At 61.1% G+C, this 56129-nt stretch carries 55 protein-coding genes (1 of these 55 cut by a window edge); 32 read left to right on the top strand and 23 right to left on the bottom strand.

Going from position 1 to position 56129, the window contains the following annotated elements:
* Positions 1–1418, bottom strand: partial view of a response regulator gene (locus AB0N72_RS16390; protein ID WP_363932951.1) — the 5' end (the start) only. Its footprint begins 2035 nt before the window's first position; the window shows 1418 of its 3453 coding nt (coding positions 1–1418); its start codon is at positions 1416–1418; its stop codon lies beyond the left edge, outside the window.
* Between the two features lie 435 nt (positions 1419–1853).
* Here AB0N72_RS16390 and AB0N72_RS16385 point away from each other — a divergent pair, with 435 nt between their 5' ends.
* Positions 1854–2858, top strand: coding sequence for a LysM domain-containing protein (locus tag AB0N72_RS16385; protein ID WP_363932953.1), 1005 nt, complete (start codon positions 1854–1856; stop codon positions 2856–2858).
* A 10-nt stretch (positions 2859–2868) separates the two neighbouring features.
* Here the strand turns inward: AB0N72_RS16385 and AB0N72_RS16380 are convergent, their stop codons facing one another.
* Positions 2869–3465, bottom strand: coding sequence for a low molecular weight phosphatase family protein (locus tag AB0N72_RS16380; protein ID WP_363932954.1), 597 nt, complete (start codon positions 3463–3465; stop codon positions 2869–2871).
* Between the two features lie 201 nt (positions 3466–3666).
* On the opposite strand from AB0N72_RS16380, the gene paaA reads away from it, so the two are divergent.
* Genes paaA through AB0N72_RS16350 form a run of 6 tightly spaced genes read left to right on the top strand, consistent with a single transcriptional unit; the run spans position 3667 to position 8571 of the window.
* Positions 3667–4662 (top strand): 1,2-phenylacetyl-CoA epoxidase subunit PaaA, encoded by a 996-nt coding sequence (gene paaA, locus AB0N72_RS16375; RefSeq protein ID WP_363932957.1) that lies wholly within the window; start codon positions 3667–3669, stop codon positions 4660–4662.
* Entirely contained in the window at positions 4662–5087 is a 426-nt protein-coding gene (gene paaB / locus AB0N72_RS16370; RefSeq protein WP_363932958.1) for a 1,2-phenylacetyl-CoA epoxidase subunit PaaB, read from the top strand. Before paaA ends, paaB begins: the two co-directional genes overlap by 1 nt.
* Positions 5084–6001, top strand: coding sequence for a 1,2-phenylacetyl-CoA epoxidase subunit PaaC (gene paaC, locus AB0N72_RS16365; RefSeq protein ID WP_363932960.1), 918 nt, complete (start codon positions 5084–5086; stop codon positions 5999–6001). The genes paaB and paaC overlap by 4 nt, the downstream gene beginning before the upstream one ends.
* Before the next feature lie 17 nt (positions 6002–6018).
* A complete protein-coding gene (paaD, locus tag AB0N72_RS16360) occupies positions 6019–6567 on the top strand; it encodes a 1,2-phenylacetyl-CoA epoxidase subunit PaaD (protein WP_363933306.1) in 549 nt (182 codons plus the stop codon).
* A 10-nt stretch (positions 6568–6577) separates the two neighbouring features.
* Positions 6578–7783: a 1,2-phenylacetyl-CoA epoxidase subunit PaaE gene (paaE, locus tag AB0N72_RS16355; protein ID WP_363932962.1), complete on the top strand. Its 1206-nt coding sequence runs from the start codon at positions 6578–6580 to the stop codon at positions 7781–7783.
* A gap of 8 nt (positions 7784–7791) precedes the next feature.
* On the top strand, positions 7792–8571 hold the full coding sequence (locus AB0N72_RS16350) for an enoyl-CoA hydratase-related protein (RefSeq protein WP_363932965.1): 780 nt from the start codon (positions 7792–7794) through the stop codon (positions 8569–8571).
* On the opposite strand, the gene AB0N72_RS16345 is transcribed toward AB0N72_RS16350, so the two are convergent.
* Both AB0N72_RS16345 and AB0N72_RS16340 read right to left on the bottom strand, forming a co-directional pair.
* Positions 8568–10124, bottom strand: a complete 1557-nt coding sequence (locus tag AB0N72_RS16345) for a PQQ-binding-like beta-propeller repeat protein (protein WP_363932967.1) — start codon at positions 10122–10124, stop codon at positions 8568–8570. The two genes, AB0N72_RS16350 and AB0N72_RS16345, sit on opposite strands and share 4 nt — an antisense overlap.
* Before the next feature lie 360 nt (positions 10125–10484).
* Positions 10485–11381 (bottom strand): aldo/keto reductase, encoded by an 897-nt coding sequence (locus AB0N72_RS16340; RefSeq protein ID WP_363932969.1) that lies wholly within the window; start codon positions 11379–11381, stop codon positions 10485–10487.
* Positions 11382–11473: 92 nt separating this feature from the next.
* Here AB0N72_RS16340 and AB0N72_RS16335 point away from each other — a divergent pair, with 92 nt between their 5' ends.
* Entirely contained in the window at positions 11474–12355 is an 882-nt protein-coding gene (locus tag AB0N72_RS16335) for a helix-turn-helix transcriptional regulator (RefSeq protein ID WP_363932971.1), read from the top strand.
* A gap of 27 nt (positions 12356–12382) precedes the next feature.
* Here AB0N72_RS16335 and AB0N72_RS16330 read toward each other — a convergent pair whose 3' ends face one another.
* The 3 genes from AB0N72_RS16330 to AB0N72_RS16320 are packed head-to-tail and all read right to left on the bottom strand — an operon-like array spanning position 12383 to position 14029.
* A complete protein-coding gene (locus tag AB0N72_RS16330) occupies positions 12383–12868 on the bottom strand; it encodes an N-acetyltransferase family protein (RefSeq protein WP_363933307.1) in 486 nt (161 codons plus the stop codon).
* Positions 12869–12897: 29 nt separating this feature from the next.
* Positions 12898–13248: a metalloregulator ArsR/SmtB family transcription factor gene (locus AB0N72_RS16325; protein WP_363932973.1), complete on the bottom strand. Its 351-nt coding sequence runs from the start codon at positions 13246–13248 to the stop codon at positions 12898–12900.
* A 46-nt stretch (positions 13249–13294) separates the two neighbouring features.
* Positions 13295–14029 carry an MIP/aquaporin family protein gene (locus AB0N72_RS16320; RefSeq protein ID WP_363932974.1) on the bottom strand — a complete coding sequence of 245 codons (735 nt, stop codon included), beginning with the start codon at positions 14027–14029 and terminating at the stop codon, positions 13295–13297.
* Between the two features lie 45 nt (positions 14030–14074).
* On the opposite strand from AB0N72_RS16320, the gene AB0N72_RS16315 reads away from it, so the two are divergent.
* The 3 genes from AB0N72_RS16315 to AB0N72_RS16305 all read left to right on the top strand — a co-directional run bounded on the left by AB0N72_RS16315 (position 14075) and on the right by AB0N72_RS16305 (position 16735).
* Complete coding sequence (locus tag AB0N72_RS16315) at positions 14075–14749, top strand: helix-turn-helix domain-containing protein (RefSeq protein WP_363932976.1); 675 nt, start codon at positions 14075–14077, stop codon at positions 14747–14749.
* 133 nt (positions 14750–14882) lie between these two features.
* Entirely contained in the window at positions 14883–15305 is a 423-nt protein-coding gene (locus AB0N72_RS16310) for an arsenate reductase ArsC (protein ID WP_363932979.1), read from the top strand.
* A 56-nt stretch (positions 15306–15361) separates the two neighbouring features.
* On the top strand, positions 15362–16735 hold the full coding sequence (locus AB0N72_RS16305) for an FAD-dependent oxidoreductase (RefSeq protein WP_363932982.1): 1374 nt from the start codon (positions 15362–15364) through the stop codon (positions 16733–16735).
* Between the two features lie 45 nt (positions 16736–16780).
* On the opposite strand, the gene AB0N72_RS16300 is transcribed toward AB0N72_RS16305, so the two are convergent.
* Entirely contained in the window at positions 16781–16963 is a 183-nt protein-coding gene (locus AB0N72_RS16300; RefSeq protein WP_363932984.1) for a hypothetical protein, read from the bottom strand.
* 325 nt (positions 16964–17288) lie between these two features.
* On the opposite strand from AB0N72_RS16300, the gene AB0N72_RS16295 reads away from it, so the two are divergent.
* The 3 genes from AB0N72_RS16295 to AB0N72_RS16285 are packed head-to-tail and all read left to right on the top strand — an operon-like array spanning position 17289 to position 20008.
* On the top strand, positions 17289–18314 hold the full coding sequence (locus AB0N72_RS16295) for a hypothetical protein (RefSeq protein WP_363932986.1): 1026 nt from the start codon (positions 17289–17291) through the stop codon (positions 18312–18314).
* 31 nt (positions 18315–18345) lie between these two features.
* A complete protein-coding gene (locus tag AB0N72_RS16290) occupies positions 18346–18552 on the top strand; it encodes a hypothetical protein (RefSeq protein WP_363932988.1) in 207 nt (68 codons plus the stop codon).
* Entirely contained in the window at positions 18545–20008 is a 1464-nt protein-coding gene (locus AB0N72_RS16285; RefSeq protein ID WP_363932991.1) for a protein adenylyltransferase SelO, read from the top strand. Before AB0N72_RS16290 ends, AB0N72_RS16285 begins: the two co-directional genes overlap by 8 nt.
* A 57-nt stretch (positions 20009–20065) precedes the next feature.
* Here the strand turns inward: AB0N72_RS16285 and AB0N72_RS16280 are convergent, their stop codons facing one another.
* The 4 genes from AB0N72_RS16280 to AB0N72_RS16265 form a co-directional block, all read right to left on the bottom strand.
* Positions 20066–20365, bottom strand: coding sequence for a hypothetical protein (locus tag AB0N72_RS16280; protein WP_363932994.1), 300 nt, complete (start codon positions 20363–20365; stop codon positions 20066–20068).
* A 4-nt stretch (positions 20366–20369) separates the two neighbouring features.
* Entirely contained in the window at positions 20370–20840 is a 471-nt protein-coding gene (locus AB0N72_RS16275; protein WP_363932997.1) for a MarR family transcriptional regulator, read from the bottom strand.
* Positions 20841–20917: 77 nt separating this feature from the next.
* Positions 20918–21379: a hypothetical protein gene (locus tag AB0N72_RS16270; RefSeq protein WP_363933000.1), complete on the bottom strand. Its 462-nt coding sequence runs from the start codon at positions 21377–21379 to the stop codon at positions 20918–20920.
* Between the two features lie 166 nt (positions 21380–21545).
* The gene (locus AB0N72_RS16265) at positions 21546–22127 is read right to left on the bottom strand and encodes a DUF1349 domain-containing protein (protein ID WP_363933003.1); all 582 of its coding nucleotides are present in this window, start codon (positions 22125–22127) and stop codon (positions 21546–21548) included.
* A 202-nt stretch (positions 22128–22329) separates the two neighbouring features.
* Between AB0N72_RS16265 and AB0N72_RS16260 the strand changes: the two genes are divergently transcribed.
* The gene (locus AB0N72_RS16260; protein ID WP_363933006.1) at positions 22330–22728 is read left to right on the top strand and encodes an STAS/SEC14 domain-containing protein; all 399 of its coding nucleotides are present in this window, start codon (positions 22330–22332) and stop codon (positions 22726–22728) included.
* A 19-nt stretch (positions 22729–22747) separates the two neighbouring features.
* Here AB0N72_RS16260 and AB0N72_RS16255 read toward each other — a convergent pair whose 3' ends face one another.
* A complete protein-coding gene (locus AB0N72_RS16255; protein ID WP_363933009.1) occupies positions 22748–23524 on the bottom strand; it encodes an AraC family transcriptional regulator in 777 nt (258 codons plus the stop codon).
* Positions 23525–23573: 49 nt separating this feature from the next.
* Between AB0N72_RS16255 and AB0N72_RS16250 the strand changes: the two genes are divergently transcribed.
* Entirely contained in the window at positions 23574–24032 is a 459-nt protein-coding gene (locus AB0N72_RS16250; RefSeq protein WP_363933013.1) for a DUF2000 domain-containing protein, read from the top strand.
* A gap of 30 nt (positions 24033–24062) precedes the next feature.
* Here the strand turns inward: AB0N72_RS16250 and AB0N72_RS16245 are convergent, their stop codons facing one another.
* Positions 24063–24800, bottom strand: coding sequence for a GAF and ANTAR domain-containing protein (locus AB0N72_RS16245; protein WP_363933015.1), 738 nt, complete (start codon positions 24798–24800; stop codon positions 24063–24065).
* A gap of 119 nt (positions 24801–24919) precedes the next feature.
* Here AB0N72_RS16245 and AB0N72_RS16240 point away from each other — a divergent pair, with 119 nt between their 5' ends.
* From AB0N72_RS16240 to AB0N72_RS16230, 3 genes are all read left to right on the top strand, one after another.
* Complete coding sequence (locus tag AB0N72_RS16240; protein ID WP_363933016.1) at positions 24920–25375, top strand: SRPBCC domain-containing protein; 456 nt, start codon at positions 24920–24922, stop codon at positions 25373–25375.
* 151 nt (positions 25376–25526) lie between these two features.
* Entirely contained in the window at positions 25527–26924 is a 1398-nt protein-coding gene (locus AB0N72_RS16235; protein WP_363933019.1) for a potassium transporter TrkG, read from the top strand.
* A gap of 203 nt (positions 26925–27127) precedes the next feature.
* Positions 27128–28084 (top strand): alpha/beta hydrolase, encoded by a 957-nt coding sequence (locus tag AB0N72_RS16230; RefSeq protein ID WP_363933020.1) that lies wholly within the window; start codon positions 27128–27130, stop codon positions 28082–28084.
* A 368-nt stretch (positions 28085–28452) separates the two neighbouring features.
* On the opposite strand, the gene AB0N72_RS16225 is transcribed toward AB0N72_RS16230, so the two are convergent.
* The 5 genes from AB0N72_RS16225 to AB0N72_RS16205 all read right to left on the bottom strand — a co-directional run bounded on the left by AB0N72_RS16225 (position 28453) and on the right by AB0N72_RS16205 (position 34651).
* Positions 28453–28710, bottom strand: coding sequence for a VanZ family protein (locus AB0N72_RS16225; protein ID WP_364081349.1), 258 nt, complete (start codon positions 28708–28710; stop codon positions 28453–28455).
* Positions 28711–29167: 457 nt separating this feature from the next.
* On the bottom strand, positions 29168–29782 hold the full coding sequence (locus tag AB0N72_RS16220) for an LPXTG cell wall anchor domain-containing protein (protein ID WP_363933024.1): 615 nt from the start codon (positions 29780–29782) through the stop codon (positions 29168–29170).
* Positions 29783–29953: 171 nt separating this feature from the next.
* On the bottom strand, positions 29954–31699 hold the full coding sequence (locus AB0N72_RS16215) for a DUF4012 domain-containing protein (protein WP_364081336.1): 1746 nt from the start codon (positions 31697–31699) through the stop codon (positions 29954–29956).
* A 123-nt stretch (positions 31700–31822) separates the two neighbouring features.
* A complete protein-coding gene (locus tag AB0N72_RS16210) occupies positions 31823–33136 on the bottom strand; it encodes a UDP-glucose/GDP-mannose dehydrogenase family protein (protein WP_363933028.1) in 1314 nt (437 codons plus the stop codon).
* Positions 33137–33184: 48 nt separating this feature from the next.
* On the bottom strand, positions 33185–34651 hold the full coding sequence (locus AB0N72_RS16205) for a sugar transferase (protein WP_363933029.1): 1467 nt from the start codon (positions 34649–34651) through the stop codon (positions 33185–33187).
* Positions 34652–34937: 286 nt separating this feature from the next.
* Here AB0N72_RS16205 and AB0N72_RS16200 point away from each other — a divergent pair, with 286 nt between their 5' ends.
* The 6 genes from AB0N72_RS16200 to AB0N72_RS16175 all read left to right on the top strand — a co-directional run bounded on the left by AB0N72_RS16200 (position 34938) and on the right by AB0N72_RS16175 (position 42059).
* Complete coding sequence (locus tag AB0N72_RS16200) at positions 34938–35900, top strand: glycosyltransferase family 2 protein (RefSeq protein ID WP_364081333.1); 963 nt, start codon at positions 34938–34940, stop codon at positions 35898–35900.
* A 3-nt stretch (positions 35901–35903) separates the two neighbouring features.
* Positions 35904–37016 carry a glycosyltransferase gene (locus AB0N72_RS16195; protein WP_364081330.1) on the top strand — a complete coding sequence of 371 codons (1113 nt, stop codon included), beginning with the start codon at positions 35904–35906 and terminating at the stop codon, positions 37014–37016.
* Positions 37017–37069: 53 nt separating this feature from the next.
* Positions 37070–38392: an O-antigen ligase family protein gene (locus AB0N72_RS16190; protein WP_363933031.1), complete on the top strand. Its 1323-nt coding sequence runs from the start codon at positions 37070–37072 to the stop codon at positions 38390–38392.
* A gap of 180 nt (positions 38393–38572) precedes the next feature.
* Complete coding sequence (locus AB0N72_RS16185) at positions 38573–40096, top strand: polysaccharide biosynthesis tyrosine autokinase (RefSeq protein ID WP_363933313.1); 1524 nt, start codon at positions 38573–38575, stop codon at positions 40094–40096.
* Between the two features lie 90 nt (positions 40097–40186).
* Positions 40187–41503, top strand: a complete 1317-nt coding sequence (locus tag AB0N72_RS16180) for an oligosaccharide flippase family protein (protein ID WP_363933034.1) — start codon at positions 40187–40189, stop codon at positions 41501–41503.
* Positions 41504–41786: 283 nt separating this feature from the next.
* Positions 41787–42059, top strand: coding sequence for an acyltransferase (locus tag AB0N72_RS16175; protein WP_364081346.1), 273 nt, complete (start codon positions 41787–41789; stop codon positions 42057–42059).
* Between the two features lie 134 nt (positions 42060–42193).
* On the opposite strand, the gene wecB is transcribed toward AB0N72_RS16175, so the two are convergent.
* From wecB to AB0N72_RS16160, 3 genes are all read right to left on the bottom strand, one after another.
* A complete protein-coding gene (gene wecB / locus AB0N72_RS16170; protein ID WP_364081327.1) occupies positions 42194–43336 on the bottom strand; it encodes a UDP-N-acetylglucosamine 2-epimerase (non-hydrolyzing) in 1143 nt (380 codons plus the stop codon).
* Between the two features lie 98 nt (positions 43337–43434).
* Positions 43435–43983 (bottom strand): YdcF family protein, encoded by a 549-nt coding sequence (locus tag AB0N72_RS16165; RefSeq protein WP_363933038.1) that lies wholly within the window; start codon positions 43981–43983, stop codon positions 43435–43437.
* Positions 43980–44444 carry an Lrp/AsnC family transcriptional regulator gene (locus tag AB0N72_RS16160; protein ID WP_018776870.1) on the bottom strand — a complete coding sequence of 155 codons (465 nt, stop codon included), beginning with the start codon at positions 44442–44444 and terminating at the stop codon, positions 43980–43982. Before AB0N72_RS16160 ends, AB0N72_RS16165 begins: the two co-directional genes overlap by 4 nt.
* A 172-nt stretch (positions 44445–44616) precedes the next feature.
* On the opposite strand from AB0N72_RS16160, the gene pdhA reads away from it, so the two are divergent.
* From pdhA to AB0N72_RS16145, 3 genes are read left to right on the top strand one after another with little or no spacing between them, the layout of a single operon-like run.
* The gene (pdhA, locus tag AB0N72_RS16155) at positions 44617–45810 is read left to right on the top strand and encodes a pyruvate dehydrogenase (acetyl-transferring) E1 component subunit alpha (RefSeq protein WP_363933041.1); all 1194 of its coding nucleotides are present in this window, start codon (positions 44617–44619) and stop codon (positions 45808–45810) included.
* Entirely contained in the window at positions 45807–46901 is a 1095-nt protein-coding gene (locus AB0N72_RS16150; RefSeq protein WP_363933043.1) for an alpha-ketoacid dehydrogenase subunit beta, read from the top strand. Before pdhA ends, AB0N72_RS16150 begins: the two co-directional genes overlap by 4 nt.
* 2 nt (positions 46902–46903) lie before the next feature.
* Positions 46904–48382: a dihydrolipoamide acetyltransferase family protein gene (locus AB0N72_RS16145; protein ID WP_363933045.1), complete on the top strand. Its 1479-nt coding sequence runs from the start codon at positions 46904–46906 to the stop codon at positions 48380–48382.
* A 154-nt stretch (positions 48383–48536) separates the two neighbouring features.
* Here the strand turns inward: AB0N72_RS16145 and AB0N72_RS16140 are convergent, their stop codons facing one another.
* The gene (locus AB0N72_RS16140; protein ID WP_363933047.1) at positions 48537–49949 is read right to left on the bottom strand and encodes an MFS transporter; all 1413 of its coding nucleotides are present in this window, start codon (positions 49947–49949) and stop codon (positions 48537–48539) included.
* A 451-nt stretch (positions 49950–50400) separates the two neighbouring features.
* Here AB0N72_RS16140 and AB0N72_RS16135 point away from each other — a divergent pair, with 451 nt between their 5' ends.
* The 4 genes from AB0N72_RS16135 to AB0N72_RS16120 form a co-directional block, all read left to right on the top strand.
* Positions 50401–52617 (top strand): S8 family serine peptidase, encoded by a 2217-nt coding sequence (locus AB0N72_RS16135; RefSeq protein ID WP_363933050.1) that lies wholly within the window; start codon positions 50401–50403, stop codon positions 52615–52617.
* A gap of 160 nt (positions 52618–52777) precedes the next feature.
* The gene (locus AB0N72_RS16130; protein WP_363933051.1) at positions 52778–53650 is read left to right on the top strand and encodes an MBL fold metallo-hydrolase; all 873 of its coding nucleotides are present in this window, start codon (positions 52778–52780) and stop codon (positions 53648–53650) included.
* Positions 53651–53762: 112 nt separating this feature from the next.
* Complete coding sequence (locus tag AB0N72_RS16125) at positions 53763–54836, top strand: hypothetical protein (protein ID WP_363933053.1); 1074 nt, start codon at positions 53763–53765, stop codon at positions 54834–54836.
* Positions 54837–54934: 98 nt separating this feature from the next.
* A partial coding sequence (locus tag AB0N72_RS16120) for a cell wall anchor protein (RefSeq protein WP_364081324.1) occupies positions 54935–56129 on the top strand: 1195 nt, incomplete at its 3' end.

Here is a 56129-nt window from a genome sequence, read left to right as displayed (position 1 = left end):
TCCAGCGCGGCTTCCCTGGCGGCAAGAAGCTCCGATTCGGCGGCCTTGCGTTCAGTGATGTCACGCGAAATGAAGGCCACACCGCGAATCCCGGTCCCGCTCCGGACGGGGGACAGGGTGACGGATACGGGGATGGTGGCGCCGTCGCCGCGTTGGCGCTGGGTTTCGTAGTTCTGCACTTCCCCGGTCCGGGCTGTGGTTTCCAGTGCCTGGCGTTCTGTCTCCCGCACGCCCGCCGGGATGAAGAAGTCGCCTTTCCTGCCGATCACCTCGGCCGCCGGGTACCCGAAGATCTTCTCCGCTCCGGGGTTCCAACTGGTGATGACGCCGTCCAGGGTTTCGCCAACAATGGCGTCGCCGGAGGAATTGACGATCGCTCCCAGCCCTTCCAGTTCGGCGGTGCGCTCGGCCACCTTCGATTCGAGGTCGCGGGTCAGGGTCACGTTTTCGACGACGATCAGCACCTGGCGCACGACGACGAACCCCAGGACCACGAGCCCGGTCACCAGCAGGACGCGGTCGGCTCCGATGGGCCCGGTGCGGGAGAAGAACACGGCACTGAAGACAGGGAGGTACGGGAGCAGTTCAAGCGCTGCTGCGTAGCCGCGGCCATCCTTGCGGGCACTGCCTGTTTCCGGAATCAACGGGCTCAGCGCCACCAGCAGGAATGCGAGCACCCAGCCCACGGCCAAAGGAGATCCCGTGACGCCGCTGATGCCTTCCAGGATGAGGCGCACATAGATAAGGTCCGTAATGGCGAGGACCCAGAATCCGATCGCCAGGCTGAGCCACGGCAGCCTGCGGCCGCGGGCGGCGCGCATGGTCAGGACAATGATCACGGAGACCATGAAGACGTCCGCGATCGGGTAGGCCATCTGCGTCATGCGGGCAAACAAATCGCCGTTGCTGGCACTGGCAAGCGGACCCAGCAACGAGCTCCACGCAATGAAGAACATGGAACTTGCTACGACGCCAGCGTCAAGGATGGCGCGGCGCAGCGGCAGGCGAAGCCGCTGCCCGCGCAAAAGCAGCACCAAGCCGATGGAGGCCGGCAGCGCGTACCAAACAAAACCGACGTCGGCGAACGACGGAAATGGGTAGTTGTGATCCAGTGTGATGCCGTTGAAGGTCCAGATGGCCTGTCCGGCAGACCAAAGCGCCAGGCCCGCTACGACGAACCATCGGCCGGCGGAGTTGTCCCGATGTTTGAGGGCCGCACGGGTGTGGGTGGCCAGTGCCGTCAGGACGGCTGTGAGGATGGCCAGGTCACCTGCAAGCTGGGCAGTGGGCGTACCGTTTCCGCTGACAAGTCCAACGGCCAGCAGCACTGCGCAAAAGCCGACAGCAATCAGGAAAAGCGGTAAACCGCGTCCTGACCACGAGCGCTGGGACAGAACCTCGTGCTTCACTCCCGCCACTGAACCCCTGCCTTCGAAAGTGGCCCCACCCAAAAGCGAACAACGCCGTCTTAGCTGCGCTGAGGAGAGCATACGCTGAAAACACCCATTCAGGGCACAATAAATGTCCTGTGAAGCGCGCATGACTATACGTACTCCCGCCAACTGGTATCTGAGTACTGCCAAGTAGTCCATTTCCGGAATCTGCGTAATACCTGACAGCTCCATGACCAGGCTGCGGGGAAAGTCGAGTAGCTCCTACTCGTGCAGCGGGCAATACCCAATTCCTATATTTGAAGTCGCAGGGGTTTTATTGCAATTCCGTTCCTCCGGCTCAGCGGTGGATCGCACCCCGCCCTTGTGCGGCGGTGCTCCTCCCAATACATAGCTGCGCTTTATGCACCAGGGCCACAACGGCTCCCACGCGCGGTCCAAGCCATGGAGTCCGGGGTTCCCATGAACATGAACGATGTAGATTTCCAAACGTCCCTCAACAAGAACAATGGCGTTGTCCGGCAATCGTCTTTCAGTAAATCGAAGCTCATGATTGCCGGTGCCGTGCTCGCATTGCTGGCACTGATTCCCGTACTTTTCGGGGTGGTCAATTGGGCGACCCACCCGGCCGGCAGTGAGCAGCAATCAGTATCGAATGAACAAGCGGCTGCGCCGGAGGCCGTGCCCTCAGTACCGGCAGCTGATGCTCCTTCAGCCGCGCCGGCGCAGGACACGGCAGCCCAAGCGGCTCCGGCTGCCGCTCCCGCTGCGGACGTGCCGGCGGCAGCAGACCCCGCACCAGCAGCTCCAGCCGTCGTCGCTGAGCCGGAGCCTGCCGCTCCCGCAGCTCCGGCTGCTCCTGCAGGGGATCCCAATCTCTACACCGTGGTATCCGGTGACACCGTTGGCACCATCGCCGCCAGGTTTGGTGTGGACGTCAACGCCATGTTGGCGGCAAACGGCTTGAGTGCTTATTCGGTGATCGTGCCAGGGCAGGTCCTCAAGCTTACGGGCCCGCCGGTTGCTCCGGTGGCTCCTCCAGTCGCGGCGCAGGCTCCGGTTGCCCAAGCCCAGGCCGCAGCTGCACCAGCCGTTGTCGCGGCACCGGCACCCGCGCCTGCTCCCGCTCCTGCCCCCGCTGTCCGCACCATTTACGTAGCCGGTGCCGGCGGCCAGGCTTTGGTGGATGCCTGCATCGGGCCGATCAATTACACGCCAACCAACGCTTACGCCGTGTTCATCACCGAGCATGACTTCTGCGGAGGCTGGGCCCGTTTCTCCGGGATCGGTGTAGGAGAGACGGTTTCCATTCCGGGGTATGGAACGTTCACCGCGACGGGCAGGGGCCAGGTGCCCAACCCCGGAACCACCAACGATGTGGCAGCAGTGTTCGGCGGCTTCCCCGCAGTGGTCCTGCAGACCTGCATCCCGGGCACCAACCAGATGCTGGTGATCGCCCTTAACTAGTGACTGATAACTAGGCCGGCGCCGTAAGGCGCGCAAACCGGAGGATACCAAGGATGGCCGGGGCCAACTCATCCTCCATCTGGTGGTAGACCTCTTCCGCTCGTCGGTAGGGGTCTACCACGTCGTTGTCTGCAGGATCGGACGGCAGTGCCAGGTGCCGGACCGAGGCTGCCCGGGCGGGGAGGGCGCGCCAGAACTCAACGATGTCCCCGGTGGCGGGACCGTCGTCGCGCGTTTCCAGAACAGCAAGCATGCGGGCGAATTCCCGGACGGTGAACGTGCGCTTCAGCAAGGAGGCATCCTGTTGGAGTACTTCGCCGCGGTGCTTGGAGGTCATGGCCAGTACCAGGTCGGTTTCGCGGAGGATCTTCTGGTTCAGCTGCCGGGCGGCAAAGTTGTCCGGGGTCCCGTGGAAGGTGCTGATGATCTTGGCGGAAAGTGGCTGGATGGGTTCGCCAACCATAGCCCGGGTGCCGGCGCTGCGAACCTCGAATGATCCGGGGCTTACCTGGTTGAGCCCGGCCTGGAGCAGCCGTTCGGCCACGGGGGAGCGGCAGATGTTTCCGGTGCAGACGGTGAGGATTCGGAAGGGCTGGGGCGATTGCACGTGGGGCTCTTTTCTTGCGTTGGCGTGGGGCGGTTGAGGCCCCACCCCAAGTTAACACGAGGATTCTCAGCAGCCTTGTCAACAACGCCAGGCCGACTGCGGCGTCACAAACCACCCGCGCCACCCTCTACCGAACGCTTGACTGCAATCACCCGCTCCGCATATTCTGAACGAACGGTCGGTAATTTATTAGGAGCAACCATGGCATCGCAGAATCTGCAGTCAGTGCCCGCTGAGCTGTCCCCGGAAGAGCAGGAGCGGGAGGCGGCCGGTCAGGCGTATTTTGATCGCATCATTTCGGAGGACTCGCGCATCGAACCGCGCGACTGGATGCCGGCGGCTTACCGCAAGACCCTGCTGCGCCAGATCTCGCAGCACGCACACTCGGAAATCATCGGCATGCAGCCGGAAGCCAACTGGATCACGCGCGCTCCGAGCCTGAAGCGCAAGTCCATCCTCATGGCAAAAGTCCAGGACGAGGCAGGCCACGGCTTGTACCTGTACTCCGCAGCAGAGACGCTGGGGCAGAGCAGGGACCAGATGATGGAAGACCTCATCGCCGGCAAGGCGCGGTACTCGTCCATCTTCAACTACCCCACACTTTCCTGGGCAGACATGGGGGCCATCGGTTGGCTTGTTGATGGTGCCGCCATCTGCAACCAGGTGCCGCTGTGCCGTGCCTCGTATGGCCCTTACGGCCGCGCAATGGTGCGCATCTGCAAGGAAGAATCGTTCCACCAGCGCCAGGGTTTCGAGATCCTGCTGGAGCTCTCCAACGGCACGCCTGCCCAGAAGCAGATGGCCCAGGACGCAGTGAACCGTTGGTACGCGCCGTCGCTGATGATGTTCGGTCCGCCGGATGACGATTCACCCAACTCAAAGCAGTCCATGGCCTGGAACATCAAGCGGTTCAGCAACGACGAGCTCCGCAGCCGGTTCGTGGGCATGATGGTGGAACAGGTGAAGGTCCTCGGCCTGACCCTCCCCGACAACGACATCCGTTTCAACGAAGAAACCAAGAAGTGGGAACACGGACCCCTGGACTGGAACGAGTTCAAGGAAGTCCTGGCCGGCCGCGGTCCCTGCAACTCGCAGCGCATCGAGCGCCGCCGCGAGGCACACGAAAACGGTGCCTGGGTTCGGGAAGCCGCTGTGGCGTACGCCCGCAAGCAAGCAGAGAAAGTGAACGCAGCATAATGGCTCCCCACGGTAACCCGGAAGAACCGGCAAGCGCCGCCAGCGAGATCAAGCGCGAAGCCCCCAAGGTCGCGGCAACCGCAGCAAGCACGACGGCGGCACCCGCCTCGGCTGCGTCCGTCACCCCGGCTGGCGCCAAGGAAGAACACCCATGGTCCCTCTGGGAGGTCTTCGTGCGCTCCAGCCGCGGCCTGTCCCACGTCCATGCAGGTTCCTTGCACGCACCGGACGCGGCCATGGCCCTCCGGAATGCCCGTGACCTCTACACCCGCCGCAACGAGGGCGTGTCCATCTGGGTTGTGCCGGCCGAGGCGATCTCCTCCAGCGATCCCGACTCCAAGGGCTCCTTCTTCGAGTCCCCGCAGGGCAAGGATTACCGCCACGCCACGTACTACACCAAGAGCGAAGGCGTGAAGCACCTGTGACTACCAAAGACACCGACTTCGCCATCGAGGGCCACGGCGATATTTCCGTAGGCGTGCACGGAGCAGGCGCGTCCGGCGACGGTTCGGCCAGTGCCACCCGCATCACGCCGGGCAACGCCCTGCGTCCTGAAGACATTGCGCTGGAAATCAGCCGGGGACAGGTCAAGCCCAGCGAGGACGTGGCAGAGTTCGCGCTGCGCCTTGGCGACGACGGCCTGATCCTCGCCCAGCGCCTGGGCCACTGGATTTCCCGTGCCCCCGAGCTTGAGGAAGACATCGCCCTGGGCAACATTGCCTTGGACCAACTGGGCCACGCACGCTCTTTCCTGACCTACGCCGGTGCGGCGTGGGGGAAGTCCGAGGACGATCTCGCCTACTTCCGCCGCGAGCACGAGTTCCGTTCGGCGCACCTGTTTGAGCAGCCCAACGGGGACTTCGCGGTGACCATCGCCCGGCAGTTCATTGTGAGCTTCTACCAGTTCGAGCTCTACACAGCGCTGACCGCGTCCACGGATGCCACCATCGCAGCCATCTCCGCGAAGGCCGTGAAGGAAGTCGACTACCACCGCGATCACAGCGCCCAGTGGGTGCTGCGCCTCGCTGGCGGCACGGATGAGTCCCGTGCCCGCATCATCCAGGGCTTCAAGCTGGTGTGGCCCTATGTGGACGAACTCTTCGAGGACGACGAACTCACCACGCGGCTGGCCGATGCCGGTGTTACCGTGCAGCCGTCCACCCTCCGCGAGTCCTTCGACCGTCTCACCGGAGAAATCATGGCCGAGGCCGAGCTCGCAATTCCCGGCGTTCCGCAGGCGCCCGGCGGCGGCCGGCGCGGCAAGCACTCCGAGCACATGGGCTACATCCTCGCCGAAATGCAGGTCCTGGCCCGCGAGCACCCCGGCGCGAGCTGGTGACCACCGTGGCAACGGAAATGCTGAGCAAAGCCGAACAGCAGGCGTGGGACATCGCTTCCACGGTCTGCGACCCCGAAATTCCGGTGCTCACCATCGAGGACCTGGGGATTCTGCGCGGCGTGCGCGTTGTCGCGTCGCCTGAAGCAGCCGCTTCGGAAGACGGGCACGACGGCGGCCCGGCGGCTACCGCCGTCGAGGTCACCATCACGCCCACGTACTCGGGCTGCCCGGCGATGGATGCCATTGGTGATGACCTGCGCACAGCTTTCAAGAACCAGGGCTACGCCAGCGTCGACATCAACCTGGTGCTGTCCCCGGCGTGGACCACTGACTGGATCACTGAATCCGGCAAGGCCAAGTTGGAGGAGTACGGGATTGCTCCGCCGAGCGGCAGGGCTGCCGCCGGTGGCCACTCGGGCCCTGTCCGCCTAAGCCTGGCCGTGAAATGCCCGCAGTGTTCCTCGCTCAACACCAAGGAACTCACCCGCTTTGGTTCCACATCCTGCAAGGCATTGTTTGTCTGCCAGGACTGCAAGGAACCGTTCGACTACTTCAAAGTCCTCTAAGGAAGCAGCCATGACCACCGAAACACAGACGGCCAGCCGCCGTCGTGCGTCTTTCCACAACCTGACCGTCGCGGAAGTCCGACGCCTCACGGACGATGCCATTGAGGTCACGTTCGGTGTCCCGGCGGAGCTGGCAGGCCAGTATGACTACCTGCCCGGGCAGTACGTGGCCTTGCGGACCACGTTGCCGGACGAGTCCGGTGAGCCGCATGAGGTCCGCCGCAGCTACTCGATCTGCGCAGAGCCGCGCACCTTCGAGGACGGCAGCAGCGAGATCCGCGTGGCCATCAAGAAGGACTTGGGCGGGTTGTTCTCTACCTGGGCCAATGCTGAACTGAAGGCCGGGGACGTCCTGGATGTCATGAGCCCGCAGGGTGCCTTCATTTCCCGGCACGGCAAGGACGGTTCGCCCGTCCAGCACAACGTCATGAATTCCATGAACCACCCCGAGGAACTGGCGGGGGAGCCGGGCAACTTTGTGGCCATCGCCGCGGGCTCGGGCATCACTCCGGTGATCGCGATTGCGCGCACGCTCCTCGCCGCCAATCCGGAGACCACCTTTGACCTGGTGTACGCCAACAAAGCCGCCATGGACGTCATGTTCCTGGAGGAGCTGGCGGACCTGAAGGACAAGTACCCCACCCGCCTTGCGCTGCACCATGTCCTGTCCCGCGAGCAGCGGATCGCCCCGCTGATGACTGGCCGCATCGACTCGGAGAAGCTGCAGGCACTGTTGTCTTCAGCCATTCACGCCGAGGATGTGGATGAGTGGTTCCTGTGTGGCCCGTTCGAGCTGGTCCAGTTGTGCCGCGACACGTTGGCCGCCCGCGGTGTGGAGCCGGAGCATGTGCGCTTCGAGCTGTTTACCACCGGCCGTCCGGACCGTCCCGAGGGCAATGCCGGCCGTCCCGTTGTGGAGGACGAGTCGCAGGACACCTACAAGATCACGTTCACACTCGATGGCCTGACCGGCGATGTCGCCAGTCCCACCCACGCCCGTGAATCCATCCTCAACGCCGCTCTGCGTGTCCGTCCGGACGTTCCGTTCGCCTGCGCCGGCGGCGTATGCGGCACCTGCCGCGCCAAGCTGGTCACAGGTACGGTGACCATGGATGAGAACTACGCCCTGGAACAAGAGGAACTCGACAAGGGCTACGTCCTCACCTGCCAGTCCCACCCCACCAGCGAAGAAGTTACCGTCGACTTCGACGTCTAAGGAGTCCCATGATCGAGCTCTCCATTGCCAACGGCATTGCCGAAATTGTCCTGAACGCCCCGGAAAAGCTGAACTCGCTCAACGAGGACGCGCTGGCAGAACTGGATAAGGCGTACGACGACGCTGCTGCCGCTGCCTCGCGTGGCGAGGTGCGGGCGCTGCTCCTTCGCGGAGAGGGACGCGCCTTCTGCGCCGGCCGCGACATCGCTGCAGTGACCCCTGAAACCGATGATGCCCAGGCCTATCTCGGTGGACTCGTGGAGCCGCTGCTGAAGAAGATGGCTGCGTTCCCGGCCCCGACGTTCGCTGCCGCGCATGGTGCTTGTCTCGGGGTTGGGCTTGGATTGCTGCTGGCAACGGACGTGGTTTACGTGGCGGAGAACGCCAAGTTCGGCTCACCCTTTGCGAAGCTCGGGGCCACCCTCGATTCCGGCGGGCACTGGTACTTTACCGAGCGTTTGGGCATGCACCGGACCTTGGACCTTATCTACACGGCCGATCTCATCTCCGGGGCCGAAGCCGTGGCGCAGGGGATGTTCAGCCGTGCGATGCCTGCGGATGTCTTGCTGGATGAAACGCGGGCGATTGTTTCGCGCGTTGCTGCCGGCGCCACCCAGGCCTTTGTTGCATCCAAGGATCTCGTGGCCCACATCCGCGATCAGCGCCTGGGCCTATGGGACTCCATGGTGGAGGAGAACGCCGAGCAGGCACGCCTCTGCAAGACCGACGACTACGCCGAAGGTTTCCGAGCATTCCAGGAGAAGCGAGCACCGGTTTTCAAGGGTTAGACGAACTCCTTCAGGAGCTTGTACCCGGCCACTTTTCCTTCCAGGGAGATCACAGCCATGTCCCGATCCGTGGTGGTCACATCCGTCAGGGCGCCGTAGGTAAAGGCCGGTGCGGGGGAGCCACTCTTGAGGCATGGGAAAGCGATGTATGACCCAGCGGCGGTGCCGTCGGCGCTGCCCTCTTTCTCCGACTTGTTCAGGGGCAACAAGTACGTTGTTGGCTCCAAGCAGACGAAAGCGTCCTCGAAGCTGGTACCGCGGACCTTGCCGGTGCGTGTGTCCAACAGGTTGGACTGGTAGTAAGTACCGGTGATGGCAAACTCACCGTGGTTGGCTGACATTATGAGGCCGTTGACGCCCCAGCTGTGCACTTCTACCGGTTTGCTCTCCCATGCGGCTTTCCCGGTGAGGGGATCGTAGCCAACCACCTTTGACTGTCCACCCCGGTACGTCCCGGAGGGAAATTCGATGAAGCCGTCCGTGTACTCACAGCGAACGGGGAATGCATCGCCGCCCTCCATCTTTGAGGCCTGAGTACCCATCGTTTGGGAACACTCAATTTGGGAGCCGTCCGAGGTCCAGAGGACGCGGGCGCTGGAAGCCCGGAAACCAACTGTTTTGGTTGTCTCGCGCAGATTCATCTTCATGTTTTGTTCGGTGAATTTTCCGGGCTCAACACCCGTGGGATTGACCGTTACCGAGCCCACATAGAGATCCAGTTTTTCTGAGTACGTGAAGCGCCGGCCAAGGTCCGTGTTGGCGCCCTTCCCAAAGATGTCTTCTATGTCTACTGCCCAGACAACTTTGCCGTACGAGACCCGGGCCAGGGTTTCAACGCCGCCGGCAAACACCGAGTACAACTCTTTGCCCACTGGCCGGAAGAACCCGGACAGCGGGTTGATTTCCGTGCCTGACTCTTCCTCGCCGCTTTCGATATCCACCCAGTGCTCAATTGAACCGGCGGTCTTATCAAAGGCTATGAAGCACATGTCCTCCACTCCGTCGCAGGCGAAAGGCCGTGTGGTCACCACTTCAGCCTTGCCGCGGTAGAGTTCCTTGCCTGTTGCCAGGTCAAAAGCCACCGGGGCAGTCCACCACTCAAAGCCGTCATTATCGGCAGGTGGAGTCGCCGCCTGGAGGAATATTGCGACGTTCCTGCCCGTGTATGTCTTGGTAACAACGGGTTCCAAGGGAATCCCGGGCAAGTACTCTCCCGGATGCACCGGCTGCTTCCACAACTCTTTGCCGTCGGCGACGGACAAGGCGTGGGCCTCAACGCCCGTACTGCCCTTTGTGTAAACCAAGGCCACGCCGTCGGCCACCACCGGCTGACCGAGGGGATCGAGCGCAACTTCCCAGTCCGCCGTCGCTGTTTCCTTGTTGCGGTCCTTTACCTCCGCGGAGGCGGGTGGTGAGGCCGGCGGGGATGCCGCAGGACGGGGCAGGGGAAGCAGGGTGCACGCGGAAAGCAGGACGGCTGTGCTGATTGCCAACGCGCCGAGTCCCCACGAGGTGAGGTGGGCGCGGAGCATCGCGGGTCGAGAATGAGTCAAAGTTCCCCCAGAAAAAAGGCCATCGAGACGTGGCTCACATAGAGCCTACAGCCCCTGCCGTCAAGTCACATCCCCTGGGTGTGTGGCCGGACCTGAGGGCTTCTTTCGTCAGGCCGGCCACACTGGCTGCTGCCGGGGAAGGGGGAAAGCAGCCAAGGCGCCGCTGGCTTCGTCGTCCAAAGGCCGGGCGGTGCGCTCCGTGATTGGTCAGCAAGGCTCCAGCCTTCCGACTGCGGCCGTCCTCCGTCCCCCACCGGACAGCCTCACATCAAAGTAGTGCGGGGACCCCCGTGAACGTGTCGCAATTTCTGGGTTCTATTTGGCGGCGGCGTATCAGGGGACGGGCCTGGTTTCGCCGACTTAGGCTTCGGGGATGACCATGGCGAAGCGTTCCTCCCGGGCTACGTCCGGGTCCGGCCCGTTGCGAACACCGGTATCCAGCGCATCCAGCGCGGCGAGTTCGTCGGCGCTGAGTTCGAAATCGAAGACGTTGAAGTTCTCAGTGATACGCGCTGGGTTGGTCGACTTCGGGATGGCAGAACGGCCTTGCTGCAAGTGCCAGCGAAGCATGACCTGGGCCGGGGTCTTGCCCACTTTCCGCGCAATTTCGGCAATGGTGGGGTCTTCCATGACGTTGCGGCGCTCTTCGCCCCAGCCGGGGTAGAAGGTGATGCCACCGATCGGTGACCACGCCTGGGTGAGGATGCCGTGCTCGGCGTCTGCTTCCTGGACGTTCTTTTGGGTGAAGTATGGGTGTAGTTCCACTTGGTTGAGCGCGGGGACGATGTCGGTTGCGGCGAGGAGTTGCTTCAAGTGGTGTGGCATGAAGTTGCTGACGCCGATGGCACGCACTTTTCCGTCGGCGAGCAGGCTTTCCAGTGCCTTGTACGCGGCGATCACCTTGTCGAAGCGGTCCGGAGCGGGCTGGTGCAGGATGAGCAGGTCCAGGTATTCCACGCCCAGTTTCGCTGTCGCTTTTTCCCATGCGTGCAGCGTCTGGTCGTAGCCGTAGTCGCTGACCCACACTTTGGTTTCGATGAACACCTCCGACCGGTCCAGGCCGCTGTTGCGTATGCCTTCACCGACCTCCCGCTCGTTGCCGTACGCGGCGGCGGTGTCGATGTGCCGGTAGCCCGTGGCCAGTGCGGCCTCCACAGACGCGGTTGTCTGTTCGGGTGGACTTTGGAAGACGCCCAGGCCGAGAGCGGGCATCGTTACGCCGTTGTTGAGAGTAAGTTCGTTATTCATGCTTCCCATGGAACCGCAATTGCCTGGACTCCGGGAGTTCTTCATATTCAGGGTAATGCCAGTGCCTCCCACCCCCTGTGGACGGCGCGTAGCGTAGAGCCATGACACTGAGCGACGACGTTCGGAAATTCCTGACCTCCCGCCGGGCAAGAATCACTCCGGAGCAGGCCGGCCTGCCCGCGTATGGCGCCAGGCGCCGCGTGACGGGACTGCGCCGGGAAGAGGTGGCGATGCTCGCCGGCATGAGCGTGGACTACTACATCAGGCTCGAGCGCGGGAACCTCTCCGGTGCCTCGGACAGCGTCCTGGAGGCGCTTGCCCGCGCCCTGAAACTCGACGACGCCGAGACGGCCCACCTTTTTGACCTGGCCCGCTCCACTGCGGCGTCGCCGCGGGTCCGCCGGAAGAGCAGTCCCCAAACTGTGCGGCCCAGTGTGCAGCGCGTTGTCGATGCCATCAGTTCGGCGCCTGCCTGGGTCCGCAATGATCGAGGCGACGTCCTTGCTTCCAATGAGCTTGGCCGGGCTCTTTACATGGACATGATGGCTGAGCTTCCCGGTCCGCCGAACAGTGCCCGGTTTACGTTCCTCAATCCAAAGGCCCGCGAATTCTTCATTGATTGGGAACGCAGCGCCGATGACATCGTGGCGGCCCTGCGCTCGGCGGCCGGGAAGAACCCTTACGACAAAGACCTCAGCGACCTCGTTGGCGAGCTTTCAACCCGCAGCGAGGAATTCGGTACGCGGTGGGCACGGCACGATGTGAAATACCACCGGACCGGACGCAAGCGCCTGCACCATCCGATCGTGGGCGACCTCGACCTGAGTTTCGAGGCCCTGGAACTGGCAGCGGATCCTGGCCTGCGGATCAACGTCTACACTGCGGAGGAAGCTACGCCCTCGGCGGATGCGCTGAAGGTGCTTGCCAGCTGGGTCGCCACGCAGCGTGAAACCGCAAAGGCGGTTATCAACGAGGACAAATAAGGCCTGCTGCCCACCAGCATTCGAATGTCAGATGGTGGAGGTCCGGCGTTCGATGAGTAGGGTGTCGCGCCACTGCCCCGCGAGCGGGCCATGTGGCATCCGCGCGATGCGTTGCCGGCGGCCGACAACAACGAAGCCGTGGGCTTCGTGGAGTTTGAGGCTGGGAACGTTCTCGGGGAAGACGCTGGACTGAATAGTCCAAATCCCGGTCCGCTCGGTTGAGTCAATAAGGGCTTTCAGCAGAATGGACCCAAAGCCCAGCCCGCGCGCCCGGGCGGTGACATAGACGGAGTGTTCCACCACGCCGGCGTAGACCGGCCGTGCAGAAACGGCGGATACGGCCGCCCACCCAAGGACGTCGCCCTTGGGTCCTGTTGCGACCAGCCGGTGCGTGGGCAGGCGGCTGGATGTGAAAGATTCCCAATCCGGGGCTTGCGCCTCAAAGGTCGCCTGACCCGTTTCTATGCCTTCGGCGTAGATTGCCTGGACGGCCGGCCAATCCCTTTCCTCCATGGACCGCACCGTGCCGACGGCCTCTGTTCTCACAGGCTTTCCAAACTGGCCGCGACGTCGGTGAGGGCGCCCGGGGCGAGGGAAAAGTAGGCCCAGGTTCCGCGTTTTTCGCGGTGCAGCAGACCGGCCTCAACCAGGACCTTGAGGTGGTGGGAAACAGTCGGTTGACTCAGGTCCAGCGGGCCAGGCAAATCGCACACGCAGGCTTCTCCTGTGGGGGAGGCCTTGACGATGGACAGCAGCCTCAGCCGGTTCGGGTCGGCGAGGGCCTTGAATACGAGAGCCCGCTGTTTGGCTTCCTCGGGTCCCAGAACCTGGGTGCTTGGTGCGCAGCAGCTTTCGCCAGAGGTGGCCGGTTCGAGAATTAACGGCGAGGTCATCTCCCCATTATGCCCGAATATCGACAAGCATCAATATCGGGGGAGGTCAGGCCTCCCGGTTAGGGTGCGGCACGATAACGTCATCGGCAGCTCGTCCAGCTTTGGGGAAAAGAGCGAGCAATAGGCCAAGCCCAACAGCGGCGCCGATGACCTGGGCGAGGATGAAGCCTGGAATGGACCCGGGGTCGATGCCAGCAAAGGTATGGCTGAAGATCCGGCCAATGGTCACGGCGGGATTCGCGAAAGAGGTGGACGATGTGAACCAATACGCCGAGCCGATGTAGGCCCCCACGGCCGGGGCGGCCAGCAGGCCACGGTTGGTGCGGGCGAGGGAGAAGATCAGCAGGATCAGCCCGGCCGTTGCCACGACTTCTGCGACCAGGTGCCCGGGGGTGGTGCGGCTTTTGGTAGACATGGACGTTCCGACATCGAACATTGCGTTTGCCAGAACACTGCCACCTACAGCGCCGATCACTTGGGCCGCCACATAGATGGCCAGTTCGGGCAGGGTCAATCCATTTCCATGACGCCGTCCCAGGATCCAGTCCGCCGCGGAAACCGCCGGGTTGAAATGCGCCCCGCTGACGGGGCCGAACACCAGGATCAGTACCGTCAGGCCCAGCACGGTGGCGGTGCTGTTTTCCAGCAGCTGCAGGCCAATGTCGTTCGGCGACAGCTGTTGCGCGGCGATCCCGGAGCCAACCACGACGGCGACAAGCAAGCAGGTGCCGAGCAGTTCGGCCAAGGCCCGGCGCCATAACGGCGGTTGGTCTGAGTTCATGCCAACAGCTTGACCTGAAAAATTCGCTCAGTCAAAATTGAATCAATGAATACTGAGAAGATTGACGGGTTCGATATCCGGCTGGCGAGACATGCTGCGCTGGCCGACGCTGTCCGGCTGCGGATCGTTGATCTGCTGACCCTGGGTGACTACTCTCCGAGCGAACTGCACGCCGAGCTTGGCATCCCCTCCAATCTGCTCTCGCATCACCTCCGCACCCTCGAAAGTGCCGGGCTCGTCCTGCGGCATCGCTCGGAGGCGGACAAGCGCCGCAGCTACATCAGTCTCAGGCCTGGGTCGCTGACGGAACTCACCCCGGGTGTCGAGCACGTGGTGCGTCGTGTTTTGTTCGTGTGCACCCATAACAGTGCCCGCTCCCAACTGGCCACAGCCCTCTGGGGCCAAGCCAGCGACATTCCGGCTGCATCCGCAGGCACGCACCCCGCCGCTCAAGTTGCGCCGGGCGCCGTCGACATTGCCGCCCGGCATGGGCTGGACCTGTCGGGCCTGACTCCCCGCCACCTCAACGACGTCGGAACGGACGACGCCTTCGTTGTCACCGTCTGTGACAACGCCCATGAAGAACTTTTGACACTTCCAGGCATTCACTGGTCCATTCCGGACCCGATCCGATCCAATACCCTTGCCGCTTTCGAGCGCACCTATGAGGACATCACCCGCCGCATCAATGACCTCGCCCCAAAGCTGCACGCCGCTTAACGGGTGCATATATTGACAATCGTCAATGTATAGCGAAATACTCTCTCTAATACATCGACGAGTATCAATATCTATCCGGTGGGTTGGCCGTGCAGAACCCTGTCCCGCATCAACCAGTACCAGGAGAACCATCATGACCAGCGAAACCACCAAGAAGCCGTCCGTCCTGTTTGTCTGCGTACACAATGCCGGCCGGTCGCAGATGGCCGCCGCATTCCTGACCACCTTGGCGCAAGGTGCCATCGAGGTCCGCTCCGCTGGTTCGCAGCCTGCGGAGAAGGTCAACCCCGCTGCCGTGGAGGCCATGGCTGAACTGGGAATCGACATGTCCGCAGAAATCCCCAAGGTCCTCACCACCGAGGCGGTCAAGGAATCCGATGTCGTGATCACCATGGGCTGCGGCGATGAATGCCCGTATTTCCCAGGCAAGCGCTACGAGGACTGGGTCCTGGAAGACCCTGCAGGCCAGGGCGTTGAAGCCGTCCGCCCCATCCGGGACGAGATCAAGACGCGCATCGAAGGCCTGATCGCATCTCTGACCCCCGCAGCCACATAGCCGCCTGCCCCCGAGGGCACTAACGGTTACACCAACGGACAAGAACAGAGGACAGCATGGAAACAGTCGCCAACCTCCCCGTCGCCGTGATCGGCGCGGGTCCCATCGGACTCGCCACAGCAGCACACCTGCTCGAACGCGGACTCGAACCGGTCATCTTCGAAGCCGGCCCCGCCGCCGGTGCCGCGATTGAACAATGGCGCCACATCCGTCTGTTCTCCCCGTGGCGGTTCAATCTCGACGACGCCGCCGTGCGCCTGCTCGAACCCACCGGGTGGGAGTCCCCCCGCCCCACGGCGCTGCCCTACGGCGGCGAACTCATCGACAACTACCTCGCCCCATTGGCTGCCACGCCGAAGATCGCCCCCCGCCTCCAGACCGGCGCCCGCGTCATCGCCGTCACCCGCCAAGGCATGGACAAAACCCATGTCCGGGACCGGGACACCACCCCCTTCGTTGTCCGGGTCAAGCACGACGGTGGAGAAGTCCGCGACCACACCGTCGTCGCCGTCGTCGATGCCTCCGGTACTTGGTCCACGCGCAACCCGCTCGGCGCGTCCGGCCTGCCTGCCATCGGTGAGGCCGCCGCGGCGGAGAAGATCTCGTCACCGCTGCCCGACGTCGTTGGAAGGGACCGTGGCGCCTTCGCCGGCCGCCGCGTCCTCGTCGTGGGGGCGGGGCACTCGGCCGCGAACACCCTGATCAACCTCGCCCACCTCGCAAAGGAAGAACCAGCAACCACCATCTTGTGGGCCGTCCGTGGGGCGTCCGCGGAGAAGGTTTATGGTGGCGGCGACGCCGACGGGCTGCCAGCCCGCGGCCAGCTCGGATCCCGGCTCCGCCGCTTGGTCGAAGCCGGAACCATCGAGCTGCACACCGGCTTTGGCATCGCGGCCATGAAGTCCATGGACTCCAGCGTATCGGTCGAAGCTGTGGACGGGCGGACCGTGTATGCCGACGTCATCGTGCCGTGCACCGGGTTCCGTCCGGACCTGGATGTCCTGCGGGAACTGCGCCTGAACCTCGATCCGGCTGTGGAAGCGCCTACTGAGCTGGGTCCACTGATCGATCCAGAGTTCCACTCCTGTGGCACCGTCCCGCCGCACGGCGCGAAACTGCTCGCCCACCCGGAAAAGGACTTCTACATTGTCGGGATGAAGTCCTACGGCCGCGCCCCGACCTTCCTGCTCGCTACCGGCTACGAACAGGTCCGCTCCGTTGCCGCCGCCCTCGCCGGTGACCAGCAGGCCGCGGACGCCGTCCACCTCGAACTGCCCGAAACCGGGGTCTGCTCCGCGGACGCCGGCACCAGCTGCGACGTCCCCGCTGCAGTCACAACGCAGGAGCCCGAGGCCCAGGGCGGTTGCTGTGCCGCGTCGGAGCCGGCTTTTGTCGGCTTCCCGACCGGGTTGGCCCACGGCCGCGGATAAGCGTCAGTCCGACGGCGGCAGCGTCACCGGAAGAGGGTGGCTGGGTCATACTCGATCAAGTGTGGCGTAAGGGCGGCTTGGAAGGTGTCCGGCGGTCCACGGGCGGGTTGGCGGTTCCAGCGGGATGTGTCCCCGGCCGTCGCGGATCACCAGGACCGCTGCACCTATAGCGGCGGCCAAGGAAGCCAGTCCCAGGAGGACCAACACAACAACCAATGCCAGAGACATCGCCATACCTCTGAGTCCAATTTTACCGCTGGGACCTGCTAATCACGCCGGCATTGGTCTTGGGTTTGGGCCGTGGGACCGCGTGTAAAAATACTTTTGATGTACGTGTAATTATTCGTCCCTCCCCGGAAACAAGATGTTTGAGTAGGCCGTTCTACTCAGTCGCTCCACGGGGGAAGGACCCAGACTTATGAAGTGCCGTCGATCCTGCTATGCCAGGCCAGCCACTATCGCTTCTCTTGCGCTGGTACTGACACTTACCGCCTGCATTCCTGCAAACCCGCAGGCTAGTACAACACCTGCTCGGGGAGTATCAGTGGGGCCGGTGGCTACTACCCAGGCTCCCGCCGCGGTTGTTGAACAGATACTGCCATCGCCTGAACCCAGCGGGATTGACGAAGCGGAAGATCCGATCCTGTGGGAGGCGCCCTCCCCGGTCATCGTCCCGGTGACCTCGGCTGCACCGTCCGAGCAAGAGACAACCATTCCGCCGGCCGCCCCGCCGCAAACCACCGCGCCTGTAGGCCCCGCTGCTGGCGAATGCACCCCGGCCAACATCGACATCAAACGCGACGACACGGTCCGGGCGATCAAACCCATCCCGAGCAATGAGGAGCAGTACTACACGGTTCTTGGCTGCGCAGAAGGCTGGCTCGCGTACTCCATCTCAGACGAAGGGATCAAAGCCATAGGCCTGGACGGCGGCAACGCCTGGTACAACATCGCCACACTCCAAAGCAACGGGCGGTACCTAACCGACTTCACACAGCTCTACTCCGACGTCTACAACTGGGAGTTCCAGACGTTCGCCGTTCAAAACGGTCAGTACGCCACAGCCCAGGAAGCCATGGACCACGAGTTCGCCACCAAGGGAATCCCTGTCCGGCTGAGGGAGCAACTTGTCGGGACCGGACCCGCAGCTCCAGCGCCTTCCGACCCCGGCGCATGCACCCCGGCCAACATCGATATCCAACGCCACGACCAGATCCGGGCGATCGCGCCCATCCCCGCCGAGCAGCAGCAGTACTACACGGTTCTTGGCTGCGCTGAAGGCTGGCTTGCCTACGCCATCTCAGATGAGGGGATCAGAGCCGCCCGCCTCGACGGCGGCAACGTTTATTACAGCCTGGCCCGACTCCAAAGCAACGGCCGGTACTTGAGTGACTTCGCGCAACCCTGGACCAGCGTCCATAGCTGGGAATTCCTCGCCTTTGACGTCCCGGACGGGAGATATGCCACGGTGCAGGAGGCCATGGACCACCAGTTCGCCACAAATGGCATCCCTGTCCGGTTGAGGGAACAGCTTGTTGGCCCCGGACCGGCAGCTCCAGCCCCAACCGCCGCTCCGTGACAACTTCCACTCCAAACACAAGAAATGAACCATGGACCTTATCGACGCCCACTCTGTAGTGATCTTCGGGGTACTGCTCGTTCACCTCATCGGCGTGATGGTTCTCGCCGCTTCAGCCGTGGCCATGGGGACAGCTTTGTTTGTGGTCGTCCTCGCCGTGCGGGCATTCAAACGCACGGCGAGGGCAACCGCCAGGACCGCCCGATCAGAAACGGCACTATCCTTAATCAATGAGTGACATCGCCCCGTCCACCATTGCCTTCGAAGGAAAATTCGCCCGGGAGTTCCCCGAGTTGGCTGTTCCGTGGCGTGCGGAGGAGGCTCCGGATCCGCAGCTTTTGGTGCTGAACCGGCCACTCGCCGTCGAGCTTGGTTTTGATCCTGGTTTCCTCCAAAGCCCGGAGGGCGTGCGGTTGCTGATCGGCAACGCGCTCCCGGAGGATGCCACCCCTGTTGCCCAGGGCTATGCGGGGCACCAGTTTGGTTGGTATTCGCCGCGGTTGGGGGATGGGCGCGCCCTGCTTTTGGGCGAGGTTGCCGACGAGGACGGGAAGCTCCGCGACATCCACCTGAAGGGTTCCGGCCGGACGCCGTTTGCCCGCAATGGTGACGGGCAGGCCGTTGTTGGTCCCATGCTTCGGGAGTACATCGTCAGCGAGTCGATGCACGCCCTGCACATTCCCACCACCAGGTCACTGGCAGTGGTGGCCACTGGGCGCTCGGTTCAGCGTGAGACGATGCTTCCGGGGGCGGTCCTGACCCGCGTGGCGAGCAGCCACTTGCGGGTTGGCAGTTTCCAATACGCCAGGGCCAGCGATGACATGGAACTTTTGCGCCGCCTTGCTGACCATGCGATCGAACGCCACCACCCGGCGTCGGACGGTGAAGCGAACCGCTACCTCGCCCTCCTCAAGGGCGTCATAGCGGTCCAGGCGCGCCTTGTAGCGCAGTGGATGCTGGTGGGTTTCGTCCACGGCGTCATGAACACGGACAACATGACGGTCTCCGGCGAAACCATAGACTACGGCCCGTGCGCCTTCATGGACGGTTTCGATCCCGGCGCGGTGTACAGCTCCATCGATGAGCAAGGCCGCTACGCGTACCGCAACCAGCCGGTGGTGGCCGAGTGGAACCTGGCCCGCTTCGCTGAGTCGCTGGTGCCCCTGATCCACGAGGATGAGGAGCAAGGAGTCGCGCTCGCGGTAGAGGCGCTAGGTGGCTTCCGGCAGCAGTACAGCGCTGCGTGGTTCGGCGGCATGCTGGCCAAGCTTGGGCTGCCTCAGGACATTGACGACGCCGTTTCGTCGCCTTTGGTGGATGACCTCCTTGGGCTGGTCCAGGAGGCGCGCGCGGATTACACCTCGTTTTTCCGCAACCTCAGCAAGGCGGCCCGCGGCGACGTCGATCCCGCGCGCGGTGCGGTTCTTGACCTGGCAGCGTTCGATGACTGGCTGGAGCGTTGGAAGGCAGCTGCACCGGACGCTGACGCCATGGACCGGGTCAATCCGGCATATATTCCGCGGAACCATTTGGTGGAAGAGGCCCTCGCGGCGGCAACCAGCGGGGATATGGGCCCGGCTGAGCGGCTGCTGGAAGCGGTCAGTGAGCCCTTTGTGGAACGTCCCGGCATGGAAAAGTTTGCCGAGCCGGCACCGGATAGCTTCGGCCCCTACCGGACGTTCTGCGGCACATAAGCGAAAGGCAAGCGACCCGGGACGGAGTCGCTTGCCTTTACTTGCTATCGGTTCTGTCTAGCTCCAGACAGCCCGAACCACCATGTCTGCACCGGCAGCCAGGTGGTCGCCGGTGTGGCCTGCGTCCAGGACGCATACGTCTTCTGATTCAGGAGGGCCAGTGGATACAAGGCACTCTGATGCCCTGAAGCTCAACAGGTCTACGGGAAGGTTGTCGCCAATGCGAAGTTCGCTCATGATGCCCTTTTTGCTTGTCCGGGCTTCCAAAGTGTCGCGGGCCCGGGGTTTGGAGAGATGTCTCCTGATGACGCCGGACTTCATCAGCGGATAACTCCATACTGCCTTGATAAGTGGCATCCGTCTATGTGAGCGTGCGCGGGGGCTGGCGGAGGGTGGTGTCCCGAACGATTGCCATGAGCTCGTCACGCAGGCCTTCGGAGTCCAGGTCGACAGTTGAGAGCACGCTGTTTTCCTGGCCTTGGGACTGTTCCAGCAGGTCCCGGCCCAGAGGGGTGATCGACACCAATTGGCTGCGCCGGTCGAAGCGGTTCGGTTCGCGCGTGATGAAGCCTCTGGCTTCGAGCCTGTTCAAGAGTGGCCCCATGGTCTGGGCTTGCACCCGGACGCTCTGGGCGAGTTGGCCAGGCGTTATCGGTCCCGCCGAGGCAACTGCGTCCAACGTAAGAACCGCCGGGTAGGTCAGTCCCAGTGGGCGCAGTTTCTCGTTCCACGCCAGTTCCACCAGCCTCGCCGCCGTGGACAGCAACCGGCTGGTTGGCCAGTGGTCCATGTCAGGCATCCAGGCACCCCCTGCCTTGAAAATAGTCAGCATGCTTACAAAGTAGTCAGCTTGCTTACTAGGCTACATCAGCCTCAGGCGGAGGTCTTGTGGTTCAGTTGTGCAAAGGCTCAGGAGAGCTCGTAGGCCGGCCGGCCACCGTTGCGCTCAGCGCTGTGCACTTGAAGGGCCCGGCGCATGGCTTGGCGGTTTTCTTCGGCTGGTTCGGATTGGCCCGCCACGCGGTAGAGGTCCGCAGCCCACTGGAATTCGTCGGCGGCAGAGCGGAACCGGGCTTCATCGAACAACCTCCGGCCAATGTGGTGGCGGACGTAGGCTTCCTCTTCAGGGGAGCGGGCGGTTCGGAGGGCTTTTTCGTGAAGGACGGCGGCGTCGTGCCAGCGGTACTGCCGTTGATAGACCTGGGCCAGGATCAGTAACAGTTCGCGGCGGTCGGGCGAGTCGGGCAGCAGCTTGAAGCCTTCGTCCAGTGCCTGGGAGTCCCGGCGAAGCAAGGCAAGGTACCTGATGCGCTCCACGGGCGGACACTCACCGGCCAGGGCAGCTTCCAACGCGCCGCGGTTGATAACCACGTCGCGGAAGGTCGAAGGGTCAGTACGCCAAAGACTTGCAGTTTCTTCCACCGTGATGTGCCCCCCATAGGACTGGTATGGAGCTAACTGAGGCCGCAGCCGCCGTCGATGGCAAGCTGCGGAAGATTCCATAATCTCATGAAGTGACCACCCCGCAAGCTGAGCATCAGTGGAGCTGTCGGTCCGGGGGAGTGGACCGCCATGAGTGGAACGGAACCGTCAGGCCGGCTCGGGTGGGAGCGCAGGTGAACGGCCCTGCGAATGCGGTCAGCTCCGGCGCGAATGGGACCACTCGCACCAGTTGCAGCGGGGCCTCGCCCGCAGCAGCGCGGATGGTCAATGCGTCGCCCGAGCGACTGATCCGCAGGCGGACGCGGCCTCCGTTCCATTCGGGGACAGGTGCCAAGGACCAGTCCGAGAACCGGTCGGTGACAACCGCGCCCAGTTGAGCGGCGCCGTCGGCGTATTCCACGCCGGCCTTGACCCAATGCTCGGCGCTGACGCGGACGAAGATCCCCGCTTGGTCGAACTGCTGCGAAAACGCGGCGGTGAATTCGACCTCCATGGCGCTGTCCTGCGGAAACGGGGCAAGCAGCGCGTGTTCGGTCTCGTGGACGAACCCGTAGGAGGTGACGCGCCAGGCGTCGCTGTTCTCGGCGGCGGTCACCAGGAGGTCGGTTTCATGCTCGACGACGGCGGCTGGCTGGTTGGTCCACTCGCCGCGGTTCCACGGGATTTCCGTACTCACAGTGCTCCTTGATTTTCGCGAACAATGACTCCACTCTGGCACATGGCACGCTTGTGCCAATTACGCGGAAACCGAGCAGGTAGCGCGTTCGTTGTTATAGGCAAAAGGTGAGTACAGATTACGGGTGTGCTCGGCAGATAATTGGCCTTTACTGATTCCAGCGCTTGTACGCAACGGGCGAGGAAAACTTGGGAGGTGCGGGATGGAACAGATTGAGCTGGACGATAGCGTCCTCCGTCTGGAAGAGGGACTCCTGCACCTGGTTTGGAATCACGGCGTGCGCATCGAAGCAGGCAACGCCCGTGCGGCCATGGACGCCGTCAATGAACTTGCCCACGGCCATTCGTTGCCGCTGTTGGTGGACATGGCTGCCACTACCTTCCTGAGTCGTGGAGCGCGTGAGGTCTTTGAGCAACCCTGCGCTGCGTACAGGATCGCCTTGCTCGGCGATAGCCCGGTGGACCGCACAGTGGCCCAATATCAACTCAACACGAGCCACGTCCCGTGTCCCACTATGTTCTTTACGTCGCGTCTGGAGGCGCTGGCCTGGCTCGCTGAGGCGCCACGGCCCGAGGACACGCCACTCCCGGCAGCCATGTGACCGGGCCCCTCGCCCGGCATCAGCGCGCGAATGTCCCCGGAGTGGTTCCGAGGACCCGCCGGAAATGCCTGGTGAGGTGTGATTGGTCGTGGAATCCTGACTCCACAGCCGCTTCGGATGCGGGGACGCCGTCCAGCAGGAGGCGGCGTGCGCGGTCTACCCTGCGTCCTGTGACGTAGCGGTACGGGGCGATGCCGTAGGCCTTGGAGAAGGCGCGCACCAGATGGCCCGGATGGGCCCCGAGGATGCTGGCGGCTTCAGCAATGGTGAACGAGTCGAACAGGCGGTCGTCGAGCATCTCGCGCAACTGTCGGGCCAGGGGCGCATCGTGTGCAGGCGAGTGGGCGGGACCCAGATGCGCCCGCACTGATTCCTGAAGGGCCAGGACGCCGCATTCGGCGGCCATCGCGTCTGCGGGGGAGGCAAGGGCCGCATGAATGCCGTTAACCAAGGAGACCGCCGACGGGTCGAGCAGGGTCGGCTGGGACGCCGCGGCGTCTGCGGCTTCGCCCGGCAGCCAGTCCTCGCTCAGGTACAGGACCCGCTTGCGGAAGGCTTTACCCCCGACGGCGGAACGTCCGTCGTGCGGGACGTGCGGGGGCAGCAAGGTGATTGAGGCTGGTGCTGCGAGATGCTCGGTGCGGTCGAGGTCGTAGGTCACCGCGCCCTGGTCGATGAGCAGGACAGTCCAGTCGGCATGCGTGTGGGATGGGTAGCTGTGATGCTCGAACGTTGCGTGTAGCACTTCCCGGACGTGGGGCACCGCTGGATGCCATGCCCGTACTGAATCGCCCATGTTAGAAATGTACAAGACGCCCTCAATACGCTCTTGCCATGCTGGGTTCATGCATGAAAATTCAACTGCCACCATTGATTCCTTCTCTGCAACAACCGGGCGTTTCGACACGAAAGTCGTGGTGGTCCTCAACGAGGATCTGCTGCCGTGGCAAGAGCTCAACGTGACAGCCTTCCTCATGAGTGCCATCGCTACGAGTGCGCCGGACCTGACGGGAGAGCCGTACCGCGACGCCGACGGCAACCAGTACCTCCCGATGCTTCGGCAGCCGGTCCTGGTGCTGTCCGCAGGCTCGGAGTTGCTGGCCACAGCCCGCGACCGGGCTCTTGGGCGAGGCATTCCCACCGCCGTGTACACGAGGGAGCTTTTCTCCGCCGGGCACGACGAAGCGAACCGGGCTGCGGTGGCTGAAGTCCCGGCGCATGAGCTCGACCTCGTGGGAATCGCGCTCCGCGGCCCCAAGAACGTGGTGGACAGGATCGTCAAGGGTGCCCGGATGCACGACTGAAAAGGTGGGCAGTCCGCCAGCCTTCCCGGCCTAGTCCTCGAAGTTCAGCTTTCCTTCGGTGCTTCCAGCCACCTTTTCCAGGATCTCTTCGGCCACGGCCCGGAGTTTCTGGTTGCGGTGGCTGGAGGCAGTGGTCAGTAGCTTGAATGCTTCGTCCTGGCTGCAGCGGTTTTGGGCCATGATCACACCGCAGGCAAGGTCGATGGCGGTTCTGCTGGCCATGGCGGCTTTGAGGTCGGCGTTGAGTTGGTCCGTATTTTCGATCCGGATGGCCAGCCGTATAGTGCTTCCGGCTACGTCAGCAAAGGCTGCGGCCTCACGGATGACCTCTTCGGTGAACAGTCCCGGCGCCGGGGCGAAGAAGTTCAGGACGGCTTCCGAGGTTTCTCCCAGAACCATGGGCACCCCGAGGGCGCTGTGGACGCCTTCTGCGGCCAGGAGCCTGCTGTATTCGGGCCAGTTGGTGTCGGTTTCGACGTCGGCAAGGAGCACCGGCCGCCCCTTGTCCAGAGCGGTGAGGCAGGGACCCTCCTGGAGGCTCTGCTCGAGGCGGTCAAGCTCGATGGCCCGTTCACTGCTGCCGGCAACTGTTGCAGTTCGTTTACGACGGCGAAGGGTCACCGCGCAGTCGATTGGCGCCCCGCTGCTTTGGCTGATGGCGGTTGCTGCAAATCTGGTGAGGCCATCAAGGATCCCTTTGATATCGGCGGTGCCGGCTACCAGTTCGTGAAGCCCGCGGATGTGCTCGCCGTGATCAAAGGTCTCCATGGGGCCAATCGTAGGCCACTCTTGCGCTGGTGGAACCACTACGTCGCGGGCTTTCATTTCAACAACGTCCGGGTACCATCAACCCATCACCGCATTCCCGCGCAGAGGAGCCGGAAGCCATGTCTGAAATATCCGATGGAACCGCAACCACAACCAGCAAAACTTTCAGCCGTGAAACACGCGTGGCCAACACCATTGATGCACCTCCGTCCACAGTCTGGGGTTTGTTGACCGACGCCAAAAGCTACCCCGAGTGGAACTCCACTGTCGTATCGCTCGACGGCGAAATCGCCCCGGGAGGGAAGCTCAAGTTGGTCTCCACGCTGGATCCCAGCCGTACTTTCAACCTCAAAGTCAAGGAATTCCAAGCGCCCACCAAACTGGCTTGGGGTGACGCGTTGGGAACCCGCGTTTACACCATTACGGAGACCAACGATGGCCGGTCCCGTTTCGAGATGTCCGAGAAAATCGGCGGCCCTGTCTTTCCGCTTTTCGCCAACAAGATCCCGTCCTTTGACCAGAGCTTTACCCAGTTCGCGGCCGACCTGAAGACTGCAGCCGAGAAAGCCGTCTAATAGATCCCGGCAAGCGGCCCAGGGACACGCCCATAAGGCCTGCACGCCCTAGGCGTTAAGGATTCGTCAAGAAATCCCTGATTCCCGCCTGTTCTTTTCATCGTGGTGTTAGTTTCGGCGCACGAAGCCGACGCACCAAGAAAGTCCGGGCATGACCGAACGCTCCCTCATCCGCCGTAGCCCGCTGCAATTGGCTGTTGCTGAACAAGGACAGCGACTGAAGTCAGCCTTGTTTCACCCGGTCCGTTCGGTGCCCCTTGCATTCCTGGCTGTGATCGTCGTCGGTGCCGGGCTTTTGATGCTGCCCATTTCCCGGACGGGGGAGGGCGGCGACATCTTCACCACCGCGTTGTTCACCGCTGTTTCGGCCGTCTGCGTCACCGGCCTCATCACCGTGGATACCGCCACTTTCTGGACGCCGTTTGGTCATGCGGTGATTATGGGCCTGATCCAGGTGGGTGGCTTCGGGATCATGTCCTTAGCCACTCTGCTGGCCCTGTTCGTGCGAAGGACCATCGGCCTGCGTGGCCAGCTGGTGGCACAATCCGAGACGCACACCTTGAACTTCGGGGACGTAAAGTCTGTGCTGTTCAGGGTGCTGAAAATCATGGCCTTCTTCGAGGCCGCCACCGCGCTCGTCCTGACCGTCCGCTTCTGGATCGCTTACGACGACGACCTCGGCACCGCCGTCTGGCACGGCATTTTCCACGCCGTTTCGGCGTTCAACAACGCAGGCTTCGCCCTGTACAGCGATAACCTCATCGGTTTCGCGGAAGACCCATGGATCATCGTGCCCATCTGCGCGGCCATAGTTGCCGGCGGACTGGGCTTTCCTGTGATCATCCAGCTGGTCAGAAACCCCTTCAAGGTGAGGAACTGGACCATTCACCTGCGTCTGACCGTCTTCGGTTCGTTGCTCTTGCTGATTGTGGGCGTTGGGCTCTTCGCCCTCTTTGAATGGAACCGCCCGGAGACCTTGGGACCGCTGAGTTTCGGCGGGAAATTGTTGGGCTCCCTGGCAGGCGGGGTGTTCCCGCGGACAGCAGGCTTCAACAGCATCGACTACGGTGCGGCCACGCCCGAAACCCTGATGGTCACCAACATCCTGATGTTCATCGGTGGCGGAAGCGCAGGAACCGCCGGCGGTATCAAGATCACTACATTCCTGGTTCTTGGCTTTGCCATCTGGAACGAAGTCCGCGGACGCGAGCAAGTCACCATCGCACACCGTTCCGTGAGCTCCTCCACTCAAAGGCAGGCGCTCACCGTCGCCTTGCTGGGTGTCGGCGCAGTCATCCTGGGAACGCTGCTGCTCCTCATGGCCACCGACTACAGCCTGGAGAAAGTGCTGTTCGAAACCATCTCCGCATTCGGAACAGTTGGCCTGAGCACGGGAATCACCTACCACCTGCCTCCGACTGCCGAGTGGGTACTGATGGCCCTGATGTTCACAGGCCGCATCGGCACAGTCACGGTTGCTTCAGCCATCGCGCTGGCCTCCCGCCCGCGGTTGTTCAACCTCCCTGAAGAACGCCCGATTATCGGCTAACCGCCCGGAACTACGACGGCGGCGCTGCCGCCGCCTTTGGCGGGGGAGCAGCGGAGGTGGGGTCTACTTGACCATCTCATCCTGAGGACGGGTGGCGTCTACCCCGAAAGGGGTACTCAAGTGAGCACCGTGGGGTGACGCGCTCGTGGCCCGGAAACGGAAGGCTGGATACAGGGCGCATGGGGCGCGCTGGGAAGGCATGTTTGAAGAGGTCAGTTAAGAAGTTGCTCGTGGCGGTCGCCGTCGTCGTAGGGGTCTTGGCAGGGGGTCTGGCCACAACCACCGTGGTGAATGTGGTGGCGACCAACTCAGAGAGCAGCAAGATCGAGTCCTACGGCCAGCGCTTGGACGTGGATGGCCGAAAGATCAACGTCCTCGTGACTGGCAGCGGACTTAAGGATGTCGTCCTCTTACCCGGATTCGGAACGTCGTCGCCGGTTTTGGACTTCGCGCCGCTGGTGAGGGATCTTTCCAAGGACCACCGCGTGATTGTGGTGGAACCTTTGGGTTATGGCTTGAGCGATGGCACCGATCGGGAACGGACCACCGAGAACATCGTGCAGGAAGTCCATGGGGCGCTGCAGGCCCTGCACGTCAACCGCTACATCCTGATGGGACACTCGATCGCCGACCTCTACGGCATCGACTACGTCAACCGTTACCCGGAGGAAGTGAGCGCATTCGTCGGCATCGACACCTCCGTCCCCGGGCAACCCGGGATGGATACCGAGTTCCCGACGGGGCTGATGTCCGCGGCGAAGAACCTGGGCTTGCTCCGGCTGCTCACTGCAATGACTTACTTCAACGACAACCCCGCCTATACCGACTACGCCCGCGAGCAGATGCAGATGCTCACCAATCGAAATTCCATGTCACCCACGTACCTCAACGAGATGGCCAACATATCCACGAACTTCCAGCGTGCCCTGGGAACCAGTTTCCCGAAGGAGCTGCCGCTGCTGCTGTTTGTGGTTGCGGAGAACAAGCAGAACCCGGAGTGGCTCGAACTGCACCGCCGCCAGGCCGCAAGTGTCACCAACGGGACCGTAGTGCCACTCTCCGGCGAGCACTACCTCCACCACACGCACGCGGGGGAGATCGCGGATGGGATGCGGCGTGGGAGGCTCAGCGGGTTTAGTGGTGTACCAGCACGTAGGTGACGATTGCGATCGTTGCGACGAGTAGCACTGCGAGACCAACATAAGCGGGCCATTTCGGCTTTGACTTGTGTGGGTTTATGTCAACGTATGGCAAGCGGTGTCCTTTCAAAATGCTGCGTTGCTGAATTGTGTGGGGCCTTTTTTGGGCGCGCCGACGCCCCCACAAGGAAAGGTCAGAACGGCACGCCCCTGTTGGGCAACAATGGAATGGGACGTGCCGCCCTGCAACATCATAAGGGTACTTTCAAGATAGCAAAGCATCTTGAAGTAGTGCTGCCCCTGGATTCAGCGCAGAATATGAAGTTTTTTATGCTTGCAACAGAGGTCCGCAAAGGTGCCTGATCCCGGGAGGATCCGTCGACGCAGCGCTACGCCGACACCTTCTGGGACGAAGAATCGTTGGCGAAAAGCCTTCGGGCCACAATTATCCCTATGACGGCACCGAGCGTGTTTGTGACTAAGTCCAGCAGACTGTAGTAGCGCTCAGGAAGAAATAGGAGCTGTCCTAGTTCTACAACCGTAGATGCTCCAACTGCATAAATGAGAAGATGCCAACCCCGCTTTGAGGGCAGAGCCATCGCGCTGAAAATTCCAAATGGAACAAACATTGCTACGTTGGCGGACATCTCAACGAAGTGATAATCGATCCAGCCTGGAGCTCCCTGACGATGGAGATACTCGAGGACTGACAGGAGGGGGGCGGATATCGGTTTGTCGACCGGAATCGGCCAGAAGCCAACGGTAGCCACTACGCCTAAATAGGCGCCAAGCGCGATCCGCCAAATCGTAGTGTAGTAGAGACGGGAGTTCATGAGGTTAAAAGGAGGGCACACGCACTCAGTCCGGCGGCGGCCAGAGCCAGACAACTTAGCAAAACATAATGAAGCAAAGCTGAGGAAAGTGCTTGGCGTCTGCCAGCAACCGACCTTTGGCCAATCCACACTTGCCTTCTTCTCCAATGTCTCCCCATGCTTTCCATGGATATCACACGAGGCATCCGCACGGAAGGAAAGGCAATGAGTAAGGGTGGGTCTCCAGCATCAGCTGGAGACCCACCCTCGATACTTTACTTCGACTCCTGACTTAGGCAGAAACCTCAGTGTTCTTCGAGCGACGGCGTGCGACCACTACAGATGCCGTACCTGCGGCGAGTGCGCCAGCGCCGACCAGCGACCAGAGAACGAGGCTGGAATCAGCGCCGGTGTTTGCGAGTGGTACGCCGCCGGTGTTGGCCAGACCAGTTCCGGTGCCGCCGCCAGTATTCGAGAGTGCTGCGCCGCCAACTACGACCGTTACGGGACCAACCGTTTTGCCGGAGGAGTTACCGGTAGCGGTGATTGCGTATGCGCCTGGCTCGTTGATGACGATTGACGTGGAGAATGCGCCGTTACCATCGGCCACAGCTCCAATGGTTGAAGGCGCAAGCGCAATGCGACCGACGACCGCAAGGCTGCCTGCCGAAACACTGCCGCCACTCGCTGCGGGAGCGCCGGTCGGAGTGACTGTGATGGTGATACCTTCACCGGGCGTAAAGCCGGTGCCGCTAAAGGTAAAAGCTTCACCCGGTGCAACGGCTGCGTCCGATACGGCCACGCTGGTGTTGGGCGCCGGATAGTTTGAGTTGCTTGCTACGGCCGGTACCGCGCCGACAAGCGCGATTGTGCCCGCAAGCGTAAGCGCTGCAAGAGATTTCCTCATGTGTGTCCCCCCTGAGACTTTTGTGGTGCGACGTTGTGTTTGAGATTCCGAGACCCTACGAGACCGTAAGAGAAATCTGATGGTGCTGCCCAAGTAGAATCTATCATTTGCTGGGGCATCCGGCAAAGAAAATCCAAGCTCGTTACAAACGGTTAACTTTCGGGTTATGAGCTATTCACATGGGCTGGGTGTAGCGTCCTGAAGGACATCTTTGACTGCTTGAGTCGTAGGCGTGACAACGATTTTGGGGTCGGAATGCTGAACGATGTGACCGAAGTTGAAGTCAAGGCTCGTACTTTCGCCTGGTCCCAGCAGGATGGTGGAGGTGCCCACGGCCCGTTGCTCGTGACGCTGTGCCGCAAAGGCTATTTTTTTCCCATCCTTTACAACAGTGTCAATATTCGACTGGGAGGGTCCGTACGCTACGACGTTGGTCTGAACGGACCCTGGAGGCACCCCGTATGCCCCACCTCCTGTCACGTAGTCCGGCAGCGACTTTGCGGCGTCGCTAGGAGCGGTATTGGTGCTGGTGACTCGGATGCTTACTTCGCGATATCCATCTTTGGTGCAGTCTCTGACTACCTTGACGGTTCGTTTCACCCAGTAGTCCATCTTCGCGCCAGTGCCATCGTTAAAGTAGATGCCGAACTGAGTCGGAGAAACGCTGGGCCCCGACACCAGTCCTGCCAGTGGATATTTGCCCAAAATTTTCTGTTCGGGTTCCATCTTCGACCAAATCAGGATGCGTCGTTCGGCTACCCCTTGTGAGACGGCATCCATTAGTGCTTCTGCATTGCTGTTCCCCGCCGAGAAAGCGGAAAAAATCTCCTTCGCCGCACCCGCAAAGTATGCGTCTTGAAGTTTCGGATCTTTAATGGACGCATAGGTGTCTGAAAGTAAGGTTTTAACAACGTTGCCGCTGTTCAGCTCCGAGGGTAATCCACGCCCTGCTCGTGCCAAAGTTGGGTCGGTGATTTGGACTGGACCCGTAGCCTTAAGCAGGTAGCTCAGGGCCACGGGATCGAGTGATAGGGCGCCGTCGAGCTTTTCCCCTGTCCTCGTCTCCCACATAGAGACTGCAACGCTTCCCGTGGTTGCGAAGTCTGGCGTGAGATTAACGTCCTGCATGAATTTGCCGATACGGCCAGAGTAGATGGCCGCCTCTTCCGAATCTGTAGGAATGGGGGGAGCGAACGAGCCTAGGGCTCCAGCGCTCGTTTGCGACTCCAAACTGATCTTGCCGTGATCAACTCGAAGCACAGCGAGGGCGCCGGGAATGCCTCCTGTACTCCGAGACTCGGCGCTATTCTGCATAAGAAGAAGATAGGTACGAGGGACGTCTGCGCCGAGCATTGATGGGGCCAAAACCGCTGCGTCCGCTGCCGTATCGAGTTGGCCGCTGATGGAGCTAAGTTCAACTTGAGCTTGTAGCAAGGGGCCAGAAACTTGAGGAACCAAGGCAGTAGAATCAATTGCGGCAAGTCTCTTGGAAGTCTCTCTCACAGCATGAGAAGCGGCCTGAACCTGTGGCGCAGCACTCGTGAGAGGTTTAAGATCGATCCCATCTGGAGTCGGGCGAAGAGTATGCCAGTCGAGGGACTCGAACGCATTGACGAGGGGCACGGCCCCGAGCCGGGCAACATCGTCAGCGGATGTTGCGATTTCGCTGGCCGCAACCAAATTGGGTCCCACCCACGGAATAACCGAAGTTGCCTTCCACAATGGGTCGTTAGCTGCCTCTCGGGCCGAAGTCGTGTGCTGAACGAGGTCGTCGACGGTTTCCGCGGCTCCAGCGGCATCTTTTGCGGCGATTTGCGACTTTAATGTTTTCACTAGTGAAGTTGCGCTCAAGAGCTCCGAATTTATCACCGTGGCCCTGGAAAACAACCATGCACTTATACCAAAAAGGACAAGCACGGTGATCGCGACCCATAGAGCGACGCGACCAAGCCGCCTGCGTCGGCTTCGTCTGGACGCTTTTGGCCTAGCACCTTGGGTTTGACGATCAGACGACAGAGGCATTCTTGTGTTCTCCACTGTCTAAGGCCGGCCCAATCCGCGGTAGTGCCAACCCGCCGCGCGCCATTTAGCAGGATCGAGTACATTCCGGCCGTCAAGAATGCGGGGAGCAGCTACTGACTCCAATAGGAGATGCGGATCGAGATCGCGGTACTCCTGCCACTCCGTAAGAAGTAAGACAGCATCGGCACCTCGGACTGTTGCGTCAACAGTTGGTTCATACTGCAGTTCGGGAAATCTTCTCGCTGCATTGCCCAAGGCTTTAGGGTCCGTGACTGTCACAACCGCTCCCTGGAGTTGCAGCTGAGCGGCAATACTCAACGATGGTGAATCGCGAACATCGTCGCTATCTGGCTTGAACGCCGCACCCAAGACAGCAATCTTCTTTCCAAGAAGGCCATCGCCACACAGCACTCGCGTTAGCTCCACCACCCGCGTCCGACGCCGCATGTTGATTGCATCGACTTCCTTCAGGAAGGTCAGTGCTTGATCTGCGCCAAGTTCCCCTGCACGCGCCATGAAAGCGCGGATGTCTTTTGGTAGGCATCCACCGCCAAAACCAATACCTGCATGGAGGAACTTTCTGCCAATTCTGTCGTCCATGCCAATGGCATCTGCTAGCCGAGTCACGTCCGCTCCCGCCGCATCACAAAGCTCCGCCATGGCGTTAATGAACGAAATCTTGGTTGCTAAGAACGAGTTGGCTGCCGTTTTAACAAGCTCGGCTGTAGGTAAGTCCATCACTAGTCGCGGTGTGCCGCCTTTAAGGGGGGTCGCGTAGACCTCGTCCAGCGTCGCAACCGCAGGATTGTCCTCGGATCCATCTTCAACGCCGTAAACGAAGCGGTCGGGGTTCAGAGTGTCCTTAACGGCGTGGCCTTCGCGTAAGAACTCAGGATTCCAAAGGAGCTGAGCGTCGGGCTGACACTCTTTAATGATTTCTGCGAGCCTTGCGGCCGTTCCGACAGGAACTGTGGACTTGCCGACAACGACGTCACCGGGGCTAACGAAAGGTAGAAGCGAGTGAATCGCGGCATCGACGTAGGTCATGTCAGCGCCGTTTTCCCCTTTCTTCTGGGGTGTGCCAACGCAAACAAAATGAACGTCGCAGTCGGCGGCAGCCGAAAAGTCGGCGGTGAAGGTGAGACGGCCTGAAGCTTCGACATCCGCCAACAGCACGTTCAATCCAGGCTCGAAGAAGGGCGCAGTTCCACCAGACAGGCCATCTATCTTCTGTTGATCGATGTCGATGCCAACTACTTCATGGCCCAATTTCGCCATGCAGGCAGCATGCACGGCCCCAAGGTAGCCGCAGCCTATAACAGAAATGCGCATGTACGAGTGCCTTCCCCAGATATGAGTTTCATTTGCCTTCAAGCGGGCCTAGACGGCGCCCGTGCTTGCGAATACAGCTTTGAACGTCTTGAACAAAATGACCACGTCTCCCATTAGAGACCAGTTTTCGACGTAATAGAGGTCCAGTCGAATGCTCTCCTCCCAGCTGAGATTCGAGCGGCCGCTTACCTGCCAAAGTCCGCTCATTCCAGGACTCACATACAGGCGTCGGTGGGCCGCATCGTCGTAGAGAGCCACTTCGCCATCACGTTGAGGGCGGGGACCTACGAGACTCATACTGCCGCCCATCACATTGATAAGTTGCGGCAATTCATCCAAGGAGTATTTCCGAAGTACCCGCCCAAGCGGCGTGATGCGCGGGTCGTTCTCTACCTTGAAGAGCGGTTTCCCTGCTGATCCTTGTGCTGCGAGTAGTGCTGCCAGTTCGTTGTCGGCGTTTGGACGCATTGAACGGAACTTGAGCATTTCAAAGGTAGTGCCACGAAGGCCGACGCGGGTCTGTCGATAGAACACCGGACCACGACTGGTTAACTTCACTAGTGACGCGATCACAATGAAAAGCGGTGAAAGAACAACCAATAGAGAACCAGCGAAGATTAAGTCGAAGGCCCTCTTGGCTACCTTCTTACCGCCCGTTAGCTTGGGAGTCGAGACGTGAATCAGCGGAAGGCCAGCCACTGGCTGGGTATGAATCCGAGGGCCGGCAACATCGGTCAGCGCAGGTGCCAGGATCATTCCAATATCACGTGCAGCTAGCTCCCAGCCGAGCTTTCTCAGATCTTTTGGCGTGATATTTGCACCAGCCGATATCGCCACAGAATCAGCCCCAGTCGTGGAGATTGCGTCCATGATTGATGTGACGTCAGATCCAAAGCCGGTTACCATCACCGATTGCTCGGCTTTCGAGGCTGCGTCTTCAAACTCCCCAGGTAGGTGTACAGCGATTGGCACGTACCCCGCGCTCGGAACAGTGCGCAGGGATTCCACCAGGTGCGCGGCCGACTGCGGACTCCCGACGATCAAAACCCTGGAGCTGCTCTGGCCACGCTGGCGTTCCATGCTCAAGTGTTGGCGAATAAGCCATCGAGCCGCTAAAAGACCTACAGCTCCCGCAGGAAACGCGAGCCCCACATATCCCCTGGCAGTGTCAATTCGAAGAGCGTAGGAGAGGATTGCAACAAATCCAAAAAGCCAAGCAGAAGCGGAGATTATTCTCTTGTACTCGTCAGCGCCGCTTCCGAGTACTTTGTACTCTCTCGTGCCCCAAAACTCGAGCATTGTCCACCAAGCCAAGACTAGGACAACCGAGAGAACAACGTAGTCGAGCTCTCGGATGCTGCCATCGGTAAGGTCGGCAAAGCCGAACCGCACTCCATACGCGCCAACTATCGCCCAGACGATTACGCCAGCATCGACTGCCCGAATCCGACTGACATATTGACTGCGCCAGTCTGCCCGTTCTCGGGCTGCGCGCAGTCCGATAAGCTGTGCCATGTTGTGCCCCCCAAGGATTGGTCGATGTCCGCAGCTCATTGTCGTATGAGCGCCCGAGCCGCGCCAATGTTACCGCGTTGGCGCAGGCCTAATCATTCATTGTCATAGGCCTTAACAGTTCACCCCGGTTCATCTTCCCAGGCACACAGCGCAATCATAGACTAGGTCGATGCCTCTCCCGGGTCGACCTAGCCTGTCTAGGGCCAATGAATCTAATACAACATGCGATAGTTGATGAGCTGGTCCGCATAGGAGACCCTGTGTTTGGACATGAAGCTAAGAGCGTGTGGTAAAGGGGCGGGTTTTGGGGCAGACAACGATAGACGTATCCGTAGTGATACCGTCCACTGGCCGGGATTCTTTAGGGCGAGCCATCGAGAGCGTCCGAGGGCAGGACTTTCAAGGACACATCGAGTTGGTCGTTGTATTTGACCTTAATGAGGCCTCCACGCCGGTGGAAACTGTGGAGTCCGCGAGGGGCGCAGATAAGGTCCTCTTCACAGGGGGAGGGCGTAAAGGGGGTTTTGCGAGAAATCTAGGCGTTGAGCGATCTTCTGGCACGTGGGTCGCCTTCTTGGACGATGATGACGAGTGGTTCCCGTCGAAGATTACGGAACAAGTTCGAGTCGCCACCCACGAAGAAAGCATGGGGCGCAGGGCCATCGTTGGGTGCCGTGTCGAACAGGTGTCCGGATCGTTCGACTCGAGACACGTTGTCTCAGGCATACCTGCGAAATTGGTCAAACCCAACGACAGGATTGAAAACTACCTTTTCGTCGATCGACGCCCCGGGGCAAAACGTGCGAGCTTTTTTACTTCGACAGTGCTCGCGAGTCGTCGTCTTTGCCAAGAAGTCCGCTGGGATGAGAGCCTTGCGCGACATCAGGACTGGGACTGGCTAGTCAGGGCCAGCAGGGTTGCGGGAACTACGTTTGTGCAGCTGGAAGGGGTTCTGGTTTCTATCCATTTGGGAAGCCAAGGGTCGATTTCGGCAGGGGCGGACTGGCAGGGATCTCTCGCCTGGGCTACCCGCCTTCTGAGACCTCTCGACAAGCGAGTCTACGTAGATTTTCTTGCAGCACAGACTCTTCGATATGCGTTGCAGAAGAGAGACTGGTCCGGAGTGCGTAGCGTGTTATCACATATCGTCGGCACGAGGTCTTTACCAGGTGTCGGACCGATAGCTATAGGTATCGCTGGCGTCGTTCCGCGTGCTTCGCTTCAGTGGCTCATGCAGAAAATTCGATAGAATATGACACACGTAACGGGAGAAATTAGCCCCGCCTCAGGAAGACGCAAGGTCACGATTCTGGTATCCCACCTGGCTCCTGCGTTCGGTATGGAAAGAGTGGCTCTTGCGACCGCGAATTTGCTCGATCAGAGTTACGACGTTGAGATTTTCTGTATTGGAGGATCCCAAGCTGATCGGCGAGTGTATCCCGCCGCGCAACTACTAGGGAGCCCTCTACGGGGATGGAGAAGAACTCTTTCGATTTGGCGCCTTTGGAGGTTGGCACGCACACTCCAGACCGACACAGTTGTGCTCGCCGGTGTTTGGGTCGCTCTACCTTGGCTGGTATTGAGCAATACCCGCAAATTTAAGTCTGTGGTGTGGGAGCACTCGCTGCTAAACAGGCGTGCTAGTAGTTCGATCCAGATGAAAATTCTTGCCGCAGGGGCTCGGATTCTGTATCGAAGGTCCACTACCATTGTCGCGGTCAGCGCGCCATTGAAACGCGATATTGCAAAGCTGACCGGGGTGAATGTGGCAGTCATCCCCAACCCAGTTGACACCCCTGCTGACAACGAGCTCATACGCTCGATGCCGGACGATGACGGTACGCTGATCCGACTTGTCACCGTTGGTTCCTTGACTCCGGTTAAGTCGCAAGAGACATTGATTCGCGCACTCAAACTACTCGATGACAGATTCGTTCTGACCATTGCCGGGACTGGTCCACTGGAGGCAATGCTGCGGAACTTGGCAAGGGACCTGGGGCTTGAAGAACGCGTAGTCTTCGCGGGGTTCTTGGAGGAGCCGCGGCTGCGAGAAGTACTTAGGAGTGCCCATCTGCTAGTTCACTGTTCGCATGTAGAAACATTTGGACTTGTGTACGCGGAGGCGGCGAACGCGGGCTTACCCGTTGTTTCGACGGAGAGCGACGTCGCCCATGAGATGATTCCTTACTTTGTTCCTGGATGGGTCTGCAACTCGGACCCGAGTTCTCTGGCTGAGGAGATTTCCAAGCGCGCAAACGAGCCTCCCTCTACGGACGAGTTGCTTGAGGCGGCTGGTAGGCGTCGTGCTGCATTCGCCAGTGAAAGCGTGCGTAAGAAATGGCAGCAAACAATTGAGAGCTTGTAGGTCGGGACGATTCACAAACTCAAGAGAACCGGAGGGGTGACAGAGTGCAAGTAGTGATTGAGTATACGATCTCCGCCTTGGCATTCGTGGCATTGCTCGCCAACCTTCGCGGGATGATGGCCAGCAAAATGCTGGTCAAGGACTTCGCGGGGGTCCTTGGAGTCATTGGAGTTGTCCTTGGCGGCCTTCTGTATGAAGCGAGACTGATTCCGGTGGGACAGCCGGCACAGTTTGTTATTTTCGGGCTTCTACTGACTGCATCGGTTCTTGCCCTGGCTAGTTACTTCGTGACTCAAAGTCGCCAAGGCACCGATAGCCGACCCACTCTTCAGTTCGCCCCATTCCTACCGGCGATGGTGGCTCTTGCGATGGCTGTGGTGAACGCCGTCGCCAATCCCGACTTGCCTCTTGAGCAGTCGATTGGTCGCTTCTTGGCTGTCTCAATACTCGTGCTGGCGGCGTTCCTAGCATGTTGCGGACAGATTAGTATAAGTGACGTAGGCCGGATATACATTTGTTCATTTCTTTTGATTCTTATATTGTCATCGTTTGTCCGCGACAACTGGCGACCATGCGATATTTTCAAATGCGGACCCTTTGATGCTATATACACCGGACCTTTCTCGTCGGAAAACGGTCTTGCCATTTATGCCTGCGTTGCTTTTCTTTTTGTCTTTAGGACTTGGAAGACGGCACCTTCGATTCTAACTCTTGCCCCAATCTTACTAACTCTATATGCCACGGAATCTCGCACTTCTCAACTCGCCATGGTGCTGGCAGTGGCTGCTTGGGCAGGCCACCTTTTATGGACCAAGTTTCTTTCGCGCCAAAGAGAAGGCAAAACGCTCGCCCTCGGGAATAAGGGGAGTGGTAGTGCGCAATTCTACATACTTGCCGTCGTGACGGTTTTTGTGATCGGCTACTACTTGGTGCTGAATGCTGAACCCACCCAGTTCAGCAATCGAGGCATGATCTGGATTCGAGGTATGGCAGCCTTGGGTGATTCCTGGTGGAGTGGCCTTGGGCTGGATAGGTGGTCTTATCTGCAGGCCATTGGGTTGCTTCCACTGTTGTTCCCCCACAGCGAGTACCTGTTGGTCCTGTTTGGAGGGGGGCTCATAGGGGTCTTGCTGCTTTTTGCAGTCCACGCGACGTCGCTAGCCGCCGCATCCAAGACTGGAGCCGAGTTGGGATTCGCAATCTCATACAACATGTTTTTGTCGGTCTTGGGGCTGACGGAAGCCTACTGGAATCCCATTGCGTTCGATGGTCACACGCTTCTCGTTCTCCCCTTCATTTACCTGACAGCCCGATCCGTGTCAACTAAGAGGTCGCGGTCAATTTCAGACAATGCCGTAAAAGCAGCTTTACAGTGAACGTCAGTCTTGCTCCAGAAGCTACGTGGCTAGCGAAGACGTGTTTGTTTACGAGCTGGAGTATCGGCGGAGCGCGGGTTCCCCTTGCTCAGCCGGTATGATGACACTGGCCACAATGGCGAGAGGGGCTCGCACGTGCAGGCGACTGACTCAATCAATCAAAACGGGGGGACCAGGGCCTTGGATCTACGAGACTATCTTCGCATCTTGCGTCGCAATTGGATGCTGGTTTGCGCGGGCTTGCTGATAGGCCTTATCGGAGGCGCTGGGGTGAGTTTCGCTCTTCCAGCGACCTATACGGCAAGCACCAAGTTGTTTGTGGCAATCCAGAGTTCAGGGTCGGTCCAAGAGCTTCAGCAGGGCAACACTTTTACGCAGGCGCGTGTTCAGTCCTATGTGCAGACAGCGACGACGCCCATCGTTCTGCAGCCAGCCATCCAAAATCTGGGTCTGGACACCAGTCCAGAAGAGCTGAGTAAGCGGATAAAGGTTGCATCCCAGCTGAATACCGTCCTCATTAACATTGAAGTGTCGGATCGTTCCCCAGTTCAAGCGGCGGCCATCGCTCAAGCAGTCGGAAACAGCCTAATTAGTGCCGTCGAGACACTCGAGAAGCCGAAGACCGGTGGAACTTCCCCCGTAAGCCTGTCCGTTGTTACGCCCGCAGTTGCTCCAGATTCACCCTCAGCACCTAATACGAAGCTCAATCTAGTTCTAGGTGTCCTCGGGGGAACGCTTGTAGGTCTGGTCGCTGCCCTGGCGAGGGGCATGCTCGATACGCGAATTCGAGGCGAGGTGGACCTCGAGTCCATAACTGCTGCACCCATTTTGGGCGGTATCGCTTTCGAGCAGACTGCTGTGAAAAAGCCCCTGATCACTCAGATTCCGCGCCAAAGTCCTCGGGCGGAGTCCTTCCGCACCTTGCGGACCAATTTGAAGTTCGCAAATGTTTCGTTCAAGGAAAAGTCATTTGTTGTGACTTCTTCGCTCCCAGGCGAGGGGAAGAGTACGACCGCTACTAACCTCGCTATTGCACTTGCACAGGCCGGCCAGTCAGTGTGCCTTGTAGATGCAGACCTCCGGCGGCCCATGATCGCTGAATATCTTGGTCTCGACCGCACGGTGGGTCTCACCAGCGCTCTCGTGGGGGCCGTTGACGTGAACGACGTCATTCAGCAGTGGGGCGAAGATGACTTGTACGTTATTGCTTCGGGACAAGTGCCTCCGAATCCAAGCGAACTTCTTGGATCCGCTGAAATGCGGCAATTGGTCGATCGTCTCGAGGCAACTTTCGATGTTGTCGTAGTTGACGCTCCCCCCCTACTCCCTGTGACTGACGCTGCAGTTTTAGCGGAACATGTCGGTGGTGTTGTTGTAGTGGTGGGAGTAGGACGGCTTCGCCAGCAAGCTTTGGAACGATCGATGGAGGCACTAGCGCGTGTGGGCGCCAACGTCCTGGGTATAGTCCTCAACAGACTTCCGCATAAGGGGCCAGATGCCTATTCCTATAGCTATGAAGGGCGTGCCGACACTCAGTTCGAGTCAAACGCTCCTAGAAAGCAAAAAGGTCGAGCGTCGGAGGCTGAAGTGTATTCGACGGAGAGCAGCCTGCTCAGGGCAGAGTCGTCTCAACTCACTGGTGCCAACGACGGCGATCTGCGGTTGGCTTCCACATTCCCTGCTCGCCGTGTGGGCGACTCGTAAGACTGATCGACATTCTGCCGGCATTGTTGAACCTAATTTTTGACCCAGTGGCTTGTCGTTTCCGCGTTACGCGCTTCTCAAGGAATTGAAATGACGCTCAATTTGCAGGGATTCCGCAAGAATGTTGTCGGCCTCCTGGCTGGGCAGCTGATGCGATTGGGACTACAAGCCGCATATTTTGTTGTTCTCGCAAGGATGCTCGGCACGTCCGAGTATGGAGCTTTCGCTGCGGCACTGGCTCTCGCGGCTCTAGTGGCCCCTTTTAGTTCATTGGGTGCGCACTCCATAATGGTGCGTAATGTTGCGAGGGCTGCATCCGTTGCAGCGGCTGAATGGCGCAGGGCCTTACTGTACTCTCTCGGGATTGGTCTAATACTAGCCGGCCTCTTGACGGCCTTAGCGGATCTTATTGCTCCTCCAGAGCTTTCTCGTCTAGGGATCTTTTTAGTTGTAGTTGCAGATGTTGTGGGCCTCAAGCTGGTTGAGTTATCCGGTGGGTTGTGGCAGGCGCTTGGTAAGAGCAAGTCCCTTATCGTCTTACCTGCACTTGTTAACAGCCTGCGCTTACTTGCTGCTGTCGGTGCACTTTTTTTGGCGCCCCAGATCGAGCTGGAACAATGGTGCCTCATTTATCTTGCTGCCACACTGCCCATTGGTGTGGCTTCCGGCCTTTACACGTCGATCAAGTTGGGAAAAAGTCGGTCCAGCCTACTACTTCGTTGGCGTGACATCCGTGAGGGTATTCTTTTCTCCGTGGCAACGTCGGCGCAAAATGTCTACAACGACATTGACAAAGCAATGCTTGCTCGGCTTGGTAATGTAACTCAGGCTGGCCTCTATTCGGCTGCCTACAGAGTTATAGATATGGGCTATGCCCCCATCAGAGCGGTAGCGTCTGCGGCTTATCCGCTCTATTTCCGTGAAGGTGAGCATGGTCTCGTCTCGGCCATGGCCCTTACTCGGAGAATCGCTCCTGCGGTGTTGTCGCTGGGTGCGGTTGCAGCCGTTGGCGCCTTTTTTGTAGCCCCTTTGACGCCGCTGCTTTTGGGGAGCGAGTTTTCCGGGGCTATTGTGCTGGTTCAACTACTGTCGCCACTAATTGTGCTGCGAGGCGTGTCTTATCTGGCGGCTGATACCCTGACAGGGTGTGGCAGACAGGCCTTCCGAACTGCCGCCCAAGTTGGAACCGCTGTAGTCAACGTGGCGTTGAACTTTCTCTTTATTCCCATGCTCGGTGTAATGGGTGCTGTTGTAGTTACGCTGGTCTGTGAAACGCTTCTTGCCACAGTTCTATGGCTATATATTGGTCTTTCTTTACGGCGCCTCCGTAGCCGCCGTGGCCGGAGGCGTATGGCTTCGCGTGAAATCCACGGGCAAAAGATGACGCCTGTCGGCCGCCCAGAGTAGAAAGTCTTGGAAAGGATAGACAAACACCGTGACTAATTCGCTCCGTCTCGCAGTCTACTGGCTCGTGGCAAAGAATCTACCCGCTTCAACTTCTCCTGGAGGTGCCTTCTGGCGTTCTGTGAGAGGCCGGGTAGCTGCACCGCTTTTTTTGAAGGCAGGCCGATCGATAAATGTTGAACACGGCGCCTCTTTCGGTAAAGGCAACAGAGTCCGCATTGGTGACCGATCAGGGCTAGGAATTAATGCCCGTCTCGACGGGCCGGTAACTATCGGGAACGATGTGATGATGGGTCCCGACGTCATGATCTTTGCCTTGGGGCATGAGTTCACTAACATCGACAGACCGATGATCCAGCAAGGCATGACAGCACCTCGGGAGGTCGTTATCGAAGACGACGTCTGGATTGGTGCCAGGGCGATAATTCTGCCTGGCGTTCGGGTTGGCCGCGGTTCAGTGGTGGCTGCAGCCGCAGTCGTCACCAAGTCAGTACCGCCTTTTTCTGTCGTGGCAGGAAATCCGGCTCGGGTTGTCAAGTCTCGAGCTGATTGCCCTTAGACAATAACTGCTCACATTTCCAATTTCTGGATGACTGGATTTGAGCGCTGACGTGCCAGAAGCAGCTCGCGGTGGTAAGTCGGCTTTGGCATGACCCGTTGGTGTCTCCAGACTCTGGGCTGGAGAATCCCGCCTTAACCCACCCGCTCCATCCCGAACTCCTCCGCGCGCTTGCCCACGCCCAGCAACTCAGCAATGGCCGCGATGGTCCGCGCCGCAGCCAACCCGTCCCCGTAAGGGTTCACCGCGTTCGCCATGGCCTCAAAATGGGAATCGTCGTGCAGCAGCCGGCTCACCTCGGCCACGATCCGCTCTTCATTCGTACCGATCAACGCAACCGTCCCGGCTTCTACGGCTTCGGGGCGCTCAGTGTTGTCGCGCATCACCAAGACGGGCTTACCCAGGCTGGGAGCTTCTTCCTGAACACCACCCGAGTCGGTCAGGACGACGTGAGCCAGTGAGAGCATCCGGGTGAACTCTCCGTAGGCCAATGGCTCTGTGACCAGCACGTTCGGCTTACCTTCCAGAGCAGGCAGCACGGCCTCACGCACCACTGGGTTCTTGTGGGCCGGCAGCACGATCGTCAGGTCCGGCTCGGCGTCGGCAATCCGGGCGAGGGCCCGTCCAACCCCGCGCATGGCATCGCCCTGGTTCTCGCGGCGGTGCGTCGTCACCAACAGAACGCGCCGGCCACTCAAAGCCAGAGCCTCCAGTGCAGGATCAGAGAACGGAACCTGCTTGTCCACGGTGGTCAGCAATGCATCGATCACGGAGTTACCCGTGACCACGATGTCAGCAGCAGCAACACCCTCGGCCAACAGGTTCGCCCGGCTGGTGGTGGTCGGTGCCAGGTGAAGGGAAGCGATCTGGCTGGTGATCTTGCGGTTCGCTTCTTCCGGGAACGGTGAGAGCAGGTTCCCGCTGCGGAGGCCGGCCTCTACGTGGACCACGGGAATGCCGTGATAGAAAGCCGCGATGGCGCCGGCGGTAGAGGTAGTGGTGTCGCCCTGGACAATCACGGCATCCGGCCGGACAGATGCAAACAAGGAGTCGAGCCCGCTCATGGTGCGGGTCATGATGTCCGTGAGGGACTGACCGGGCTGAAGAATGTTGAGGTCGTGATCCGGAGTGATGCCGAACAGCTCATTGACCTGGTCCAGCATTTCGCGGTGCTGTCCCGTGACGGTGACAACGCACTCGAAGAGCTCGGACCCCATCAATGCTCGGACAATCGGTGCCATTTTGATGGCTTCCGGCCGCGTCCCAAAAATAGGCATGATGGTGTGCACGTTTTCCCCCATAAAGACCGGCCCAAAGGCGCCCGAAACTAGTGCAATCCTAACCGCTCAAAAGCCCCGGAAATTCACCAGAACCCTTAGCATTCCGGGCGCAACCAGACATCAAACAGTCCGCCTGTTTCCACCACGAACCGCCACAGCCAACCAGCGGGGGAGAGGTGCGGTTCAGTGCCCACCATGTGCACGTCGGCAGCTATGCATTGCTTCATCAAAGTGCCTGCCCGGAGCACGTGGTAATCGGACGTCACCACCGTCACCGACTTCCAACCACGTTCCGCGGCGAGCTCACGAAGCCGGTCAGCCTCGCCCCGGGTGTTCAGCGGATCAGGACGGAAGCAATCAAGGTGGGCTTCGCCGTCGTGCGCTTCACAAAACTCGTCCGAACCGGCGTTGGCGGGCAAGCCGGTAGTGACCACCACCAAGTCCGGGATATCCAGCTGCTCCCGCAAGGACAATCCCACCGGGAGGCGTTCGCTGCTCATGCCGCCCAACACCACAATCGCGTCGGTCCGTTGAGGAGCGGCGTGTGGCGGGTTATGGAAGACCTGGTAGGCAGCAATCAGCCATAGGAGCCCGGCAAGCACGGCAGCTACCAACGTCCAGGCAACTTTCCGCTGGAACGTCACCGCGTATCAACGTCTTCGAACACCAGGAACGTTTGGGTATCCAGGATGCCCTCCATGGACTGCAGCTGATCGAAGATCACGCGGCGGAGATGGATGTTGTCCGTGGCGCGGACCAAAAGGATGACGTCGAAGTCGCCACCCACCAAGGCAATGTGGTGGATCTCCGGGATGGCCCGCAGCTGCTCCTTCAGCTCACGCCAGGAATGCTGCTGGACCTTCAACGTCACGTACGCGGAGGATCGCAGGCCCGCCTTGATGGGATCCACCAGCGCCGTGAACTTGGTCAGCACGCCCTCGCCGGTGAGCCGGGCGATCCGCGAATACGCGTGGGCGCGGCTGATGTGCACGTTCTCGGCCACCTGCGTGATGGACATGCGCCCATCGGTGGTGAGTTCGCGGATGATGTCCCGGTCCACACTGTCCAGCGGTACGGCGGTTTGCTCCGCCTCGGCCTCACTCAAAGCAGGCTCCAATTCGTCTACGGCACAGGCGCGTAACCCAGCTCACAATTACAATTTGTCTTTCAGACTACCCAGTTTAGGCAAGGGCTTCCATGATTTGGACGAAAGCTGGATACGAAAGTTCACCGGGGAACATACTGGAAGCACATAGTGGCTAGAGAAGGACGGACCAATGACGATCCATGCAGACCACTCTGCGCCGGAAACGGCAGTAGAGGACCCAGCTGCTGACGTTCGGACAAAATTCGGCATCAGCGTTGAGGACTACATGCTCCCAGCCCGGCACCAGATCCAAATGGTGAACCCGGACGGCACCCTCCGCCCGCATGACGAGCAAGGCACCGAACCCGGCCACGAGTACCCCACGCCCAGCGACGCTGAACTGATGGCCGCTTACGAGCAGCTCGTCGTCGGACGTCGCGTCAACGACCAGAACTCGGCGTTGGTCCGGCAGGGCCGCATGGCCGTCTACCCCTCAAGCCACGGCCAGGAAGCCTGCCAGGTTGCAGCTGCCATGTGCCTCAAGGAAGGTGACTGGCTGTTCCCCACCTACCGTGACGCCGTCGCCGTCATGACCCGCGGGGTGGACCCCGTTGAGGTGATGACCATCTTCCGCGGCGACTGGCACGGCGGATACGACCCCAAAGAGCACAACGTCGGCATCCAGTGCACGCCGCTCACCACCCAGCTGCTGCACGCCGTCGGCGTCGCCCACGCCGCCAAGCTGCGCGGCGAGGACACGGTTGTGATGGCCATGTGTGGCGACGGTGCCACCAGTGAAGGCGACTTCCACGAGGCACTGAACTTCGCCGCCGTCTTCCACCTGCCCGTCATCTTCTTCGTGCAGAACAACAAGTACGCCATCTCGGTACCGCTCAGCCACCAGTCCGTGGCGCCGTCGCTTGCCCACAAAGCTGTTGGCTACGGCATGGCGGGGGAGCGCGTTGACGGCAACGACCTCGTCGCGCTGCTCGCCGTGATGGACCGAGCCGTGAAGCTGGCCCGCGAAGGATCCGGTCCTTTGCTGATCGAGGCCCACACCTACCGGATGCAGGCCCACACCAACGCCGACGACGCCACCCGCTACCGTCCGGACAGTGAAGTGGCCGAATGGCAGGCCAAGGACCCACTGACCCGCATGAAGTCCTACCTGGAGGACAAGGGCCTGCTGGACGACGCCGCCTCCACGCGGATCGCCGAACACGCGGAAGCCGTGGCAACCCAGCTCCGCGAAGGCCTGGGCGAGGAAGTACCCGTGCAACCGTTGGACCTCTTCAAATACGTCTTCGACAAGCAAACCCCGCAGTTGAAAGAACAGTCTGAGCTGCTGGCCAGCGAACTTGCCCGCGAGGAGAGCGCAAAATGACAGCGACCACCACCTCTGCCACCACCGCCAACGTCAGCGCCGCCACCGCAAACGCCGCAGCCTCCGCCGCGGCCACCGCCGAAGCGACCGGCCCGCAGAGCCTCACCATGGCCAAGGCACTCAACACCGCAATGGCAGACGCAATGCGTGCCGACTCTTCCGTGCTGGTCTTCGGCGAAGACGTCGGAATGCTCGGCGGCGTCTTCCGCATCACCGACGGACTCATGGCCGAATTCGGCGAACAGCGCTGCTTCGACACCCCACTGGCTGAATCGGGCATCGTCGGCATGGCCGTGGGTATGGCCATCAACGGCATGCGCCCCGTCATCGAAATGCAGTTCGACGCCTTCGCCTACCCGGCCTTCGAACAGATCGTCAGCCACGTGGCCAAGATGCACAACCGCACCAAGGGCAAGCTCAAAATGCCCATGGTCATCCGTGTTCCCTACGCCGGCGGCATCGGGGGAGTGGAGCACCACTGCGATTCCTCCGAGTCCTACTACGCCCACACCGCCGGCCTGAAGGTCTACACCCCGGCGACCGTGGCCGACGGCTACCGCATGCTGCGCGAAGCCATCGACTCCGATGACCCTGTGATGTTCATGGAACCCAAGAAGCTCTACTGGTCCAAGGACCAGGTGGACTTGGGTGCCTTGCGCGCAGAGCACGACGCCGGGACCTCCACCGAGGGCCGCGCGGCTGTCGCCCGTCCCGGCACGGACGCCACGCTCATCGCCTACGGTCCGTCCGTTCCCACCGCGCTTGCCGCCGCAGCTGCCGCCGCCGAAGAGGGGCGCTCGCTGGAAGTCATCGACGTCCGCACCATCGTCCCTTTCGACGACGAAACCGTCTGCGCGTCCGTACGCAAGACGGGACGCGCCGTCGTGATCGCTGAAGCGCACGGCTTCGCCTCCGTCTCCTCCGAGATCGTGGCCCGCGTCCAGGAACGCGCGTTCCACTACCTGGCCGCGCCCATCCTCCGCGTGACCGGCTTCGATGTCCCCTTCCCGTCTCCCAAGCTGGAGCACTACTACCTGCCAAGCGTCGACCGCATCCTCGACGCCGTCGACGACCTTCAGTGGGAGGACTAACCATGAGTTCAGATATGCAGGTCTTCCGTCTGCCCGACCTCGGAGAAGGGCTCACCGAAGCCGAACTGGTGAACTGGCTGGTGGCCGTGGGCGACGAGATCGTGGTCGATCAGCCAATCGCCGAGGTCGAGACCGCCAAGTCCATGGTGGAGGTGCCCTCGCCTTACGCCGGCACCGTCGCCGAACTGCACGGTGAAGCAGGCCAGACGCTCGACGTCGGCAAGCCGCTGATCTCGATCGCCCGCGCTGGTGCCGGTTCGGGTTCGCCCGCTGCCGCGGCCCCCGCTGCGGTCTCGCCTGGTTCCGTGGATCCTTCGCCGGTGTCCTCGGGTCTGGACGTATCGCCGGCCGTCGAAGCTGCGGCCGAGACGTACCGGACCGAGGAGAAGGCAGGCTCGGGGAATGTGCTGATCGGTTATGGCACGCCCGGGGGAGCTACCGGTGGCCGGACCCGGCCGCGCAAGGGGAGTGTGGCTGTTGCCGAACACGCAGCTGCGCCTGGCTTGGTGGCTGAACCTGCCCTGGAGCCGGCTGTGGCTGGGACGCGGATCCCGGGCAAGCTGAGCGCCGTCATCTCTCCGCTGGTTCGCAAGATGGCTCGCGACCACGGTGTTTCCCTTGACGCGATCGAGGGCTCGGGCGCGAGTGGGCTGATCATGCGCCGGGATGTTGAAGCTGCGATTTCTGCGCCGGAAGCTTTGGTTGCTCCGGCTGCGGCTCCTGCTGCTGCTCCGGCCGCGGCCGCTGAGGGGGCCGTTGATGGACGGACTGGATTGGCTGTCTCGGCCCGGACTCCCGTGCGTGGGGTCCGTAAGGCCGTGGCGGCGAACATGACGAAGAGCCGTTCGGAGATTCCGGAGGCCACAGTCTGGGTGGACGTGGATGCCACCGCCCTGCTGGACATGCGCGCCGAGCTGAAGAAGCGTGCGCCGCAAGATACCCCGGGCCTACTCGCCTTCATCGCTCGTTTTGTCACGGCTGGGTTAAAAAAGTACCCGGCCCTGAACACGCGCTTTGAAACTGCTTCCGATGGATCCCAGGAGATCGTGGGCTTTGACGGCATCAACCTCGGATTCGCCGCACAAACAGACCGCGGGCTCGTGGTCCCGTCTGTACGGAATGCGCACGAAATGAGTGCCCGGGAACTGGACGCAGAGATCCGGCGATTGACCGCCGTCGCGCGTGACGGAAAGGCGACCCCCACCGAACTTGGCTCCGGCACCTTCACGCTGAACAATTATGGCGTTTTCGGCGTGGACGGCTCGGCCGCGATCATCAACTACCCCGAGGTCGCGATGCTCGGCGTGGGCCGCATCATCGACAAGCCTTGGGTGGTCAACGGTGAACTCGCGGTCCGCAAAGTCACTGAACTGACCCTGGCCTTCGATCACCGCGTATGCGACGGCGAAACCGCCGCAGGCTTCCTCCGCTACGTGGCCGACGCGATCGAAAACCCCGGCGGCGCCCTGGCGGACATGTAACCCCCTCTCACGTCCCAAGTGCTTGAGCGGGTCGCTCGCTCACGTCCCAAGTGCTTGAGCCGGTCGCTCGCTCAATGGCGTGTGACGGCATACGTGAAAAGGACCCCGACGTGAAGTCGGGGTCCTTTTCTGTAGGTCACTGCACAAATGTTGCTCAGTGCTTGAAGTCCGCTGAAATCTCCGCGAGCGTGCGCCCCTTGGTCTCAGGAGCGAGCCATTGCGAGAGGGCAGCGCCGAGTAATGCGACGGCGGAGGCTACCACCATGCTTGCGCCCATGCCGATGTTGGCGATCGCCCAAGGCAGGGCGAAGGTGCCAAGTGCGGCTCCGATGCGGCTGAAGGATGCGGCGAAGCCCATGCCAACGCCACGCAGGTGGCCAGGGAATACCTCGGCCGGATAGACCTGGGTCATCGTGGTGTAGCTGGCATTGAAGAAGGAGAAGGCAAGAAACAGGACGAGCACGAGGATTGCTGGCGCGTCTGCCCAGACTCCGATGACCAGCAGGATGCCTGCGCAGAGCCACTGCCCGGGCACAGTGAGGATTCGGCGGCCAAGCTTGTCAATCAGAAGAACGCTGGTGACAACGCCCGCGACCGCAAGTGCGGACAGGCCGACTCCACCGGCCCAGCCGCCGCCGAAGCCGAATTGGTTGAGCACCTCGTCGGCGAAGGTCGCGATTGCGAAGTACGGAGTGACCGCGCAAAACCAAAAACCTGCAGTGAAGAGGGTGGCGCGCCAGTTCTGCCTCGAGAACAGCATTCCGAAGGAGGCGTTCTTGATTTTGGTCCCAGTCTTCGCGGCTTCCGCCTCCTGGATCATCCTCAGATCCATCTCTCCAGTGATGCTGTCGTGCATCTGGGGCGATTCGACGTATCTGTGTGCGATCGCGAGTGCTTCCTGATGCCGTCCCTTCGTAATAAGCCAGCTCGGCGACTCGGGGAGGCCGATGCGGGCGAGGAACAGGACGAGTGCGAGTATCGTGCTCGTGCCGAGTACCAGGCGCCAGGGGGTGCCGGCGTCGTGCAGGAGCGTGCCGATGATGAATGCCATCATGAAACCGACGTACCAGGCGACCAGGGTCAGCCCGAGCAATCGCCCGCGGAGCTTCGGAGGGGAGAACTCTGATAGCAACGGCCCACCGATTGAGTATTCGCCACCGATCGCGACGCCCATGAGGAACCGGATGGCGGCAAGCTGGATCACGGCCCCGTCCCCGGAGGTTATGAAGAACTGGGCCGCTGAGGCTAGCAGGAACAGGCCCATGTCCACGAGGAACATGGGCTTGCGTCCGAACTTGTCAGTAGCCCACCCGGCCAGCGGGGAGCCGACGAAGATGCCAACCAATGGGCCTGCGGCGATCATGCCCAGCGACAGTGCGTCGAGCTGGAGATCTGACCGCATGAGTCCGGTGACGGGGCCGATGATTCCGAGGATGTACCCGTCGAGGAACATCCCGCCGATGAAGACAGCGACAAGCCGCACCATGAAGCGGCGTTTGAATCTGGAGCTGGTCTCTTTTGCTAAAGAGGCGTCGACGGAGTCCGTCGTCCTGGTCGGATGGATCATTGAAACTTGTTCCCTTCTGGCTTCAGCGCAAATCGCTGACGGCACCAGAGCGCCGTTGCATAAACGGACAGCCGCAGCCCAAAGCGAGCGGTGGACGATCGACTGGCTCGATGCCAACCGATATGGCCGCAAAGGACGTGCGAGATGACTTCCGTGTCGTCGTAGGTCGCTGGTCCTCGAGGCGAGGTCTATCCAAATGTGACATACGACTCATATATCAGAACTTTAGAGGTGTCCTCCGTCACGGTCAAGGGTTTGACGGGATAAAACCTCGCAAACCGCCGAATCTCCCCATGTCCCGCAACCCGCAGATGTTCTGCGCGTCACAATTCGTGCCGCTTACATCCAAGAGCCGATAGTCCGCTTACAATTTCCTGGGGGTCAGCTGGTGGTCTCCAGTTGTCCGCGATCAGCCGCTCAGAGCTGCCCGCGATTTTCCCTAGGATGCCCAGTGAATAATCCCCGACTCCGCCCTTTAAGGACCATTGGCTTAGCCGTAGCCACGCTTCTGATCAGCGGAGGGCTGGCCGTCCAGCCAGCTGTTGCCGATCAGATCAACATCATCCCGAGCACCCCGAAGGTCCTCAAAGCGACCCCCGATACCCCCACTGACCAATTCATCGTGGGCATTCGGGACAGTGCGGCCCAAACAGCCGCAGTGAAGGCCGAGAACGCCGCGGACCGCGCTGCAACCAAGCTGGGCGTCCAAGCCAAGAGTTCCCGCCAGAATGCCACTGGCGGCCATGTCATCAAACTCGACGAAGCGCTTTCGGTATCTGAAGCCCAGGCCTTCGTTGAAACCCTCCGGGCAGATGCCAACGTGGCTTACGCAGAGCCCGACGCCATCATGCGCCCGACCTCACATTCGCAGGACTACGGGTACTTGGAGCAGTGGAACCTGTGGGACAACTACGCCGGTATCCGGACCCCGGGCGCGTGGGACTACAACCACGGCGAAGGCGTAGTGGTGGCGGTAGTCGACACCGGCATCACCAGCCACCCGGAACTTAACGCGAACGTGCTGCCCGGCTACGACATGATTTCCAGTGCTGCAGATGCACGGGATGGAAACGGCCGCGACCCCGATCCCACCGACCAGGGTGACTGGGTACCCGCGGAAGAGTGTGAAGCCGGCAGCCCTGCCCTGAACTCTTCCTGGCACGGAACCCACGTGGCTGGAATCGTGGCCGCGCTGGGAAACAACAAAATCGGCATCTCCGGCGTTGCTCCAAACGCCAAGATCCTTCCGGTCCGGGCCCTCGGCGTCTGTGGCGGGTACACATCGGACATCGCCGATTCGATCATTTGGGCTGCAGGTGGCGTGGTTACTGATGTTCCCCTGAACCCCAACCCGGCCAAGGTGATCAACCTTAGCTTTGGCGGCACCGCAGCGTGCTCCGCCACCTACCAGAATGCCATCAATACTGCGTACAACGCAGGCGCCGTTGTTGTGGCCTCTGCCGGAAACTCCAACGTTCCCGCAGCTGATGCAAGTCCTGCAAACTGCCAGAACGTGATTGCCGTGGGAGCCAGCGATAAGGCTGGAGCCCGCGCCGTGTACTCCAACTACGGCCCCACCGTGGACATCACCGCACCCGGCGGCGACATGTCAGTTGACGTCAGCAACGGCATCCTGTCCACGCTGAACTACGGGACCACCACTCCGGGCGAACCCGCCTTCGCATGGATGGAGGGCACCTCCATGGCCGCTCCCCACGTGGCAGGCGTCGCGGCACTCCTCATGTCCGCAGAAGGCGGCACCGTCACTCCTGCCCAAGTGGAACAGCAGCTCAAAGAGTCGGCCAGGCCCCTGCCCGGCGGCTGCTCGGCCGGATGCGGTGCTGGACTTGTGGATGCGACGGCAGCCCTGAAGAAGTTCGGCGGGACCGCTCCTGCTGCAGCGCCGAACAAGAAGCTCACCGACTTCAATGGCGACGGCACCAGCGATGTCATTGCCCGCGATGGCAGCGGCGCGCTGTGGCTTTACCGTGGCAACGGCTACGGAGGCTGGAAGGGCGCCCGCACCCAGATCGGTGTCGGCTGGAACGGAATGACGTCCATCGAAGCACCTGGTGACTTCAACGGCGACGGCTACGCTGACGTCATCGCCCGCGACGGCAACGGCGTGCTCTGGCTCTACCCGGGCAACGGCTGGGGTGGCCTGCTGGGCGCCCGCCAGATCGGCGCCGGCTGGAACGTGATGACCTCCATCAAGGCCTCGGGCGACTTCAACGGCGACGCAACAGCAGACATTATCGCCCGTGATTACAACGGTGTTCTCTGGCTCTACCCGGGCAACGGTTCCGGCGGTTGGCTGCAGGCCCGCCAGATTGGCGCGGGCTGGAACGTCATGACAGCCATCGACGGCGTGGGCGACTTCAACGGCGACGGCAAAGCCGACGTCATTGCCCGCAATGGTTCGGGAGCCCTGTTGCTGTACCCGGGCAACGGCGCGGGTGGCTGGCTTGCCACCAGCCAGATCGGTTCCGGCTGGAACATCTTCAATGCCCTTGAAGCACCGGGCGATTTCGACGGCGACGGCAAGGTTGACGTCCTCGGGCGCACCACCGGCGGAGACCTGGTCCTGTACGCGGGCAACGGTTACGGATGGTGGCTGTACTCCGCGCAGGTAGGCGCTGGCTGGAACGTGATGACCGCGCTCCTCTAGCCTTCAGACCAGAAACAGGGACCTCGATCAACTGATCGGGGTCCCTGTTTTTGTCTGCATCGTTTGACCAAAAATGCTGTGCCCCGCGCTTCCTCCCACCTATCCGTGGGTAGAGTAGAGGCCTGAACATCGCCGGATTGCAGTGGATACGGAGAACGCATTGTCAGCTTGGCTGGAACTTGGACCGGACAACTACGTTTTGGCAACTGAGGGATCGTTGCTCAACACGGGACTGGTGGTGGGCTCGGAGCTCGCCATGGTCATCGATACCGGATGCGGCCCGCGCCAAGGCCGGGAAATCCTCGCTGCAGTGCGTGAAAAGACCCAGCTCCCGCTGGTGGTGGTGAACACCCATGCGCATTACGACCACTTCTTCGGTAACGCTGTTTTTGCTGACGACGGCGTCACGGAGTTTTGGGCGCACGCCAACTGTGCGGCAACCATCGAACGCGACGCCGACAACCAGCGACGCTTCGTGGCCACCAACGAACCTGAGATGGCAGCGGGGGAGGGCGACGCCGTCGAGATTGTTGTCCCGAACGCGCTGGTCCACGACCAGCCTGTGCTCGTTGACCTGGGCGGCATCACCGTCACGCTGTTCTACCTGGGCCGTGCCCACACCGATGGTGACCTCCTTGTAGGAACCAGCTCCACCCTGTATGTGGGAGACCTGGTTGAGCAGGGCGCGCACCCGTCGTTCGAAGATTCTTACCCTGAAGAATGGGCCGATGCCTTGCGGCACATCTCCGCGTTGCGCCACCGGTACGAATTCCTGGTTCCTGGCCACGGCCACCATGTGAGCGACGAGTTCGTCAAAACCATGGCCGACACCATGGGCACCGCCGTCCGTCAGGCAACCCAGTCCATTCGCGACATGCCCTCCGACGCCACCAAGGCCATTCCCGTGCTGCCATACGGTCCGGAGCAGTCGCGCTGGTTCATCAAGAGGTTGCAGGAAACCAATGCCCAAGGACGGACGACGCTGGGGACGGCGGACTTCGGCCCGGGGAAAACAGGTTCCTACCCGTCATAAACAAGGTTCCTTACAAATTTGTCATCTTCTTTACTCCGAACCATGGACTATTTCGATAGTTCTTCTTAGGATGAAGGCGACCATTGGTTCGCGACTACCTGGGGGTGTCGAGATGAGGGGTTCACGCGTTTTCCCGCGTGCTGCCAGCATTCTCCGCTCTGTCATGGTCGCGGGCGCAGGCACCGCAGTCTGGATGGCACTTTCCGCCACCGCCGCAAATGCGGATACCGGCACTGCCGACGAGCACCTCTTGGAGAGCACGGGTTCTTCCAGCGCCATCAGCGTTCCGTTGCCGGATGTCGCCTTGCCCAATGCCGTCAAAGGATTGCTCCCCGCGGACCAGATCAGCGTCCCCCTGCCTGCAGTCACCCCGGTGGTTCAGAACGTCGGGAGCACGCTGGATCATCTGGTCAGTGCAGTGCCTGTGACAAACCAGGCGCTGCCCGCTGACACAGTGGGAACCATCGTGAACACGGTGGTGGTGCCGGTCACCGACCCCGTGGACCACACCGTGAACGTGGTTGTTCCGCCGGTGAACTCAGCACTGGAACCAGTGCGGTTGGAGCCTGTGACGGATGCAGTCAACCCGGTTGTGGAGCCGATCGTGGGCGCGGTTGATACTGCCCTGCCGCCTCTTGATTCAGTGGTGCCGCCAGTATCCATCCCACCCGTGGCCGTGCCGCCCGTGGTTGTCCCGCCGGTTACGGTCCCTGCAATCGAGCTGCCAGCCGTGCCCGGTACCGATGGGGCAGTAGCCGCAGCAGTCCCGGACGCTGGCACCTTGCCGGCAGCCGCCGTCGTAAGTTCAACGGACACCACGGACGCAGACCTTCAATCCAAACTGTCCGCACCGTCAACAGCTGTTGGAGCTGCTGCCGACGCCTCACCGTGGGTGATGTCGACGCGCGCCTTTGGCCCAGGTGGGATCACGGCAGTGCTCGGCGGAGCCTCCTCGCCCGCTGAGCCTGCTGCACCCTCGGGACTGCCCGGGGATCGCGACGCCGTTCCGTCGGGCCTTGCCGGCAGCGGTTCGGGCAGTTCTTCAAACGGACCACCAAGCCCGGCGGCAGCCTTCCTCAACGCCGCCCTGATCATTCCCGCCGATGCATTTCCTGGCCTCACGACGGCCAGCGATGACCAGCATCCAAAGCCGGTTTCATTCGATCCCGGCTCCTCTCCTGACTAGGTCCCCGGCCTTGCTGCACCAACTTTCGCGGCAGACGGCACTACAGACGATCCGTGATCGGACGTCTCCGGGAACAAGACCTTCAGGAGAAAAACACCATGAATACGACCATTCGCAAGTGCCTGATCGGCACCTGCTTTGCCGGGGGCATGATCGTCCTCAGCGCCACCGCGGCAAACGCCGCGGACACCACCAGCGGCAAGGACGGACTCCTTTCCGGCACTCAGGTGGTGGCGCCAGTAACAGCGCCCGTCAACCTCGGCGCAACATCTTTGGGCCTCGTGGGGAACTCAGCAGCAAGCAGTTCGGCTGCACCTGCTGCCGGTCCGGGTTCAGCGCCCGCCACCACCAACGGCTCCAACGGCATCGGCTCCGGAACGCAAGTTGTAGCTCCGGTGACGGTGCCCGTAAATCTGGGCTCGTCGTCAGTGGGTCTGCTGGGGGGTTCCACTGCGGCGAGCTCAGCCACGCCTGCCGCCCCGGCAGGGGCAACAAGTTCGACGCCGGCAGCCACCACCGGAGGCGCCAACGGTATCGCTTCGGGAACCCAAGTTGTGGCACCGGTGACGGTCCCCGTCACGGTGGGCTCGACGTCGGCCGGGGTGCTGGGCGACTCGGCTGCAACTTCAGGTTCAGCAACTCCTGCGCCGGCCCAAGCGCCTGCGCAGGCAACGACGTCGGGGGGAGAGGGTATCGCGTCCGGCGCTCAGGTAGTGGCTCCGATTACGGTCCCTGTTAATGTCGGAGCCACTGCCGTGGGTGTTGCTGGGGATTCCTCGGCTACGTCCGGTTCGGCTGGTTCCACGGGTGCTGCGGCTCCTGCTGCTTCGGGTGGTTCGACTTCCGGCGCTGGCGGTATTGGTTCGGGTACGCAGGTTGTGGCTCCGATTTCCGTTCCGGTTGGCCTCGGTTCCACCGCGGCTGGTGTGCTGGGTGATTCCTCGGCCACCTCGGGTTCGGCTGGTTCCACGGGTGGTACGGCTCCTGGTGCCTCTGGTGCTGCGCCTGCCTCGACTTCCGGCGCTGGCGGTGTTGGTTCGGGTACGCAGGTTGTGGCTCCGATTTCGGTTCCGGTAGGGGTGGGTTCCACGTCGGCTGGTGTGCTGGGTGATTCCACTGCCACCTCGGGTTCGGCTGGTTCTACCGGTGGTACGGCTCCTGCTGCTTCGGGTGGTTCGACTTCCGGCGCTGGCGGTATTGGTTCGGGTACGCAGGTTGTGGCTCCGATTTCGGTTCCGGTAGGGGTGGGTTCCACGTCGGCTGGTGTGCTGGGTGATTCCACTGCCACCTCGG

The organism is Paenarthrobacter sp. NPDC089307 (assembly GCF_040685055.1).
Classification (GTDB): domain Bacteria; phylum Actinomycetota; class Actinomycetes; order Actinomycetales; family Micrococcaceae; genus Arthrobacter.
Note: the sequence above shows the minus strand (reverse complement) of the source record. Positions and strands in the feature narration are given on the sequence as shown.

Excerpts from the sequence above, each read along its gene's own strand:
- AB0N72_RS16385 (WP_363932953.1), top strand. The coding sequence starts at position 1,854 with ATGAACATGAACGATGTAGATTTCCAAACGTCCCTCAACAAGAACAAT.
- paaA (WP_363932957.1), top strand. The coding sequence starts at position 3,667 with ATGGCATCGCAGAATCTGCAGTCAGTGCCCGCTGAGCTGTCCCCGGAA.
- paaB (WP_363932958.1), top strand. The coding sequence starts at position 4,662 with ATGGCTCCCCACGGTAACCCGGAAGAACCGGCAAGCGCCGCCAGCGAG.
- paaD (WP_363933306.1), top strand. The coding sequence starts at position 6,019 with ATGCTGAGCAAAGCCGAACAGCAGGCGTGGGACATCGCTTCCACGGTC.
- paaE (WP_363932962.1), top strand. The coding sequence starts at position 6,578 with ATGACCACCGAAACACAGACGGCCAGCCGCCGTCGTGCGTCTTTCCAC.
- AB0N72_RS16350 (WP_363932965.1), top strand. The coding sequence starts at position 7,792 with ATGATCGAGCTCTCCATTGCCAACGGCATTGCCGAAATTGTCCTGAAC.
- AB0N72_RS16340 (WP_363932969.1), bottom strand. The coding sequence starts at position 11,381 with ATGGGAAGCATGAATAACGAACTTACTCTCAACAACGGCGTAACGATG.
- AB0N72_RS16335 (WP_363932971.1), top strand. The coding sequence starts at position 11,474 with ATGACACTGAGCGACGACGTTCGGAAATTCCTGACCTCCCGCCGGGCA.
- AB0N72_RS16330 (WP_363933307.1), bottom strand. The coding sequence starts at position 12,868 with ATGGAGGAAAGGGATTGGCCGGCCGTCCAGGCAATCTACGCCGAAGGC.
- AB0N72_RS16325 (WP_363932973.1), bottom strand. The coding sequence starts at position 13,248 with ATGACCTCGCCGTTAATTCTCGAACCGGCCACCTCTGGCGAAAGCTGC.
- AB0N72_RS16320 (WP_363932974.1), bottom strand. The coding sequence starts at position 14,029 with ATGAACTCAGACCAACCGCCGTTATGGCGCCGGGCCTTGGCCGAACTG.
- AB0N72_RS16315 (WP_363932976.1), top strand. The coding sequence starts at position 14,075 with ATGAATACTGAGAAGATTGACGGGTTCGATATCCGGCTGGCGAGACAT.
- AB0N72_RS16310 (WP_363932979.1), top strand. The coding sequence starts at position 14,883 with ATGACCAGCGAAACCACCAAGAAGCCGTCCGTCCTGTTTGTCTGCGTA.
- AB0N72_RS16305 (WP_363932982.1), top strand. The coding sequence starts at position 15,362 with ATGGAAACAGTCGCCAACCTCCCCGTCGCCGTGATCGGCGCGGGTCCC.
- AB0N72_RS16300 (WP_363932984.1), bottom strand. The coding sequence starts at position 16,963 with ATGTCTCTGGCATTGGTTGTTGTGTTGGTCCTCCTGGGACTGGCTTCC.
- AB0N72_RS16290 (WP_363932988.1), top strand. The coding sequence starts at position 18,346 with ATGGACCTTATCGACGCCCACTCTGTAGTGATCTTCGGGGTACTGCTC.
- AB0N72_RS16285 (WP_363932991.1), top strand. The coding sequence starts at position 18,545 with ATGAGTGACATCGCCCCGTCCACCATTGCCTTCGAAGGAAAATTCGCC.
- AB0N72_RS16280 (WP_363932994.1), bottom strand. The coding sequence starts at position 20,365 with ATGCCACTTATCAAGGCAGTATGGAGTTATCCGCTGATGAAGTCCGGC.
- AB0N72_RS16275 (WP_363932997.1), bottom strand. The coding sequence starts at position 20,840 with ATGCTGACTATTTTCAAGGCAGGGGGTGCCTGGATGCCTGACATGGAC.
- AB0N72_RS16260 (WP_363933006.1), top strand. The coding sequence starts at position 22,330 with ATGGAACAGATTGAGCTGGACGATAGCGTCCTCCGTCTGGAAGAGGGA.
- AB0N72_RS16255 (WP_363933009.1), bottom strand. The coding sequence starts at position 23,524 with ATGGGCGATTCAGTACGGGCATGGCATCCAGCGGTGCCCCACGTCCGG.
- AB0N72_RS16250 (WP_363933013.1), top strand. The coding sequence starts at position 23,574 with ATGCATGAAAATTCAACTGCCACCATTGATTCCTTCTCTGCAACAACC.
- AB0N72_RS16245 (WP_363933015.1), bottom strand. The coding sequence starts at position 24,800 with ATGGAGACCTTTGATCACGGCGAGCACATCCGCGGGCTTCACGAACTG.
- AB0N72_RS16240 (WP_363933016.1), top strand. The coding sequence starts at position 24,920 with ATGTCTGAAATATCCGATGGAACCGCAACCACAACCAGCAAAACTTTC.
- AB0N72_RS16235 (WP_363933019.1), top strand. The coding sequence starts at position 25,527 with ATGACCGAACGCTCCCTCATCCGCCGTAGCCCGCTGCAATTGGCTGTT.
- AB0N72_RS16225 (WP_364081349.1), bottom strand. The coding sequence starts at position 28,710 with ATGTCCGCCAACGTAGCAATGTTTGTTCCATTTGGAATTTTCAGCGCG.
- AB0N72_RS16220 (WP_363933024.1), bottom strand. The coding sequence starts at position 29,782 with ATGAGGAAATCTCTTGCAGCGCTTACGCTTGCGGGCACAATCGCGCTT.
- AB0N72_RS16210 (WP_363933028.1), bottom strand. The coding sequence starts at position 33,136 with ATGCGCATTTCTGTTATAGGCTGCGGCTACCTTGGGGCCGTGCATGCT.
- AB0N72_RS16205 (WP_363933029.1), bottom strand. The coding sequence starts at position 34,651 with ATGGCACAGCTTATCGGACTGCGCGCAGCCCGAGAACGGGCAGACTGG.
- AB0N72_RS16195 (WP_364081330.1), top strand. The coding sequence starts at position 35,904 with ATGACACACGTAACGGGAGAAATTAGCCCCGCCTCAGGAAGACGCAAG.
- AB0N72_RS16180 (WP_363933034.1), top strand. The coding sequence starts at position 40,187 with ATGACGCTCAATTTGCAGGGATTCCGCAAGAATGTTGTCGGCCTCCTG.
- AB0N72_RS16175 (WP_364081346.1), top strand. The coding sequence starts at position 41,787 with ATGATGGGTCCCGACGTCATGATCTTTGCCTTGGGGCATGAGTTCACT.
- wecB (WP_364081327.1), bottom strand. The coding sequence starts at position 43,336 with ATGCCTATTTTTGGGACGCGGCCGGAAGCCATCAAAATGGCACCGATT.
- pdhA (WP_363933041.1), top strand. The coding sequence starts at position 44,617 with ATGACGATCCATGCAGACCACTCTGCGCCGGAAACGGCAGTAGAGGAC.
- AB0N72_RS16150 (WP_363933043.1), top strand. The coding sequence starts at position 45,807 with ATGACAGCGACCACCACCTCTGCCACCACCGCCAACGTCAGCGCCGCC.
- AB0N72_RS16145 (WP_363933045.1), top strand. The coding sequence starts at position 46,904 with ATGAGTTCAGATATGCAGGTCTTCCGTCTGCCCGACCTCGGAGAAGGG.
- AB0N72_RS16140 (WP_363933047.1), bottom strand. The coding sequence starts at position 49,949 with ATGATCCATCCGACCAGGACGACGGACTCCGTCGACGCCTCTTTAGCA.
- AB0N72_RS16125 (WP_363933053.1), top strand. The coding sequence starts at position 53,763 with ATGAGGGGTTCACGCGTTTTCCCGCGTGCTGCCAGCATTCTCCGCTCT.